The sequence below is a fragment of the Pseudoalteromonas sp. AS84 genome (assembly GCF_038900255.1).
GTDB lineage: Bacteria > Pseudomonadota > Gammaproteobacteria > Enterobacterales > Alteromonadaceae > Pseudoalteromonas.
Genome location: NZ_JBBMQY010000007.1, coordinates 1 through 57,671 on the forward strand (window position 1 = coordinate 1; position 57,671 = coordinate 57,671).

Here is a 57,671-nt window from a genome sequence, read left to right on the forward strand (position 1 = left end):
GGTGTCGCGCTCCAGTTACCATTGGTGTCGGTTTGTACATCAATGCTTTGGGTGGCATTTGCTGCATCTGTAAACGTCACTGTGATAGTGCTATTAGGTGCATCACTGGTGCCAGTAACGGTTGGCGTGCTGTCGTTGGTTAGTAACGGCGCATCCACACTCACACTTGGTGCAGTGGTATCAATGGTGCCATTGCCTGTAATATCGGTGCTGTTACCTGCCACATCGCTGATGTTGGCGGTGATCGTGTACGGCCCTTCTGCCAGTGCAATCGGTACTTCGATTGAGAAGTTGCCATCAGCATCCACAGTGGTGGTGAACGTTTGTGAGCTACCTAAATCATCCACTACGGTGAAGTTAATAACCGTGCCTTCAACGGCATCGCTTGTGCCACTGAGTGTCGGGGTGATGTCGTTACTTGAGCCTGGGCTGGTAAGTACAAGTGTCGGTGCTATGGTATCTATTTCACCAGTGCCTGTGGCTGTTGCTTCATTGCCTGCGGCATCGCTCACACTTGCGCTTACGGTGAAGTTACCTTCTGCAAGGGCTGTCGTAGCTGGGACTGACCACGCGCCACTTGCGCCAACTGTCGCGGTAATGGTTTGCTGTGCACCGGCACTGTCTGTCACAATAATAGTGACTTCACTGCCTTGTGGCGCATCGCTTATACCCGAGATAGTCGGTGTCGTGTCATTGCTAACATCATTGTCTGCAATAACAAGGCTTGGTGCGGTTAAGTCAATCTCGCCTGTTTCGGCGGCGCTGCCGATATTACCTAGGCCGTCGTCTACCTCTGCCGTCACCGTGTATTCACCTTCGGCTAAATCAGTTGGTGCATCAATGCTCCATACACCACCCGTTACCGTCGTATCAACAGTCGTAATATTCCCCAAACTGTCTTCAAACGTTAAGCTAATGATTGTGCCATCTGCCGCATCGCTTGTACCATTGATGGTTGGGGTGGTGTCGTTGGTATCAAGCAATGCATTAATACTAATGCTTGGGGCCGTGGTGTTGAGTGTTGCGGTTTCACTTAATGCAGTGGTATTACCGGCGTTATCGCTAACGCTAGCTTCAATGGTGAGCTCACCATCGCTCAGTGCATTCGGTACATCCGCTGACCAACTGCCATCAGCTTGTACTGTCGCGGTGAACGTTTCTGTTGTGGTGCCATCGCTCACGCTGATGCTAATAACCGTCCCCGCCGGCGCATTGGTACTTCCGCTGATAGTCGGGGTGCTATCGTTCGTTGCGCCCACGGTATCAAGCACAAGCGTTGGCGCGAGGCTATCAATGGTGCCCGATTGCACGGCACTATCGGTGTTACCTGCGGCATCGGTAATGCTGGCTTGCACACTGTAGCTGCCCTCTGGTAATTCAGGGCTGGTTGCTTGCCAGTTGCCGTTCGCATCGACTGTGGCTGTAATTGGTGTTTCATCGCCGTTACTGTCGGTGATAACAATATTCACAACGGTGCCTTCAGGCTCTGTTGAGGTACCACTAATCATTGGGGTGCTGTCGTTGCCTAAGCCCAATGCATCAACGGTGATAACGGGTGTAATGGTATCTACATTACCACTGCTGTTCGCGGTGGTGTCGTTGCCTGCAGCATCGGTAATACTCGCGGTTACAGTAAAGTCTCCTTGCGCAAGCGCACTTGGAATTTCAATGTCCCAGTGACCATCACTTTCAACGGTGCTGGTAATGGTTTGCACAGCCCCTTCGCTGTCGGTGATGATGAGTGTAACGGTGCCGCCAATTTCATTACTGGTGCCTTGTAATGTCGGTGTTAAGTCGTTTACATCGCCAACAGTTTGGATAGTTAATGTCGGTGCTTGCGTATCTAATGTAATTGTATCTGTAACTGTTGTCGTATTTCCTGCTTCATCAGACACACTCACTTCGATGGTGTTATCACCTTCATTTAAATCTGTTTGTGGAGTTACTTCCCAGTTACCATTTGTATCTACTGTGGTGGTAAGTATTTGTTCAACCCCGTTTTCATCGGTAATAACAACCGTGATACTGGTACCAACTTCTGCATCACTAGTACCTGAAATGGTAGGTGTTGAGTCGTTAGTTACAGTATCAAAGACAACTGTTAAGCTAGGCCCTGATGTATCTATGTTGCCTGTAGCCGTATCTGAAGCGCTATTTCCTGCAGCATCAGATACTTCAGCTTCTACAGAGTAATCGCCCGAGGCCAACTCTTGAGAAAGTTCAATACTCCAATTACCTTCTACATCTGTTGTAGTGCTAAATGTGCGAACAACCCCTTGAGAATCAGTAACCGTTAAATTTATAACTGTGCCTGCAACTACGTCTGTTGTGTTACCAGAAATAACTGGGGTTGTATCATTACTTGTTTCTAGTTCATTTACTTGTATGGTTGGAGGCGTAATATCAATTACAGCATCAAGCTCTGCACTAGCCGTTCCACCACCTATGTCTGTTACTGTTGCACTAATTAAAATGGTGCCTTCAGCTAAATCTACAGGCGGAGTAACACTCCAAAGACCGTTTTCATCAACAACTGTGGTTAAAGTAATTGTTGCACCCGCTGAGTCAGTGATCTGAACTTCAACCGAGGAGCCAACTTGTGCATTAAAAGTATCACCATTTATTTGAGGTGTTTGATCGTTAGTTTCGCCAATAATATCAATGGTGATAGTCAATGCGCTTGTATCGATTGTACCTAAAGCACTTGCTGTGCCTTCATTACCAGTGCTATCACTGATACTTGCATCTACAGAGTAGGTCCCCTCTGCTAAAGCCGCTGACACTTCTGCTGTCCAACTCCCGTCTGCAATTACTTGTGCTGTAATTGTTTGTACTGCACCATTAGCATCAGTCACAGTTAGAGTAATAGTTGAACCAGCAGTCTCCCCACTAACTGTGCCTGAAATGGTCGGTGTTGTATCACTCGTATCGCCTAGCGCATTAATAGTAACTATTGGCGCTGTGGTATCAACTTCGCCTGTTGTTGTTGCGGTTGTTTCATTGCCCGCTGTATCTGTAACCGATACCTCAACCGTAAATTCGCCTTCGCTTAATTCATTGGGTACATCCACACTAAAGGTGCCATCGGCTTGTACTTCAGTAGTAATTATTTGTGGATTACCAGCTTCATCAGTGACCGTAATAGTAACTAACGTGCCCTCAGGCTCGCCAGTAGAGGTGCCTGAAATAGTTGGGGTGGTGTCGTTAGTATCAGCCAGTGCGTCTATCGTGATCACCGGTGCTGAAGTATCAACTTCGCCCGTTGTTGTTGCGGTAGTTTCATTACCTGCAGTATCAGTAACCGATACCTCAACCGTAAATTCGCCTTCGCTTAATTCGTTCGGTACATCCGCACTAAAGGTGCCATCAGCTTGCACTTCAGTGGTAATTATTTGTGGGTTACCAGCTTCATCAGTGACCGTAATAGTAACTAATGTGCCCTCAGGCTCACCCGTTGCGGTGCCTGAAATGGTTGGGGTGGTGTCGTTAATATCACCTACGGGGTCAATAATAACTGTTGGCGCGGCAGTATCAACTTCGCCTGTTGTTGTTGCGGTAGTTTCATTGCCTGCAGTATCTGTAACCGATACCTCAACCGTAAATTCGCCTTCGCTTAATTCATTTGGTACATCCACACTAAAGGTGCCATCGGCTTGCACTTCAGTGGTGATGGTTTGCGGGTTACCAGCATCATCAGTGACTGTAATTGTAACAACAGTGCCCTCCGGCTCGCCCGTTGCTGTACCTGAAATAGTTGGGGTGGTGTCGTTGCTATTTGCCAGTGGATCAATCGTAATAGCAGGAGCTGAGGTATCAATAGTACCCGTTGTTACTTCTGTACTTACGTTACCAGCAGTATCAGTGATTGATACGTCTACGCTGTATTCGCCTTCACTTAATTCATCTGGTACATCAACAGTGTAAGTGCCGTCAGCGAGTACTTCTGTAGTGATGGTTTGTAGGTTACCAGCTTCATCAGTCACGGTAATAGTAACAACTGTGCCTTCTGGCTCGCCAGTTGCGGTGCCTGAAATAGTCGGTGTTGTATCGTTGCTATCAGCGAGTGCATCAATCGTAATAGTTGGTGCGGTATTATCGATAGTTCCTTGTGCTGAAGTTTCACTTTGGTTACCTGCTTCATCGCTAACGATGGCATTAACGCTAAAGTCACCTTCAACTAACTCATTAATAGCATCAGCTGTCCAGCTACCATCAGCTAGCGTTTGTGTTGTAATTGTTTGTGTATTACCACCAGCATCTGTCAATGTTAACGTAACCGTTGTTCCAGCGGGCACATTTTGTACAGAACCTGCAATTGTTGGAGTAGTATCGGCGCTATCTGGGATTGTATTAATTGCTATAATTGGAGCTGATAAATCAATTGTTCCGGTATCAGTATCGCTTGCTTCATTACCTGCAGCGTCTGTTACTGTTGCCGTAATTGTAAAGTCGCCTTCAGCAACAGCTTGGGTTGCCCCAACTTGCCAAGTTCCATCTTCTGACACAACCGCCGTCAATGTTTGAGACTCACCATTTGCATCAGTAACTAAAACACTAACAAAGCTACCCGGAGCTACATCACTCGTTGTTCCGCTAAATGTAGGCGTTGTATCGTTTGAATCAGCAAAGTCATTTACTGCAACTAAAGGAGGGGTGGTATCAACTGAGCCTAATTGTGAATCTTGAGCTGCGTTACCTGCATTATCAGATACATTAGCTGTTACTGTAAAATCCCCCTCACTTAAAGCAGTTGGAACCTCAATACTCCAAGTACCATCAGCACTTATAGTAGTAACTAACTGTTGCTCAGCCCCTAGACTATCGGTAACAATTAAAGTTACTTCACTCCCAGATGCTAAACCTTGGGTAGAGCCGGTAAGAATAGGTGTTGTATCGTTTGTATCTGCAATATTGTTGATAGTCACACTTGGTGCGGTTAAATCGACCGAACCTGTAACAGTTGCCGTACTGCTATTGCCTGCAGTATCGCTAACACTTGCTGTTACTGTGAAATCACCTTCACTGAGATCTGCAATAATATCCGCTGTATATGTACCATCTGTATTCGTAATTGTTGTAAGTGTTTGTTCATTGCCTTCACTGTCAGTTATTACTAATGTAACTTCGGTCCCTGCAGGTACATCAATTACATTACCGCTTACAGATGGGGTTACATCATTCGTATCCTCAATAGGATTTATCGTGATTGCCGGATCGGTTAAATCAATCTCTCCAGTTTCACTTGCAGAAGCTGTATTACCTGCAGCATCAGTTACAGTTGCAACCACACTAAACTGACCTTCAACCAATTCATTACTTGCCTCAACTGACCAACTTCCGTCAGCACCAGTAACTACTTGCACGGTTTCTGCTACGCCATCGCTTCCTGTAAATGTAACGGTTACTAACGCACCAGGTTCTACGTCTTGTGTAGAGCCGCTAATTGTAGGTGTTGTATCGTTAGTATCAATAATAAAATTAATACTTACAGTTAAATCAACATTACCTACTGCACTTGCTTGCGCTTCATTACCCGAGTCATCTATAACAGCAGCAACTACAGTAAAGTCGCCCTCCGGTAGAGGAGTTGTTACTTGTGCAGTCCACGAACCATCTTCTTGCGTCACTGCAAGTAATGTAAATGTACTCCCATCGCTTGCCGTAATAGTTAAAGTAATGGTTGTACCTGCAGGCACATTACCGGTGTTACCACTTAAAAATGGAGTGGTATCGTTAGTATTAGCAATTGCATCGATTTGAATTGAAATAGGAGCAAACGTTATTTCGCCGTTTGTTTGCGCAGTAGCCTCATTACCTGCTGCATCGGTTACTGACGCAGTTGCTGTAAACTCACCACCTGGCAAGATTTCATTAGCATCAACACTCCATGTACCATCTCCATTTAATAAAGTAGTTAAAGTTTGTACGCTACCGTTTATATCGGTTACTAATACTGTAATTACAGAGCCCGCTGGAGCGTCTTCTACCCTACCTACAAATGTTGGTGTAGTATCGTTAGTATCAGCAATTGCAGTAACGGTAATATCTGGATTTGTTAAATCAACAACACCTTGGTTATTTGCTTGGGCTTGATTACCTGCAGCATCGCTTACACTTGCATCAACCTCAAACAGCCCTTCAGCTAATGGCGTAGTTACATCAATAGACCAATCACCATCAGCGTTAGTTTGGGTTAATAATGTTTGAGCTTGACCATTAAAATCGGTAATAACCACACTAATAATAGAGCCAGCAGGTACATCTTGTGCGTTACCTGTAATCGTTGGCGTGGTGTCTTGAGTGTCGTTAATATTATTAATTTGTACCGTAGGCGCCGTTAAATCAATTACTCCTGAATCACTTGCTAATGCTGAGTTTCCTACACTGTCGCTTACTTGTGCATCAACAGTAAAATCACCTTCAGGTAAAGGAGTCCCAACTTCTACACTCCAGCTTCCATCGGCTTGAGTAACTGCTGTTAAGGTTTGTATTTGCCCTGCACTATCTGTAACAGTAATTGTTACTTGCGTGCCCTCAGGAACCCCATTTGTTGTTCCAACAAGTGGTGGTGTTACATTATTTGTTTCATCAGTTACATTTACTGTGATTACCGGAGCAGTTAAATCTATATTCGCTAAAGCTTGGTCTATAGCTTGATTTCCAGCGGCATCAATCGCCACTGCACTTACATTAAACTCTCCTTCAGATAAAGGTGAGGTAGTAGTAATAACCCAATTTCCTAGCGCATCTACTTGAGTAACAATTGTTTGTACCGTACCTGCACTATCCGTTAACGTAACTGACACATTATCACCAGTGTTCAACCCAGATACAGTCCCTGTTATTGTCACGGTTTGCGAAGCAGAATCGGCAACAGGATCAATCGCAATAAGCGGAGCTGTTGTATCAATTTCTATAGAAATAGTGTCGTTTATAGGGTTGCCAACAGGATCTGTTGCTTCAACAACAACGGTCACAGGGCCATCAGCAACTGGAGTCGGTAAGGTTATTTCAAAGGTACCATCAGGGCCAATTACAACACTAACTACTTGAGAATTTCCATCAATATCAGTTACCGTTACATTAACTGTTTCGCCAATTAAGTTTTCGCTCGTACCAGTAATTGTTGGTTGTGATGAATTGGTAACACCCAGCTCATTAAGTGAAATAGAAGCCGAAGTTGCATCAGGCACAATACCATCAGAGGTATCTCTTAAATTAAAAGCTTCAGTAGCGCTTTGATCAAAAGATGAATCAAAAGTAACACTACTAGGATCAACGCTTTCAGAAATTCGGGTTAACTGTACAAACGAACTGCCTCCATCTGCACCAGCAGCGTTGCCGCCACCAGCAGCTGTTGCCTCTAAATTATCTAAAATGTCCCCATCACCCTCCAATGCATCTAAAAAGTCTGTTACATCTGAATTAGCTGCTGTTGATGAGTCTTGTTCTGTACCTAAATCTAAGCTTGCAATTGCTTCATCTAAACTTTCATCAAAAACAGTTGTTTCGCTAGCGTCTCTAGCTTCTTTAGCTAATAGGTCTGGTGTTATTTTTACCTTTTGATTTGCGGGTATAGATAAGGTTTCACCTTGCACATCTATTTGTAACGACGACTTAATAGCAGTAACAACTAAATCACCTACAGTAATAATGTCACCCACGTTTAAGGCTCTTACCGATCCATCATCTAACACAACACCCGCCGAGCCCTGAATATCAATAACTACAAGTTGATTTGCTTCCATTTAGCTACCCTCAAACTTTTTAAAATAACAATCTAATAAGTTAAAGGTAGAACAAAAAAAGCACATAGATACTGGACTCAAGTACAGGTTTAGAAGAAAAATTCAAAAATAAAAAATCAACAAAAAAGTGGTAGTAATTTTTTTTTATGCTACCCGAAAAGATTACTTGCAAAATAAGTACACCTTTACTAAATATTTAAGAGAGTATTTTTGGTCTTAACAGGATCTAAGAGGAAGAAATGATTATAAAAAACACTTTTAAAAAGCACCAAGGGACTATGTTAATCGGATTAGCGATTACAGCCGTAACTTTATCAAACTACGTGCATGCAAACGAACAATCAGCAATGCCACTTACCTACGTTTCAAGTAAAGCGATTGAAAACAATCCTGAAGTACAAGAAGCATGGCATGCTTTTAAATCTTCTATTTATGGAGTGGATGCTGCCCGTTCAGGTTATTTACCAAGTGTTGATGTATCAGCAAGTGCAGGATATGAAAGAAGAAATTACGGTATTGAAGAAGAATATAACCGTAATACAGCCGAATTAAGCGTTACTCAAATGCTTTATGACGGTTTTAGAACATCTAATACAGTTGACCGTTTTAAACGTATTCAACTTATTAGGTACTTTGAGCTTATTTCTCAAACAGAACAAACAGCACTTGAAGCCTCGATTGCACTACTTGACGTACAAAAATTCAAAGAGTTAGTACAACTTGCAGAAGCTAATTTACAAGAGCACGAGTCTGTATACCAACAAATAGAGCAAAGCGTAGGCGCCGGTGTAGCGCGCGCAGCAGACCTAGAACAAATTAGTGGCCGTTTATCTCTAGCGCAATCTAATGTATTAACGGAGTACTCAAATTTACATGATGTAAGCGCTCGCTACCTAAGGGTTGTAGGTGAGCTGCCTATGAACGATATAAAGCAAGCTGACCTTGATGAAAACAACATACCAATTTCGGTTAACCAAGCGCTAGACGTCGCCTACAAAAACAGCCCTTCATTTTATGCCTCTTTGTATAATATTGAAGCGCAAAAAGCGAACGCCAAAGCACAAAAAGCGGCCTTTCATCCTAACGTAGATTTATCTGCCCGCTACGGTAGCCAAGATAGAGATGAGCTTGGTCAAAATGAAACCAGAACAGAAGCGCGAGTCGGCATAGATATTAGTTATAATTTGTATAACGGTGGTCTTGATAGCGCTAATTTAGAACAAGCTTATCAAGATATAAATATTGCAAAATATCAACGAGATCAAGCCTGTATTGATATTCGTCAAAGCCTGCAAATTGCCTACTACAACGTCACTATTCTAGAGCAAAAGTTACCGGCGCTTAACCAACACCGCGAATCATCAACTAAAGTTAAAATTGCATACAAAGATCAATTTGATATAGGCCAGCGAACTCTACTAGACGTACTTGATGCCGAAAACGAATCGTTCCAATCAACACGTTCATACATAGTAGCACTATACGACCGCCAATCGGCTATTTTAACTATGCTAAAAGAAATGGGGAAATTATTGCCAGCACTTGACGTAATGTCAGGTAAATACCCTACATTAAAAGAGCTAACTGACGATCCTATAGTGCATAACGCACAAAATATTTGTCCGAGTTACGATGTAGCAACCACCTTTAGCCGCAAGGCATTTCTACAAAAAAAAGCAAAGCAAGATAATGCCTACATGAGTGTAACCGCTATGCCAAGGTACTTAGATATACCGTTGGAAACCGACACTACACCAAGTAACTTTACAGATGATGATGGTGACGGCGTACCAAACGTGCAAGACACTTGCCCAAGCACACCTTTAAGTACAAATGTAGATTTATCTGGTTGTACAATTTACAGCGCATCAACCTCGAATATAGAGATTGGTATCCCTTTTTCTGCTGACTCAAGCGATGTAAGGTCTCAATATATTCAAGAAATTAGTAGGCTTGCTGACTTTTTAAAAGAAAATCCAAATAAGCGGGTTGAAATACAAGGTCATGCTTCTCTAGATGGAGATCGGAAATATAACCGTAAACTATCTGAAAAACGTGCGTTTGCCGTTGCTGAAATTCTAATTAAGCAATTCGATGTAGAACCTAAACGTGTTAAATCGTTTGGGTACGGTATTGATCAACCTCGAGTAAACGAAATATCAGTAAGAGCTAATGCTGCGAATCGACGTATCGAAGCCGTAATTACTGATAGCTAAGTCAATTAACGTTATGTAAATAACTAGGGTTTGTTGATCTTTGCGGATTAAAATTTGTTCAAACTAGGGGCTGTTTAATCGCGGCGCGAGATTTGTAACCTAGTGGGCTAAGTAAAAACCGAGCAACAAAGAGTAAATAGCCCCTAGGAAGAACCCTTTGGGCAGCGCCTGTTTGGCATTAATGCTACGTTATCGCCCATTTATGGGGAATAACCACACTGCATAGGCTCTGCCTTGCCTAAATACCAAACAGACTGCTGCAAATTTAACCTTGAAAGATCAACAGACCCTAAACTCGGCTTGAAATATTTAGGCTAAATTTATTTCTCGAGTTTAGGTTTTGTAGTAACAACCGCATGCAGTTCTACATAACATTGGATGGTTTATGGAATTAAACGATGTACTTGATCATGGTGGCATACTCGTGGACTGCCTAGCAGTTTTATGTCGTCATCATGATAAAGAGTTTTCAAGAGAAGCATTATTAAATGGACTTCCTCTAACTGATGGAAACCTCACTCCATCAGGTTTTTCGCGCGCAGCAAAGCGCATTGGCTTTAAATCAAAAGTTGTTAATAAGCCACTACAAAAAATTAATACAGCACTGCTACCTGCCATCTTAATTTTAAAAGATAACCAAGCCTGTGTTATTAACTCTATTGATTACGATAAGCAACTGGTGAGCGTAATTTACCCAGAGCTTACTGAATCAGTTGTCGAACAAAACATTGATGAGTTAGCAGGCAACAGTGCTGGTTTAGTTATTTATGCTCAACCAGAATTTGCATTTGATGAGCGAACACCTGTGCTTGAAAAACTATCAAAAGACGGATGGTTTTGGGGAGTAATTAAAGAATGCCGCTCACTTTATAAAGACGTGATCATTTCGGCTATTGCTTTGGGCTTTTTGTCGGTTGCTATGCCTTTATTTGTAATGAACGTATATGACCGCGTTGTGCCCAACCATGCAACAGAAACCTTGTGGGTACTTGCCATTGGTATTTTAATAGCACTCACTGCTGACTTTGTTTTGCGTTTAGTAAGAGGCTACTTTGTAGAGCTTGCTGCAAGTAGAATAGATGTAAAAGTATCGGCTGTAATTATGGAGCGGGTATTAGGTATGAAACTAAAAAACCGTCCATCATCAGCAGGCTCCTTTGCTAGCAATATTCAATCATTTGAAGCTGTACGTAACTTTTTTAGCTCCATAACGCTTGTCGCATTAGTCGACTTACCATTCGTAGTTTTATATTTAATTGTTATCGCCATTATTGGCGTACCTCTAAGTTTACCCATTATAGCGGGCGCACTTATATTATTAGCTTACGCTATAGCCGCACACCGCAAACTTGAAGCTCTTTCAGAGCAAACAATGAAAGCAAGCTCAATGCGAAATGCAGTATTAGTAGAAAGTTTAACCAACATTGAAGATGTAAAAAGCTTTCACTCAGAGTGTAAAACACAATCTGTATGGGAAAAGTCGACCATTTACATTGCGCAAGTAAACGCACAAAGCCGACTCGTTTCAAGCTCCATATCAAATACAGCATCGTGGATACAGCAATGTGTAGGCGTGATAATAATGATAATAGGCGTACACCTCGTTATTGAAGGTGAGCTAACTCAAGGCGGATTAATTGCAGCCTACTTATTATCATCTCGTGCTATGGGCCCTATTGGGCAGTCAGCCGCCGTATTAGCGCAGTATCATCACGCGGCAATAGCAATGCAATCACTGAACGAAATTATGGAAAAAGAGGTTGAACGCCCGCCGGGTAAGCACTGGCTAAGCCACCCTATTTTAAAAGGTGATATAGAATTTAAAGACGTCTGTTTTAAATACTCTGACGAATCTCATAATGCACTCAACGGCGTTAGTTTTAAAATTAAAGCAGGTGAAAAAGTCGCTATTTTAGGACGTAATGGCTCAGGTAAAAGTACATTAGAAAAGCTTATTTTAGGGCTATACGACCCCTGCTCAGGAGCAATTTTGATGGACAATAACGATATACATCAAATTGACCCTGCAGAGCTTCGCCATAATATTGGTTATGTACCGCAAACCGTTGCCCTGTTTTATGGGACCTTAAAAGACAACCTTACGATAAGCGCTTGGCATGCCAAAGACGAGCAAATTATTGAAGCCTGTGAGCGAAGCCAATTATTTGATTTAATTAATTCGCACCCAGACGGATTTGATCTGCAAGTAGGCGAGCAAGGCCGCCAATTATCAGGAGGGCAACGCCAAGCTGTAGGTATGGCAAGAGCCATAATTAACGATCCGCCAATACTATTACTAGATGAGCCAACCTCATCGCTAGATCACAATAGTGAAAGTAAAATTATTAACAATTTAAAAGATTATTCTAAAGATAAAACCCTAATTGTGGTGACTCACCGCTCATCATTACTCGAGCTTGTTGACCGTATTATAGTTTTAGATAACGGAAAGGTGGTTGCTGATGGACCAAAACAAAAAGTAATTGCGGCGTTAAATAATAAAACCGTGGAGCAAGCCTCATGAGTGATAACAAAAAACCACTTGAACAACGCTCTTTTGAATCTGTTAGCAAAGCAATTGAGGCAAGAAAACAAGGTAAGCCATCCGTATTTAATAAACTATTTAAAGGATGGATCTCACCGCCAAATACTCAAGACTGGGTAGTAGATGCACAGTGGGAAAAAATGCAGCAAGAGCCAGCAAGCGCTAGGTTACTGCTTTATTTAATTTGTTTAACGTTTATATGTCTTATTGTGTGGTCTGGCTTTGCTAATTTAGATGAAGTTGCTCGTGGCGAGGGTCGTGTTATTCCCTCTAATAAATTACAACTAATTCAATCTTATGACGGCGGTATGGTCGAAAAAATAAATGTCCGAGAAGGTCAAATAGTAAACGAGGGTGATGTACTTATTAAGATAGACCCTACCCGCTTTATTTCTAGCTTTAGAGAAAACCAATCCAAGGTTGAATCGTTAAGTGCAAAAGTTGCAAGGCTCAGAGCCCTCACTCAAAAAAAGGAGCTCGTATTTAGCGAAGATGTTATAAAAAATGCACCTCAGGTGGTTCAACACGAACGCTCTCTTTATTTAAGTAACAGCCAAGAGCTAGAGCAACAGGTAAGCATTCACAAACGCCAACTAGAACAGCGACACCAAGATTATATTGAAGCAAAAGCGGCACTTCAGCAGCATACCAGTGCGCTACGCTTAACAAACAGGGAGCTTAAAGTGACCCGCCCATTGTTACGCACCGGTGCCATTTCGGATATAGATATTATTCGTTTAGAGCGTCAAATAGTTGATTTAAACGGGGAGATAAACAGAACCAAAGCCGTTATAAATAGGAGTCTTTCGGCCATTAACGAAGCTAAAAATAAGGTAACCGAAGTTGAGCTCGTTATGATTAACCGCTGGAACAATGAACTCTCTGAAGCGCTACTGCGATTAGATTCAATTAAAGAAACCGAATCTGGCTTAGCCGATAAAGTAACTCAAACTGAAATACGCTCTCCTGTTAAAGGCACTGTACAACGATTATTAGTTAATACTGTTGGCGGTATTTTACAGCCCGGTAGTGATGTTATGGAAATTGTGCCGCTTGACGATCAACTTGTTGTAGAGGCAAAAATACCACCTAAAGACATTGCATTTTTACGCCCTGGGCAATCTGCAATGATAAAATTTAGTGCTTATGACTTTGCCGTATATGGTGGCCTAGAAGCCGAAGTATTACATATAAGTGCCGATACAATTACGGATGACCGCGAAAACACCTTTTATTTAGTGCAGCTAAAAACTACCAAAAATAATTTTTCGAAAGAACTAACTATTATTCCGGGGATGACCACTCAAGTGGATATTATTACCGGTAAAAAAACCGTACTTGAGTATATTTTAAAACCGGTTCTTAGAGCTACATCGCAAGCAATGACAGAGCGTTAAAACATTTTATAAATGGAGAAGTAATGCGCCAAAGTATTTTTATTACACAGCCTGAATTTGAATCGAAACACTGGCATACAGCGTTTCCTGGTTGTTTGATATGCACAAAAGAACCACACAGAGTCACGGCATCAAGTATTATTTGGGTTTTGGCCGGTACACCTAATTGGCTTGAGCTTGTTAAAAAGTATTCTCAGCAACGTTTACTGGTTATTGTTATGACCAACGAACTAGAAATAAATCAACTAAGAAGTGCGCTTGAAGCAGGAGCTAGGGGCTACGTAGAAGCGCTCGCTACTAAAGTAATTATTGAACAAGTACTTGAGACTATTTGCTCTGGCGGAATATGGTTACCGGGGCAATTGCTCTCTAACTTAGTGGGGGCTTTATCAAACACACCGTTTAAATATGCGAGCACATGCGAGCTTGAGTTACTCACAAAACGAGAACGCCAAGTAGTTGATATTGTTGTAACAGGTGCAACTAATAAGCAAGCTGCAGAATCTTTAAATATTACGGAGCGTACAATTAAAGAGCATATGAGCTCTATATTTAATAAGCTAAAAGTACGCGACCGCATTCAATTAATGTTAGTTGTAAAGGGGCATTAACCGCACGGTTAATGCCTGTTACTTACTCTTTGATAACCCCATCAAAACCTAAGTTAATAAGCGTATCTATATCATCTTGACTTGTTACACCTTGAGCCACCACTTTAATGCCAATTGAATGCGCTAACGTGCACACTCCTCGCAGGAATGTTTGGTTATCTTGGCTGTAACTAATATTGTGGCCGTAAACGCTATCAACCTTAATCATTTCAAGACCAAACTCCTGAATTTTATTAATTTTAGTAAATTCAGGGCCTACACGTTTTAATGCTACTTTAGCGCCCATGCACCGTGCCTGCTCACAAAAATCTTTGAATATCTCAATTTCGCTAACGGCAATACTTTCACGAATATCAAAACAAATTTTAGAGGCTAAATCAGGAAACGCTGACAAGTATGTAAGTATCGAAGCAAGCGCAGCATCATCAAGTAGTGTTTGTGCAGATAATTCAACCGAAATCAGTTCACTTGGTGGTTCAGCGTTGTACTGGGCAACCAATGCCTTGATTAAACCCCAATCTAAACGCGCTAATAACTTTAGTCGGTTAGCCCACTGGTAATAATAACTTGCACGATATAACTTTCCGCCTAACTCTAAGCTAAGTCCTAATTGACTTTGTATTAATTGCCCTGAAAAGCTCATAACTGGATAGGTATTTATTTCGAGTGTTTGGTTATCTAAGGCTGACTCTATTTCACTTTTCCAGCTATCAGCATCATCAAACAAATTACTTTTTTGTTTATTTTCAACTATTTTAGCTCTTACAACGCCTTGTTTTATATTTCCCGCTTTTAGTAATTCATCAACACGTTTTAGTACGTCAAATCGTGTATCGTCTTTTTGAATATAAGTACAGCTGTGAGGTATGGCTAGCTTAACGTTTTTATACTCTTCAACAAACGATTGATGCATCAATAAAATACGCTCACTGATTGCTTGAATATCATCAATATCACTAAATAAAACTGTGAAATCGCTGTGAGAAATACGTGCAATGTAATTTTCAGAAAAGTGCTCTTGATTACTCTCTAAAAAGCTAACCAACATCTGTGAAAATCGACGTAGAAAGTTAACCATTTCTACTCGTCCCACTTCCTCACTTACTCGATCGAGGTTAACAACCCTAAATAAAAACAAGGCCCCATGGGCATGATCTTTCGATTTTTGTAAGTGAGCCTCAAGCGTTGCACCAAAGTATTCTCTATTTGCTAAACCAGTTAGCTCATCGTGTTGCGATTTAAATCTAAGCTCTTCTAAACGTTTATTATCTTCTTTAATAATACGGCTAAAACGAGTAGATAACTGGTTCATTGATTGCACTAAACGGGCAAACTCAAAAGTGCGAGGAACGCTCGATTTAATAAAACGTTTTTCACCAAATGCATTAGCCTGATACACAACATCATCAAGTGGTTTTAATATCCTACTTAAAAAGTAAGCACTAACTATACAAGCAAAAAAAGCAACAATTAAAAAACTGAAAAATAGTTTAAGCGCACTTTCCCATAAGGCTTGCTCAGCATATTGACTATGGCTTTCTATAAACAAAGTACCAAACTGCTGCCAACCATCATTTACTTGCCCAACCCCTGGCTCTACATTTAATGCATAAATTGATCTAAACCACTGTGGAGCCGTCGCTTTAAGTTCATCGGTAAACGTGCGTTTAACAATCACCTCACCATTAGGGTCTTGTAGTTCTATTCGCTTATAGTGACCGGTATCAAATGTGGCCGATACTAATAATTCAAGCTCAACGGGGTCTTTGTCTAATTGGCTAATCATTAACGCAAGTGAACTGGCGTTATCTACATTTTTTAAGTACAGCTGGGTCGAAAAATAACTTTTAGCCGAATTAGTGCTAATTAAAACACTACTTATAAAGCCTACAAAAATAACAACTAAAAGAGCAATCCATAGCTCTTGCCTGAGTGTTATTTTTCGTTTTTTAAGGTACTTAGATAAGGAAAATGATGCCATTACCACATAACTCCTTCTTTGGTTGTCTGCTCCAAAATTTTACGCCAGCGTGAAAGTCTTGCTGTTGGGCTGGCTACACTTTTGGTTGAATTATTAGCCCATAAACCTTGACTGTTAAAGCTAAACACTGGGCTTAAATCTACACGTTTTGCAGCAGGTAAAACCTTTGTTATTAAACTGTCTAAAATAAGTGGCTGAGCGTTTGGTGTAGCAAAATAACCTAACACCATATGTGCTTGCGTTTTGTTAGTGCCCGCAATTTTTGCTTTTACATAGATAAGACGTAACTTGTCGTCGCTCACCCCTAACGCTCTCAAGCTTATATATTTTGCTATTGCGTAATCTTCACAATCACCTAAGCCTCTGCCTAATGTTTCTAAAGGGGTTGCCCAGTAATCGTTTTGTTTCCATAGCAAAATATCAGTTTGATAGCGTAAATTACGCGCAAAAAAATCATTAACAATAAGAATTTGTTGTTGTTCTGGTTTATTTTGAGTTTGTACCAACATACTTTGCCAGTTACGTGCAACAGCCGCTCGCGCAGGTCCATATTTTTGACCCATCAGCTCAATAAAGGTATTAAATTGAATAGTTAGTCGGCTTGCAAGCACGCCACTAGAGAGTACAAAAAACAACAATAGGTAGCGCAAATTGGCTTTGCACCATATAAATAATTTAGGATTTAAATGAGTTGGCTTAAACGCCATTTACAGAGCCACTGTTAATATAAGTGGCAATAAAATACATCTGTTGAGCACTACGCAATCTGCTTAAAAATTAATCCTAACAACAGCATAGCACTCAATATAAGAGGATGAGATATTTTGAATAACTTTTTTAGTAGTACGTTACTTTTTTAACTTCGCGTGGTTTTACTTCACCTATGTATAAATCGTGCACACGCTTCATGTTGAGCTCAAGCTCGGTTACATAGGTATCATCAACAGCATACGTTTTTATAATTTGCGCACCTTTAATGAGCCCCTGCACTTTACTTTCTAAGTAATCGTCTTGAGCAATTGAACCTTCCACCGTTGTTCCTGCGGTAATTTTTTGCCCATATACTTGTTCAGTAAGCTCGCGGTAAGCCTCAAGCTTAGAAGCTTTAATTGCCATAAGTTGCTTTTGCGACGCGTTAGCGCCTTTTTGTAAGCTAATAGGTGCATACCCTATCGCTTTTAAAACTGGGTAATTATTTGGCTCTACATATTTATATTCAACATGCTTATCAAAAACGCTGCTACAACCACCTAAGGTTAAACACCCAAGTGTAATAAGTAATGAAATCGCTCGCATAGCATCTAGCCCTTGTATAGTAATTAGCAGTACATATGCACGTTTAATGCCATTTATAGTATTACCAAATAACATTGGTACAGTCCTTGCTCTACCTAGTTAATAGCTAACGTTTAATTGGAGTAAAAGTATGAAGTCGTTTTTATCATTGGCATTTGCAGGGTTAAGTGCAACGGCATTATTAACGTTCTCCCCTTTTACTAAAGCGCAGTGGTATGAATCAACGGGCCATGCGAACGTTCAAAATGGTGATACGAGCGCTGCCAAATCTGCCGCTATAAAAGATGCGATTACACAAGCGTTAGTGTTCTCTGGCGCACGGGTTAGCTCGGTGCAAACCTTGGTAGATGGCGTGTTAATGCAAGATCAGCTAAAAATTAGCAGCCACGGCGAAATTCAAAAAATTGAACTGGTCAGCGAAAATAAATACGACAATAAATTTGCGATTACATTACGACTCGATATTTTTTCTCAAACAGAGCAATGCCCACAAAATAGTTTTAATAAGTTTGTGGCCGTTACACAAAGCCAACTTGTTCATCGTGAACACGCTAAAATGGGTCAAATATTTGACGTAAGTAAAGCGATTAGCAAAAATATTTTTACCTCACTGCAAAAATCAAAAATGAGCGCAGTGCCTATTGCATACTATAATAATGCAATAAGCGTTGATAAATACTTTTCGCAGCAGCACGACTATTCAAACGCTCAATTAGAAGAAATATCTTCGCGCAGTAACGCTCAATATGTATTGCTTAGCCAAATAACCAGCCTTTCGACTAGCGACAAACTCAATAACAATTATGCATTTTGGCAGGACGAGGCGTATGAGCGCAGTTACAACATTGAGTTTGCACTATTTGATGGCACTACCTATGAGCAGCTTTGGCAAAATAGTTACCATACTCAAGCAATTTGGCCATTTGAAAAAACAACCATAGTGGATGTTAATAGTGATAGGTTTTGGCAATCGCCTTATGGGCAAAGCATAACCGATATCAACCAATCAGTGAGTTATGATATTCAAGCAGCCATGGCATGCCTACCTACACAAGGTAAAATAATGCATATGGAAAATAGCAAAATCGTTATTAACTTGGGTAAAGCTCATGGGTTAAAAAAAGGCCAAATGCTAAGCATTGCGCACCATAACTATTTAACCGACGCGGCAGGTAATGTTATGCCGCACACCATCACCACGCTTAATAAAATTCGCGTAGAGCAGCTTTATCAGCAAACCGCAGTAGCAGTCAGTATTGACAGTAAACCACTACCTGGCGTGCAAATTAACGATGTAGTAGAAATAATCAGCCAAGATCTTTAGAGTTTTTTACTCAATTTAGCTTTTAAATTAGGGTGAGCCGATAACCACTCGCCCAATTGTTCTACACCCGATAAATGCGGATAATGCTTTCTGCATGCAAACACCACATTACGCTGCTGATTAGGGAATATAGGCAAGTAATCAATCCCTACACGGTCGGTACATGCTAACTTTGGTACAAATGTAATACCGTCATCCATAGCCACTAACGCTAATAATGTTTCTAAACTATTACCTTTATACTGGTTAGATACATCGACCCCTGCGGAAAAACAAAACTTTTGGGCTTGATCTTTAAAGCAATGACCATCACTTAACATTAATAGGCTGCATCCTTGAAGATCGCTCAGCGCTACTTTTTTATGCTTAGAAAGCGCGTTATCGTGTGATACCGCCACTAAAAAATCTTCTTTGTATAAAGCAACCGTATGGTAATTAATAAGCTCTGGCACATCAGCTAGAATAGCAAAGTCGAGTTCACCCTTGTTTAAAGCCTCTAAAATTGTTGCTGTTTGCATCTCAATAAACGAAAAGTGGCTATCAATAAATGCCGCTTTCATTGATGTTAATAACGCAGGCAACAAGTAAGGCGCAATGGTAGGGATAATGCCAATAGTTAATTTACCTTGTAGAGGCTCGTTAGAAGTAGCAGCAAGTTCTTTGAGTATTTGCGTTTGTTCTAAAATAATCTCTATTTGCGTCAACAAACGTTCACCTTTTGCTGTTAAGGTGACTTGCTTAGTTGAGCGATCAAACAAAGTAACGCCAAGCTCATTTTCGAGTTTTTTTACTTGACCACTTAATGTAGGCTGGCTAACAAAACATGCATCGGCAGCTTTGCGAAAATGCTTATATTGCGCTATTGCTTTTACATATTCAAAATCTTTTAAGTTCATATTCAGCTCTACGTGATAGTTTATAACTATCAGTTTAATACAAACAAACAATTGGAACTATATTTAATTATTCACCATAATGGCTATCAACAAATCAAGAGGAACAAAAACTATGTTAAACAATATCGAAGGTCAAACAATCCCAAGTGTTACATTTGCAACTCGCGAAAATAATGATTGGAAATCAGTAACAACAGATGACATTTTTAAAGGTAAAACTGTTGTAGTGTTTTCACTACCAGGTGCATTCACACCAACATGTTCATCAACTCACTTACCACGTTATAACGAATTAGCCGGCGTACTTAAGCAAAACGGCGTTGACGAAATTGTATGTTTATCAGTAAACGATACCTTTGTAATGAACGCATGGGCTGAGCATCAAGAAGCGCAAAACATTACTTTATTACCAGACGGCAACGGCGAATTTACTGACGGCATGGGCATGTTAGTAGACAAAAACGACCTAGGCTTTGGTAAGCGCAGCTGGAGATACTCTATGCTTGTTAAAGATGGCGTGATTGACAAAATGTTCATCGAACCAGATTTACCAGGTGACCCGTTTGAAGTATCTGACGCAGACACAATGCTTGATTACATCAACCCTAAGCAAGCTAAACCAGAACCAGTAAGCATCTTTACTAAACCTGGCTGTCCTTTCTGTAAAAAAGCGAAAGAGCTTCTAGCAGAGAAAGGTTTCGCATATGAAGAGATTGTTATGGGTGCAGGCGCTTCACTAACAAGTCTAAAAGCTGTATCTGGTCGTGAAACTGTTCCACAAATATTCATTGGTGGTAAACACATCGGTGGTTCAGACGACTTAGAAAAATACTTTGCTTAATCAATAAGTAAATTAAATGCCTAACGTAAGTAGGTAAAAAATAGGGGCTTTTATGCCCCTATTTATTAGAGGAAAAAATACTATGAAAGAATTGCAAACCGATGTTGTTGTTATAGGCGCAGGCACTGCTGGTTTAAGTGCTTACCGTAATGCTAAACAGTTCACACAAAATGTATTAATGATCGAATCAGGCCCATACGGCACCACATGTGCACGTGTTGGTTGTATGCCAAGCAAGTTATTGATTGCAGCCGCCGAAGCCGCACACGCAATCGAAATGGCACCTGCATTTGGTGTTCATAGCTCAAAGCCTGTCATTGATGGCAAAGCAGTTATGGCACGCGTTAAAAGTGAACGAGATCGTTTTGCAGGATTCGTAGTAGAAGCCGTAGATGAATTACCAGAGGGTGATAAAATTCGTGGTTACGCTAAATTTTTAGACACAAACCGCGTACAAATAGACGACCATACAATTATTACAGCAAAACGCTTTGTAATTGCAACCGGCTCACGCCCTTCATACCCTGGCGTATTTAATAACTTTGGCGACAAACTTATTATAAACGACGACGTATTTGATTGGGATGACCTACCAGAATCAGTCGCTGTATTTGGCCCTGGTGTAATAGGCCTTGAAATTGGCCAAGCACTTAGCCGACTAGGCGTAAATGTAAAACTATTTGGTGTAGGCGGCGCAATTGGCCCACTTACAGACCCTGTTGTAAAAGACTATGCGAATACTGTTTTTGCTGAAGAATTTTTTGTAGATACCGACTCAAACGTATCTGACATGATGCAAGTTGGCGATAAAGCACAGCTAACTTACACCGACAAACAAGGTGAAAAACACACCGAACAGTTTGACTACGTACTTGCAGCCACAGGCCGAGTACCAAACGTAGATAAACTAGGCCTTGAAAACACCGGCATTGAACTTGATGAGCGCGGCGTACCGCACGCAGACACACACACAATGCAGTGTGGTGAGTCAAACATATTTATAGCAGGCGATGCGAGTAACATGCTCCCATTGTTACACGAGGCATCTGACCAAGGTGCTATTGCAGGTCAAAATGCAGGGCGCTTCCCAGATGTACGTATAGGTCTACGTAGAGCAAAAATTGCAGCCGTATTTAGCGACCCACAAATAGCAATGGTCGGCGAAAGCTACAAGCAAATTACCGACCGTTTAGGCCCATGCGGTTGTTTTGAAGTAGGCGAAGTCAGCTTTGAAAATCAAGGCCGAAGCCGAGTAATGCTTAAAAACAAAGGTCATATGCGTGTATATGCGGAGCAAGGCACAGGCTTATTTTTAGGTGCTGAGTTTATTGGCCCACAAGCCGAACACATTGCTCACTTACTAGCATGGGCTGTACAAAACAAAATGACCGTACCAGAAATGCTTGATATGCCATTTTACCACCCAGTAATTGAAGAAGGGTTACGTACCGCCCTTCGCGACTTAAATGCCAAACTTAAATTTGGCCCAGACATTGTAAATTCATGTATGGAATGTGGCCCAGGCGCATAACCTATTTACAACACATACAAACTTGCTAAGCAAAAGCCAAAACTAACGTTTTGGCTTTTTTTTATAATTTTTTTAAGCTGACCTCTCAAAAAAAATTTTAGCTGTTACACTTAATTGATAATTCAATTAAAAAAGATGGAATAGCTATGCCCAATAATAAATTTAGACTAGTCACTCGCAGCGATTTTGATGGCTTAGTTTGTGCCGTATTGCTTAAAGACTTGGACCTAATTGATGATATTTTGTTTGTTCATCCAAAAGACATGCAAGATGGCAAAATAGACATTACCGAAAACGACATCACGACCAACCTCCCCTACGTTGCAGGCTGTCACATAGCATTTGATCATCATCTTAGCGAAACCGTACGTAACTCAAGCGACATAAAAAATCATATTATTGACCCAGAAGCCCCATCAGCAGCTCGCGTAGTTTATGACTATTATGGCGGCGCTGAAAAACTTCCAAATATTTCTGTTGAAATGATGGACGCGGTAGATAAAGGCGATGCTGCTCAGTTTTCAAAAGACGAAATATTAAACCCGACCGACTGGGTATTAATGAACTTTATTATGGATGCGCGAACAGGCCTTGGCCGTTTTCGCGAGTTTAAAATTTCAAATTATCAATTAATGATGAAACTCATTGATGCATGTAAAGATCAGAGCATCGAAGAAATCCTACAAATGGAAGACGTAGCCGAACGTGTTGCTTTATATAACGAGCATAACGAAAAAGCCAAAGAGCAAATTTCTCAATGCGCTACCGTCCATAAAAACTTAGTCGTCCTTGATTTAACCCAAGAAGAAACAATTTACGCCACAAACCGATTTGTTATTTATGCCATGTACCCCGACTGTAATATCTCGATTCATAAAATGTGGGGCCTTAAAAAACAAAACGTAGTGTATGCCATAGGTAAATCAATAACTAACCGCAGTTCAAACACCAATGTTGGCGAACTGTGCCTTAAATACGGCGGCGGCGGCCATTTAAATGCAGGTACTTGCCAAGTAGAAACAAGTAAAGCTGAAGCCGTGCTTAGTGAGTTAATCGATAAAATTACAAGTGATGGTTAATATTAACTTACAATAACCAGAGTTATATAATAGCTCTGGTTATTTTATTTTAGTATGGTGAGTTTTAATCACTCACTTTTCCATATAAATTTCTGTAATAATAAAAGAAATAATGAACTCATGTTAGATACTAAAAACTTCGAAAAAACACTTTATCAAGATACCAAAAAAGCATTTAAAAACATTATACAAAAATACGGTAACGATCTTTATGTAATGGGCTTTTACCACACAGGTAGCTACTCACTACTGCCAATGTTTAATACCTTATCGGATTTAAAAAAAGTATTTGAAGCAGAGTACAACAACGATTTAAGTAGCTTTTACATGGCTAAATGGAACCCTGAGGATTACCCGATGCTTGAGGATTATTCCGAATACTTTGATGAAACAACTCTAGAGTGCCAAAAACTAGAAGACAGCATTGATTTGTTTCAATCAGATATAGAAGCAATGGATAATTGGCATCAATGGCTTACGACAATGGAAAAAGTGCTCATACAATTAGATGCCGAAGGAATATTTTCAAATGGTATCGAACGCGAAAAAATCACTTTAGCAATACTCGCCTATGATGAAGAAGAAAGCATTCAATTTAAAAGAATCAAACGACTTAACCCACCAACTGTTCTAGCACAAATTCAAGCCGACTTTGAAGCCATGGTTTCAGAGCGTGAAAAATGTGAGCAAGAAGCTTTAAACGCCTTTAATTAAAAAGTGCAGCACTACTACATATACGCTATACACAAAGTATAAGGAAGGGAAGTTAAAATATAACTCATTGATTTAATTGGTAGCCCCTGCAAGAATCGAACTTGCAACTGCCCCTTAGGAGGGGGCCGTTATATCCATTTAACTAAGAGGCCACAAACAAGCTGTGTGCTTAGAGGTGTGAATTATAACGGCATCTGGTTTTTTATATCAAGCGACAACTGAACTTAATTGCTTGATAAGTATATATCTTCTTTATTTAGTACATAAATTGGGATTAGTTTTCGACTACTCGCGACGATTTTTTTTGTATGCGCGTTAATTACACGTGTATTTACAACAACAGCATCACTGCGATAAATTAATGTACCCGCTAATACATGGCTCGCCATTTGATCTTCGCTAAGCTTTTCAATATCGCGCGAAAAAGCAAAATCACCACGGCTATTTACATCTATTGTTTGAGTGGTTTTAAAATCAACCACGCCATAACCAAACTTTTGTAACTGATGAATTAACGTTTCAGAAATTTGATTACCTAATTGATTACTTTTAGTAAGCGATGAATCAAGATCGACCAAGGTAGTAACGGCAATATTAATATTGGCGTTGGTATCACTTTCAAACTCAAGCGTATCAACCAAATCAAGTGCCATTTGCTCTACATAGTTAGCAAGTGTTTTATGGTGCTGAAGTGGTGTAAATTGATTGCCGTTAGCATCATCTTGAGTTGATTTTTGCTCGGCTGTTTTAAGTATGCTTGCTAGGTCATAATTTACTTGTGTGGTTGAAGATGCATTCATTTCAGCACTTTCATTATTTTGAGTAAAGGCACAACCAGTTAAATTAGCTAAAGCAAAAAAAACGATAAAGCGGTTAAATAATTTACTATACATAATTATCTCACTTGCTTGCTTGTTTTAACATTATGCCATCAGTGCGATAGCTACTATTAAGCGCATCAACAACTGACTGTGGAATAAACCCTTGTGCAGAACCTACCACGGCCTTACTTTCTAGCCCAACAATACGTGCATTAACAAGTACACCACCTTGATGGTTTACAAGCGTACCGGCTAGTACATATTTAAAGTTTTGATCTTGATTTAGCTCTAAATAGTCGCGACTAAATACAAAGTCGCCTGTTGAGGTAACACGCATATAATCAGTTGTTTTAAAATCAATAACGGGTACACCAAAGCTGTGTAATTCATGCATGAAGCTTTCTGCAATTTGGTTCCCTAGTAAGCTACCATCGTTGTAGTCTTCATCTAAAAAAACAAAACTCGAAACAGCTAACGGTGTTTGTTCACTTACGTACTGTAAGTTTTCAACCATGTCTTGCATTATGCCGCGCACATAATGGTTAATATTTTTGCGCATTGGCGGTGTTGCTTTTGTGTAGTTATCCTGTGGAGCCATTCCTGACTGAAATAAGTTATCGTCAGAAACAGGCGCTGCAACGTCGCGTTGATTACTCACCAGTTGATTGCTTTGCTCACTTTGTGGTGTGGTGGTGTCTGTATTCATTGTGCCTAGTATTTGAGAGCAACCAAAGCCCAGTGGTAAGCATAATGTAATTAATAGGTTTTTCATTTTGTGCTCCAAATTAGTATTCGCTTCGGTATAAAAGTCCGTCACGCTGCTGAATTTTCTCATTGCCCCACATTACATTAATTGGGATCTCGGTACTTCCCGCAGAGAGCACCTGTTTATTTTCTATATTCACAAGCCGTGCATTAACTATGTATGCATGCTGCTGGCGAGTCACTGTTCCTGTGATAACTAAGTCAATATTTTGGCGATTACGTAATTTACTTAAATCGCGACTTAAAATACTGTCTGAGTTTTCTGATAAAGAGAGGTTATTCCCAAGTCTGTATTCAACGGTGTGATAACCTAGTTGAGTAAATTGTGTAAGCAGACTTTCTTGGATCTGCTGACTTAAGCCTGAGGCCTGCCCTGTCACCAATTTTGTATCTAGTGCATCTGCATAAAAGAAGCTACTAACGCCAACACGTGCATTAGCATTTAATGCTCCGTTTAGGTGGTTAAGTTGCGACGTTAAATTAACTACATAGTCATTAACCGTAAAAGGAGCCATAGCCGCTTTAGGTGCATCTGTAGGAACACTTGGTTCTGGCGGTGGCACCAAGTTACAAGCAGCTAAATTTAAAAATAATAAAGGCAGTAAAAGGCGCATAATTGCCATCCTCTTCAAAACATACTAAGGATAAAGCAATTTGTATGCCGACTTAGCTATTGTGCGGTAAAGGGTTGATCTACGTAATAACTAACTAAACAATTTATATTTTGGCTCTTTAATTTTTGACAGTCAGCCATAGCGTTTTTTTTGTCTATGTATGCGCCTAGCTTTAAACGGTTATACATAACTCCTTTTACATTTATTGTTTCAACATTCATCACAAAATTATCGCCTAGTAAGCTAGGAAGCTTTTTCTGTAGTTGCCTAAAAGCTAAAGAGAGTTGTTCTTTTTGCGTTATTGAAAGCACTTGTAAAGCAAATTTGGGATAAACTGGTTTTGTTACTTGTAAATTGGAGCGATTAATTGTGTTGGTATTAACGATTTCTGCTTTTATTACGGGTGCGTTTTTCTGCTCATTTTCTTTTGCAATTGTATTGAGTTGCGATATTAGTAAGCTTAAGTCTTCTTCAATAAGTAATAAACGTGCAAGTTCTGGCTTCATATTTTGCCACTGCTGGGAGCTCACTTTTAAAGTTTCAAGTTCCTGCTTTGTTATTTTTACGTAGCTTTTTTCGTCAGTTATGTTGGTCTGAGTAGCACTATCATCAATTGCTTTATTATTCGCACAACCATAACTTAGCAACATTGCACTGATTAAAAATATATATTGAACTCTTTTCATCCTAATTCCTTTAATGGAGTATTTTATGTGTTTCAACAACACACTTTAATCCTTGCGCTTTTACTGAGTCGCATACAGAGATAAGCTCTGGCGAACTGCTTGTTGCGTACGCTAAGGCTAAAATAAATTTATTTTTAGCTTTATCATGCATATAAAAAGCTTCTTGCTGCTCTATTCGTGGTGCTATTAAACGGTAATAAATTTTTAAGATATTTAACGAACTAAAACTTCCTGCATTGGCAATGCTTCCAGTTGTTGCACTGAGCGCCTTTAACGTTAAATCAACGCCCATTACTACATCTCCTTGAGGCGATAAATTAACTGTTATATTTTGAGTGTTTTTTAGCTGCTTGCGTTGTTTATATTCATCATCAATTACTGCTTTATACTGCCCCGGTTTAAGGTCTGTAAATAAATAATAGCCATCATATGCTGCTTGAGTTTGTGCAACTTGATCCCCTTTTTCATTCAACAGCGCTATATTTGCAAAGGGTTGGATCTGTGTTGTATCACCTTTTTGTTGATAAACAACTCCCTCCACTTCACTTGCATTATTTAATGCAAAATCCATATACTCTACAAAACCAGCCCTTGGTGTAATAGAAAAACCCTCGTTAGCTGGTATTAGAAACGGATCTTCAAAACTATTTCTATCAAGTATTATATCTGTTGTACGATTTGCTGGCATTGAAGTTAATAACGCAACGCCGTGTTCGTCTGTAATTGCTTGACGATAATTGTGAACGCCTTTTACTTTTACGCCGGCAACGCCGTGCTCATCATCATCCATAATACCGTTATTATTTTGATCTAAAAATACGCGTAACATTAAGCTACCCGTGTTAGTTAAGCTGCGCTTAGAGACAAAATATGTATTGTGTCCAACATCAAACCCTAAGCTAAAACGACTATAAATACCGAGCCGCCAATCATCGTTACTGTTGTAGTTTAAGTTACTCGTTAAACTAAACTTGTCGCTTTGCCAATTGAGCCCTAATTCGGCCGATTGAATATTATTACGAAGTGAATCAGTTAAAGTCAGTTCGGCTTGTAAATCTCGGCCCAAGTTGCGGCTAAACTCAGCCTCGTAACTAACAAGCTCACTTACTGGCGATATACTATAATCTATACCAAACCTTGTGTAGGTTCTCCCAAAGCGCTTTTGAAAACGTGTTGTTCCAAAAGTACTCTTAGAGCTATCGTCTTGTTGCCACAGCAATTGGTTACTTAGTGCAAACCCTGAGTATGAGTAGTTGAACTGGTTGCGTACTTGCTTAAAACGCCCTCTAGTATCACTCTCGTCATATAGGATGTTATTTTGATAAGAAAGGCGTCCATAGGTATTATTCATTAGCCCACCAGCTAAATTTATTTGGTAGCTATTAAAATCTTGCTGCTGTTCGTCGGTACGATTTGTAGCGCTAAAAAGTAGTGATTGTTCGGCAATTTGAGTTCGGGCTGTAAATTCAAATTTTTGTTCATTATTATTATTTTTTTCAATATTCGCATTTAATAATAATCGGTCAAATAAGCTTATGTTGGTGCCAAATGCATACTTAAGTAGATCGTCATCTGTGTTTTTTTGACCGGATGCAGCAGTGTATACAGATATATTATCTGTAAGCCCTTGCTCATATCTACCCGCAACTTGCCAACCCTGCCCCTGCGAGCTTGAAACATTGTTATTTAGTAATTGCTTGCCTTGTTCAGTAACCGACAATTCATAGTTACCCTGTCCCTGCTTAAGTTGATTTCCGTCCACAAAGTAATAATCACTTTTACGCTCAACTTGACCTTGAGGCCCATAAAAAATAAGCTCAAAATTATTAGCTCCGAATAATAGGTTTATATTATCAAAAATATAACGCCCATCTGCGAGGCTAAGCTGCTGGTCTATTAATATTTCATTACGATACAGCTCTACATCCCAACCTGGCTGTATAGCACCGCTTAAGTTAATTTGATTATTGACTATTTTTCTATTGGTTACATTATTAGAAACTTTAACACCACGGGCATACTGACTACTGTAGCTATTACCAACTTGCGTGGCGATAACATCACCAAAAGATATTTCAGTAGGCATGAAGCCGTTTTTTATTTCTTTGTCTAAGTTTTGCTTTGTAAACGTTAACCTAGAGTTGGTAAGTAAGTCAGTACTTCGTCCAGACAAAAAATACTCTGCAGATAAATACGCAAAGTCTTGAGTGCCTAAAAGTGAATAGTTCGTAGAATGTCTATCATCGCTCGCGGTAAAATTTAGTTGTAAGTCGGCAACCGGAGAAGATAGCGCTTTATATGGGCTAGCTTTCCATGGCAGCGTAGGTGGCGATCTTTTGTTAGGTGATTTAAGGTTGCGCGACTGTCTGTATCTTTGTTGTTCAACTGGTAAGGGGCTCTCTGAGCTTATAAGTAATTCTAAATCTGGGTAATCAATATTAAACTCTAGATTTAAAGCATTATGTAAACTTTGAATATCTACATAAATATCATCTTCAATGGTAATTTGATTTTTTGCTAATAAGTAGCTCTGTGTAGGACTAGTAAATACAGCGGGTGTAACCGCTGCATTTAGAGAAAGAGGCTGTTGATTTGCTCCAACACCTTGAGCAATTCGATTGCTAGCATCAACATTCATTGCAAATTGTAGAATATCAAATAAGTCGCTTAAACTAACTTGTACACTTTGCTCGCTTTTAATTGCTGCAACTTCACCTAAGTAGTATGAGTTTAAATAAAGCGAAAGTATTAATAACTCGCCTGTGGCGATACGCTGTTGCTGATTTTCTTTGTTTTTATAATCAATTACTTCAACGGGCTTAGTTAGCTTTAGTTCAATTGCGCGTAGTGTTGTTAAAGCATCCCCTACGGAAGAATTGGGATTAGCTATTACACTATTACTAAGCAAACTACTTATGCTTAGTAATAGTGCATACAATAAATTATTTCGCGTCATTCACTGTTAAAACATTAAGTAATTGTGAAGTTAAAGGCAGGGTGTATTGTGCAAATGTAAGGTCTTTATATTCTTGACTGCCTTCATATTTAAAAATAACTTTTCCTGCTTTATCTAAATTTTTGTCACTAAATAAACTAAGGGTTACAAATGCATTATCCACTTCTGGATAAATACTTAAATTACCAATTTCTGCAATTTTAACTTGATCGTTATTGCTATCAACAAAGTAAGCACTCAATTTACCGTAGCTACTAAACTTACCTTCTCGTTTTATATTCAATAAAAACTGAGGACGTTGATTGCTTTCATTTAGCACTAGCTTAGCTTGCTCTATGGCAACTTCTGGCTGTTTCATGTCTTTACGTAACAAAATAGGAATGCTGTAGCTCATAATCATATTAACTTTTATTGAGCTTGTTTTATTAGTATTTTCACTAGGCAATGCTTGAAATAGAAGATGAGAGCGGTACTCACCAGAAGCTAGGCCTTTAGGTTTACGTATTACTATTTTTACTGTTTGTTTTTCACCTGGTGCTAAACGCATTTGTTTTGGTGACAAACGTGCCATTGAACTTAAACTTTCGCTTGTAGCCTCTGCCAACTGTATGTAGCCACCGCTTGGTTGCGCTTGCTTCTCACTCCATAAAACACGATATGTTTGATATTCATCACCTGTATTAATTACAGTAACTTTAGCGGTTCGTTGACGTTCATCAAAACTAATACGGGTTGGAGAGATAAGTAAATTTGCGTATGCATTTTTTCCTAAAATACATACACTCAGTGCGAGCAGCACTACAACTTTATAAAGCATGTTTTTCCTTTAGTAATCAATCGTAATTTCTAATTGGGTGTCAGTAATAAAATGACCATCTAAGTAACTTTGGCTAGTCCCTGTCGTTATTAGACGGCCACCTACTTTGAGTAAAAGTTCTCCAAACTCATCGCTAGCTTGCGTTCTTGGTAAATCCGCTAATACTACCGAAAACTTGGCACTATTAGATCCAAGTACTTCACTTTGCAATGTAGAGTCACTCGTTTTGTTAAACGATATTTGAGTAAGGGGAGGTAAATCGGTAAATAAAAGTTCTGCGGGATTCCCCTCAGTTAATACGTAAATACTACCAAATGTGGTTATTTCACCATCGTGGTTAATCGTGATAGAGCTTAAAGTATTATTTTGAGGGATAACTAAAGTGCCAAAATTAAGCGCTTCTTGTTGTATGCTTGCGCTATAGGCTTGCTCGCTAAACATTAACAAAAGCCAAACAGAAACATACAAAAAGCGCATTGTTTGTTTAAACACTAATTAATATGACACTTCAATATTAAAGCTACCAGAATACTCACCATCAGGGTAATCCACACTTGATGCGTTTGATGAAGTAGAAAGAGTCGCGCCTATATTAAATGATACAGCGCCATCAGCACCAGCTTGTAGGTTAGGAGTACCCTGCGTATAAAGCGCTCCTGCATTTGTTCCGCTCGTTATAAAGTAAGTCCAAGCATCTACAGTAAAATCAGGTTCATTTAAGCCTTGGCCAGCTAAGGGTAGTATTAAAGTATTTACTGGGTCGCTAATGGTTAAAATAGAGTTTGGTACTACATCTGACACACTAAAAGCACCCGCTTCACCACCTTCAATTATTGAGATACTCGCAGCGTTACCAGTTGGATTATCTTGTGAAGTAACAGGGCTCGCAGCTGGATCAGGATTAACTGTCAGCGTTGCTTGTTCGGCGCCTAATGGATCTGAAATAGCACGAATAGTACCAAAATTTAAATCGTTATCTTTTGTGAGTACTACAGCATTTTGTACTGTTACTTTCGCTTCAAATGACTCTGTAGCAGCATAAGTGCTAAACGAGCTGACCACGGTGGCTACAGCTAATGCAGATAAATAAAACTTCATGCTAAATCCTTATAAGAAAATGGGCTTTATCAAATATTTGCCCAACTATAGTTAGTATCGACTATTAGTACAAATACTTTAATACTATATAAGTTTAAAAGGCCTAATTTATTAATTATATTGGTTTTCCGACAAAAGCAGCAATATTACATGCTTGATCAAGCTGATTAGCTAAATAACAAAACGCACTTACTTGAGCATCGTTTTTAAATGGACCTACACGTAATCCATACAAAGTCATATTATTATTTTCACGTTCAAACATAGTAAAATTAAATTGAGTAAATGCACTGGGGTATAATTGCTTAAGCCTTTCGACTCTTGCTTTAACAAGCTCTGGCTTTAAATACCAACCAAGCTGTGCTCCAATTTTAGTTTCATCTGTTAAGGTGAGTTCTGAATTTTGTAAGTTTGGTGTTTTTACTTCGGGAGTGTTATTTAGTGCCGTCGGTTCCAAATTCTGTGAAGGCTGATTACCATAGGTAATATCGGTTTTATTTTGCATGAGTAAAGGAGGGTTTTCAGTTAATTCACTTTGAGACGATAACGCCATAATTAATAGCTGTAAATCATCTTCCATAGCAGTTAAACGACCAATGCTTTCTTGCTGTAAGCGCCACTGCAAAACATACTCTTTTACTTGTTTATCAGTTATTAAAGAATGCTGCACGCTCTCGTTATTTACAGTTGCGCTGCTACATCCATATAAATAAAAAGATAAGAATAAAACTGATATTAAATGACAAGACTTAAAATACCGCATTGCAAAAGCACTCTACTAACCAAGATAATAAATCAAAGCAAATTTTGCGCCACTTTACACGCTTTAAGTTAAAGCTTTACAGGTTTATCTGTGTAGTTACTTACTATGCAATCGAGTTTATACAGCTTGAATACGGCACAGTCTGCTTTTGCATTTTTAAAATTTTGGTAAGAGCCAAGTTTCAGCCTGTAAAACATTTTGTCGTTTATTTTGGCGGTTTCTACGTTAGTCAATATTTTGTCTCTAAACAACGGTGCTGCTTTAGTATTTAGCTCTTGCCATGCTTTAGCCACACCTTGCTCTGAGTCAACCGAAGCGACTTGCAAAGCAAATACATGCTTAGGCTTATTTAATTTTACAGTTTGTTTTTTATTACTGTAGTTTTGTTTAACTTGTTGGCGTGACTTAACATTGCGTGTGTTTCGTGGCGAACGTACAGACTTGCTGCTATACCCTTGATTAGACTGCGCAATAGCTTTGCTGTTTATAATATCAATATGATTTACGAGGTAAGTTATTTCTTTTTCTAATCTTAAAATTCGCTCTATACCTTCACGAGCTTGTTGCCACTGCATTGCGGCATCTTTTAGCTGAGCAAGTTCAAGGGCTGTAATTGATACGTAGTCAGGCGAGTTACTTTGAGGTTGTTCATCGATAGTTTTTATTTCAGGCGTAACGCTGCATGCTGTGCCAAATAAAAGCATTAGCAAGCTGAGTAAAAACCCAATGTTATTTTTTTTATATATAAACATGTATTTGCTGTCCTGAAAGCAGTGTTCTTACACTACATTTCAGTTAAACATTCTCACAAGAAAGCGTTTAACTTTATTTAAGCTGTGAGCTATAAAACTTAGCTCTTCGCATGCATGTCAGTGTTTTGTAAAACACATCGTTGCATACTCCACCCCTTCCTTGAGAGCATTATTTAATACAAATTCAATGCCAGTTAACACAAACTTTACAACATAAATAACAATATGTCTGTAATGACTTAAAGATTTTTATTTTTAGAGAGGCTCACTTTCTAATTCTAGGGCCTGTTGACCTTTCAGGATTAAAATTTGTTCAATCTAGGGGCTATTTAATCGCGGCGCGAGGTTTGTAACCTAGTGGGCTCGATAACTGCTCCTGCGTTATTCTAATGGCTTACATCCATGTAAGAATAAGTAAAAACCGAGTAACAAAGAGTAAATTGCCCCTAGGCAGAACCATTCGGGCAGCGCATGTTTGGCATTTATTCTACGTTATCGCCTATTTATGGGGAATAACCACACTACATAGGCTCTGCCTTGCCTAAATACCAAACAGCCTGCTGCAAATTTAACCTCGAAAGATAAACAGGCCCTAATAAAACTCATAAAAAAAGGCGCCGATATAGGCGCCTTTCATGTTTTACGTTAACTATTAAATCAGTTCTTTGATAAATGATTTTAATTCATCGGCAAATTCATCGCGACGAAGTGCAAATTCAATCGTTGCTTTTAAGTAACCAATTTTACTTCCACAATCGTGGCTACGGCCTTTTATAGCGTATGCATCTACTTTTTCGTGTTCCATTAACATCGCAATTGCGTCAGTTAATTGAATTTCATTGCCTGCACCTTGCGGAGTTTTTGCAAGTAACGGCCAGATATTTTCGCTTAATACGTATCGACCCACTACAGCTAAGTTTGATGGAGCTTCATCTACTGGCGGCTTTTCTACCATATTAAGAATTGGCGAGCTTTCACCTTGCTTTAAGTCAACATCACCTAAATCAACCACACCAAACTGGTTCACTTGTGCCATTGGTACTGGTTCTACCATAATTTGGCTGTGCTTATTTTTCTCAAAGTTAGCGATCATTTCTGCTAAGTTATCTTTTTTAAGATCGCTCTCTACATCGTCGATAATTACATCTGGTAAAATAACTACAAACGGTTCGTTACCAATAATAGGCGCTGCACAACTAATAGCATGGCCTAAGCCTTTTGCTTCACCTTGGCGTACGTGAATAATGGTTACGTCTTTAGGGCAGATTGCTTGCACTTCGGCAAGTAGTTGCCGCTTAACACGCTTTTCTAAAGTAGCTTCTAGTTCAAAACTTGTATCGAAGTGATTTTCGATTGAATTTTTACTTGAGTGCGTTACTAACACTATTTCTTTAATTCCTGCAGCAACGGCTTCGTTTACTACATATTGAATTAAAGGACGGTCTACCACTGGAAGCATTTCTTTAGGAATTGCTTTAGTGGCTGGTAACATACGAGTACCAAGGCCCGCTACTGGGATCACTGCTTTCATTTTATGTTTTCCTTAATCTTTTATTATACTGAAAATGGATATTGAATCGCTTCATGGCATTGATAGCCTGTTACTTCAAAGTCGTCTCGTGTTACCCACGTTTCTATGTCTTCTAATGATTTAATTTTTGGATTAATTTTTAACTGAGGTGATTCAAATGGCTCACGCGTTAACTGCACATCTCGCATCAGTTCAAGTTGGTTTTCGTAAATATGTGCATTAGCAATTTTATGATACGCCTTACCCGCTTTGTGGCCGGTAATTTGAGCCACTAACGCAAGCAACACAAAACACTGAATTTGATTGAAATTAAGGCCGAGCGGTACATCACAGCTTCGCTGGTATGAGGTTAAATATAGCGTATCGCCAAGTAAGGAGAAAGTGTGCGTATGCATACACGGGCGCAAACAACCAAGCTCAAACTCACCTGGATTATAAAACGTGATTATTTCACCACGGTCATCAATGCCATTTTTTAAGTTATTAATAACTTTGGAAAGCTGATCAAGCGTTGAGCCATCTGGACGTTGCCAACCACGGCCTTGTACGCCATAAACACGTCCCATGTCATCCTCACCTTTACGGTGAGGATTATTAAGCCATGCATTGTTATCGTTCGCGTTGGCATCCCATGTTTTACAGCCAATTTCACGAAACTGCTCAGCGCTGTCGTACCCGCGTAAATATCCTAGTAACTCAGCAATCGCTGCTTTGTAGTAACTTTTGCGCGTAGTGATCATTGGAAACTTATTATTAGCCACATCGTATTCTAAATCGGCATTAATAACGGTTAAACAACGCGTACCTGTACGTTTGTTTTCGACCCACTGACCTTCGTCAACAATACGCTGACATAATTTTAAATATTGTTTCATGCTTTTCTTATTATGCCTTAGCTGTTTTAACGTGTTGTGGTTGCTTGTATGCCCAAATTAATAAACCTAAACCACCCACTATCATAGGAAGTGAAAGTATTTGCCCCATTGAAATAAAGTCGGCAAATAAACCGAGTTGTGCATCGGGTTGGCGGAAATATTCAATACAGAATCTAAACACGCCGTAACCTAATAAAAATACACCAGCTACGCTGCCTGCTGGACGTGGTTTTTTAATAAACCATTGCAGGATTAAAAACAGTACTAAGCCTTCAAAAAATGCTTCGTATAATTGCGATGGGTGACGCGCAAGCGGACCGCCCGTTGGAAATACCATTGCCCATGGCACGTCAGTAACTCGGCCCCATAACTCACCGTTTATAAAGTTACCAATACGCCCTGCTAAAAGCCCTACAGGAACAAGTGGTGCAACAAAGTCGCCTACTTGAAGCAGTGACTTTTTACGCGTCCACGAAAAAATTGCGACGGCGGTTATAACGCCAAGTGTTCCACCATGGAACGACATACCGCCCTGATCTATCCTAAATAAATACAGTGGGTTTTCTATAAAATAACTAAACTGGTAAAACAATACGTAGCCAATACGCCCACCTAGTATTACCCCTAACATGCCGTAAAACAGTAAATCGCTTACTTGGTCTTTAGTCCAACCCGAATTTGGCTTTGACGCTTGACGATTAGCAAACCACATCGCAAATGCAAAACCTATTAAGTACATTAAGCCATACCAACGTACGCTTAGCGGTCCAACAGAAAAAATAATTGGATCAATTTGAGGAAACTCAAGTGCCATAAAAAATAAACCTTTAGCTAAAAACCATTTTAATTGCGATAACTACAAGCAGCACCGCGAAAACTTTCTTAATTGTATTAACAGGTAAATAGTGAGTTGCTTTGGCGCCAATAGGCGCAACAAACCACGAGGTAATAACAATCCCAAATAATGCAGGTAAGTAAACAAACCCGGCAAAACCATGCTCTAAATCGGTAACATGCCAGCCTGCGCTGATGTAACCAATAGAGCCAAATAATGCAATAACAATTCCGCACGCTGCCGCACAGCCAATTGCTTTTTTTATATCAACCGAAAAATAATTAAGCATAGGTACTATTAAAGCTCCGCCGCCAATCCCTATTAAACCTGATAATCCGCCCATTATTGCAGAAACGCCCCCTAAAATAGGACCTGCCGGCAACGGTTTTTCTGACATCTGTTTATTACGCGCGGAGAGCACCATTCTGGCTGCAATAAATACAACGCTTATAGCAAACACTGTACGTAATATTTGTTCAGGGATTAAACTTGCTGCAAAGCCACTAACAAGTGCGCCTAAAGCCACACCCGACATAACCCATGGTGCAATTGCCCAAGGCACGTTATCATTTTTATGATGAGCCAGCGCTGAAGACGTTGAAGTAAATAAAATAGAAGCGAGTGAGGTTGCAATAGCAATTACTAATACATGATCAGCCGACGTTACATTAAATGAGAGTAGCAGAGTGCTTAGTACTGGAACGATAATTAAACCGCCGCCAATGCCTAGTAATCCAGCTAAAAACCCAACAATACAGCCTAGTAGTGCGCAGCTTGCGACTAACAAACCTAAGTCATACATAGTAATCTCAAATACCTTTTTAAGGTTTATATATTAAAGGATTATAAAACTAATAGCATCTGTGTATTGCAATTAATTAGGCGTACGAGCTTATTTTGGGGTGTAAAACAAATCACCTAATTTATGCTCTAGCATAAAGCTTCGCGTTAAACGTAGTACTTGTTTGGCTGTAGATTGCGCTAAACATTCACTTAATAGTTGTTCCATATCACTGACATTTAAACGCCTAAGTACCCACTTTACTTTATTAAGCGATGATAAGTTCATACTAAGGCGTCTGTAACCCATGGCAATAAGCAAAATAGCACCTTCAGGATCGCCGCCTAGTTCACCACACAAACTAAATGGCAGTTCATATTGCTCACATTCGTGCGCCACTTTATTTAGTACTCTTAGTACACCTGGGTGATAAGGATTAAAAAGTTCGGCTACACGTGCGTTAGCTCTGTCTACTGCTAATAAATACTGTGTTAAATCGTTACTGCCTACTGAGCAAAAATCGACTTTTTTTGACCACTCAGGAAGCATAAATACACTTGAAGGTACTTCCAGCATTATACCTATGTCGGGTCTTTCTATGGTTTGCTCTGGGTATTTTTCACTTAATTCAAAATAAGCCTGTTCAAATAACGCAAGTGACTCATCAACTTCTTCAGTGCCACTGATCATAGGGAGCATTATTTTTAAATTACCTAAACCAATATTTGCTTTAAGCATCGCTTTTAGTTGATCTAAAAATAACTCGGGATGATCAAGGCTAATACGAATACCACGCCAACCTAAAAATGGGTTTTCTTCGGTAATATTAAAGTAATCAAGTACCTTATCGCCCCCAATATCCAATGTACGCATAACCACAGGATTAGGATGATAGCTAGTTAGTACTTCTCGGTACCAGTTTTCTTGCTCTGATTGCGAAGGAAACTGACCCTTTTGCATAAACCACGCTTCGGTCCGATAAAGCCCCACACCGTCACAAATATGCGCGCTACTTTGCTCGGTATTAAGCTCAAGGCCTGCGTTTAATAATAAGCTAACGTGTTCACCGTCAAGCGTAATTGATTCTGAGTCTTGCTCTGCTAAAAAGCGGTTATTAAGTAGGTTATCTTGATGCTGTAACTCTGTGTATTCATCCATCAGCATTTGTGAAGGCGATATATATAAACGCCCAGCAAATGCATCTAAAATCATCGGTTTGCCATTAAACTGCAGTAGAGGTAAATCTTCTATACCCCAAATGGCAGGGATCCCCATCGCACGCGTTAATATAGAAGCATGGCTATTTGCAGAGCCATTTACGCTTACAACGCCTGTTAAGTGACCTTTTGGCACTTCAGCAAGCATGGCGGGTGTTAAGGTATTAGCAATTAAAATAGTGTTGGGCGGATAATTTTTAACAGCGTGCTCGGTATTTACAAGATGGTGTAATACGCGAAGACCAATATCTTTAACGTCAACAGCACGCTCTTTTATATAAGGGTCTTGCATGGCATTAAATTGAGATATTAAACGCTCTATTACAATTTTTAGGGCGCTTTTAGCACACCAGCCTTCTTGTAATTGCATTTCAACATTATGCCCTAAACTTTTAGCATCAAGCAGTTGTTGATACACATCAAATACCGCAAGAGCTTCATGCGGAATCGAGTCGCTTAGCGTCATCGATAGGGTATTAAATTCTTTGCGCGTTGCAGCTACAGCTTGAGTAAATAAACGGCGCTGCTCAGTGACGTCACTGTCTTTTAAAAGCTCAATAGATTTAAAATCAAGTTTTGGTAATACAACAAATGCTTGTCCTATACCTATTCCTGGAGCACTCGATACACCTTTTAAAACAGACGTTTGATGAGATGACTCATCTTGGCGTAGTATTTCTTTAATTTCAGCATGCGCTAACTGTGACGCAAGTTGAGCAGAAAGCGTTATTAAAAACGACTCTTCGTCTTGGCTAAATACACGTGCCATTTTTTGTTGGACAACAATAACGCCCAGTACTTTTTTTTGATGAACAACGGGCACTGATAAAAAAGCGTTGTAGCCTTCTTCATTTACTTCGGGGGAGAGCTTAAAACGAGGGTGCGATTTAGCAAATGCAATATTAATGGATTCTTCGCGTTGCGCTACTAGGCCAACTAAACCTTCGGTAAAACCAATTCTAAACTTACCTACCGCATCGGGGTTTAGCCCTTCGGTTGCCATAAGTACAAAATTGTCTTGGCTGTAATCTGCAAAATAAATGGAGCAGCACTGGGTTTTCATGGCATCTTTAACCATTTGCACAAAGCACACTAATGCACTGTCTAAATTCGCTTGTCGCGATACAGACTCCGCAATAGATCTCAGTGTAGCCAGCATGTCCTGCTCCTTTATTCTATAGAGAAATTACTACCTTTTACTTCGCCAATGATCTTTATGTTGTTCTCTCTTATTAAAAGGCATGGCGAAAGGAGCAAACTCTTTCATTACACGTCGATAAACATCCCGTTTAAACGATACAACCTGTCTTACAGGATACCAATAACTTACCCAGCGCCAATCATCAAATTCAGGATGATGGGTTTTAAGTAAATTTACATCTTCGTCTTTACAGCGCAATTTTAGTAAAAACCATTTTTGTTTTTGCCCAATACACACCGGACTAGAGTCTCGGCGGATTAATCGTTTGGGTAATTTATAGCGTAACCAATGTTTTGAGCTTGCGACTATTTCTACATCTTCTGGTCGCAACCCTACTTCTTCGTGTAATTCACGGTACATAGTTTGTTCTGCAGTTTCACCATCATCAACACCACCTTGGGGAAATTGCCAAGAGTGTTGACCATAACGTCTGGCCCAAAAAACCTGTCCCTGATTATTGCAAATCACAATTCCGACATTGGCACGAAAACCTTCGGCATCAATCACCTTAGTGCCTCATTTGTAAGTCGATTTTTAATGATTGTTCCACATTAGCCGCAATACGGCAAATACTATTATACCCAACCCGATTAGTAAGCTAAGTTTGAGCTTTTAGTACATTGATAAATTAATGGAGAATAGGTAAATATTTAGAAAATAACTTAACAAGGCTATTGCGGTTCTTGTATTCCTCTAGTTACTCACAGTTTGTGCATAACTTTTGTAAAACACGCTCATTTTGCAAACAAATCCACAATATTAGATCTTAAAACTTGGCTTCTCCACAGATTCTGTGGATAAACATGTTTATATAGTTGTATTTATCCTTACAACTTTTAAATGGCTTAATCAAAACTGAACGTGAAAATTTAAAAAAACCTGCAGCGTCAGTAACTTAAAGTAAAGTAGCTTAATTTCAATATGTGCAAAATTAACACAAACAGAGGGAGGATAAAAAACGTACAACCCTAAAGATATCCACGGCTTAGCCTATTTGCTATCATGGCTATGGTATTTATACAACCGAAATTAAGAATATGCGACCTACAAAACCACACTCAATAAACGATTTAATGCAACGCGTTAATAATATTGCCGGATTAACGCTAGGGCAGCTTGCTAACAAGTATAATTTTAAAACGCCAGATGATTTACTGCGCGAAAAAGGTTGGACCGGTCAGTTAATTGAATACGTACTAGGTGCTACTGCGGGCTCAAAACCACTTCCGGATTTTGAAGATTTAGGAATTGAGCTAAAAACACTGCCTATTTCCTATAAAGGTAGGCCACTGGAAACTACGTTTGTATCGGTTACACCTTTAATGAATGTTACAGGAATGACCTGGCATACCAGCTCTGTGCGTAAAAAACTAAATCATGTTTTATGGCTGCCAATTTTAAGCGAACGTGATATTGCTCCGTTTGATAGAACCATCGGCAGCGGGTTTTTGTGGCAACCCACGCCTGAACAAGACGCTATATTACAGCGCGACTGGGAAGAGCAAATGGAGCTAATTGCGCTAGGTAGAGTCGACGAAATATCAGGCCATTTAGGCGATGCGATGCAAATACGCCCTAAAGCTGCTCATAGTAAAATAGTGACTGATGCTATTGGTCCAAATGGGCAAATAATTAAAACCCTACCCCGTGGCTTTTACTTAAAAACCAGTTTTACAGGTGATATTTTAAAGCAGCAGTTTCAGCTTTGAGCTGTGCAGAAAATATTATGAGTTAAGCAAATCCTTTTTCGCACTTCGTGCGCGTCAGCGTTCTTAACGCCTACAAGGTATTTCACCTTTTTAATAAAATAGTTTGAGGTTTAAATAAAGAGTTTTCGTTTTTGTTGTTCACCCTTTTCGCACTGCGTGCGCGCGTCAGCAAGCTAAACGCCTACAATAAATTTTCATCTCTTTGAGTAGAAATATTTGGCATAAAAAATCCCCGCCTGAGCGAGGATTTTATAATTTCAAATTAAAGAGCAGTAATTACTGACCTTTAACTTCTTTAAGACCGTTGTACGGTGCTTTATCACCTAATTGCTCTTCAATACGAAGCAATTGGTTGTACTTTGCAACACGGTCAGAACGGCTCAATGAACCTGTTTTAATTTGACCTGCAGCAGTACCAACAGCTAAATCAGCAATTGTTGAATCTTCAGTTTCACCAGAGCGGTGAGAAATAACAACAGTAAAACCAGCATCTTTAGCCATTTTGATTGCAGCTAAAGTTTCAGTTAAAGAACCGATTTGGTTAAACTTAATCAAGATTGAGTTAGCAATACCGTTGTCGATACCACGCTTTAAAATCTTAGTGTTTGTTACAAATAAATCATCACCTACTAATTGGATTTTATCACCCATTAGTTTAGTTTGATGTGCAAAGCCATCCCAATCAGACTCATCAAGACCATCTTCAATAGAAACGATTGGGTACTGATTAGTAAGATCTTGTAAGAAGAAGTTAAATTCTTCAGAAGTGAACTTTTTGCCTTCACCCTTAAGGTCGTAGATGTTTGCTTCTTTGTCGTAGAACTCAGATGCAGCACAATCCATCGCTAAAGTAATATCTTTACCTAGCTCGTAACCTGCGTTTGCAACAGCTACTTTAATTGCAGCAAGAGCCGCTTCGTTAGATGCAAGGTTAGGTGCAAAACCACCTTCATCGCCAACCGCTGTTGAATGACCATCAGCTTTAAGTACTTTAGCAAGGCTATGGAATACTTCAGCGCCCATACGTAGGCCTTCGCGGAAGTTTTTAGCGCCAACAGGTTGGATCATGAATTCTTGAATATCTACAGAGTTATCTGCATGTTCACCACCATTGATGATGTTCATCATTGGAAGTGGCATAGAGTAAACACCTGGCGTGCCGTTTAAGTCAGCGATATGTTCATAAAGCTCAACTTTTTTAGACTGTGCAGCTGCTTTCGCGGTTGCTAGTGATACAGCTAAGATTGCGTTTGCACCTAATTTTTCTTTATTTTCGGTACCGTCTAAATCTAGCATCACTTTATCTACAGCGCTTTGATCTAATGCACTTTGGCCTTTTAAAGCATCAGCAATTTCGTTATTGATATAACCAACTGCTTTTAATACACCTTTACCTAAGTAACGTGATTTATCACCGTCGCGTAACTCTAATGCTTCACGAGTACCAGTAGATGCGCCTGAAGGTGCTGCTGCACGACCCCAAGAACCATCTGCTAAATGTACGTCTGCTTCAACAGTTGGGTTACCACGCGAGTCCATAATTTCGCGACCGATTACTTTTACGATTTCTGACATCTTGATTCCTCTATATTCCCAAAATGGTGAGTTCAGCTAACTTTACTACGTTTTATATAGTTTATACCAATTGCATTTAATTAGTGAGCTATTATAGCGCTAAGAAAATAGCTCAATAACAAGGCTGAAATTATGACATATAGTTGTTCTATATGAGTAATTTTTAACGCAGTGAGTGAGTTATTTAATGCGATACAATGCTCATGTTTTTAATAAAATTGGTATCAGTCAGCCCTTAAAACAAAAAAGCCGTGCAATATGCACGGCTTTTAAAATTACGAATTCGCTTTTTGGTGGATATGCGCGGCTGCTACAAACCCTTCAAACAACGGATGACCATCACGTGGAGTTGACGTGAATTCCGGGTGGAATTGCGCGGCAATAAACCATGGGTGATCTTTATTTTCGATAATTTCTACCAGTTTTTTATCTTCTGATAAACCAGTAAAGCTTAAGCCTGCTTTTTCAAGTATTTCTACAAAGTTATTATTTACTTCGTAACGATGACGATGACGTTCAACAATTTCGTCGCTGCCATATACTTCATGAACTTTAGAGCCTGGCGTTAAATGACATTTTTGTGCACCTAAACGCATGGTGCCGCCTAAATCAGATTTTTCGCTACGTGTTTCAACATTACCTTCAGCATCTAGCCATTCAGTAATTAAACCAACTACTGGCGCTTCTGATTTTGCATTAAACTCTGTAGAATTTGCATCCGTTAAACCTGCAACATTACGTGCGTATTCAATTAATGCTACTTGCATGCCTAAACAAATACCTAGGTATGGTACTTTATTTTCGCGTGCGTATTTAGCCGCTAAGATTTTACCCTCAACACCACGTCCGCCAAATCCACCAGGTACTAAAATAGCATCTAAGTGTGAAAGTAATTCAACACCTTTGCTTTCTAAGTCTTGTGAATCTACATATACAATATTAATTGTTAAACGGTTTTTAAGGCCCGCATGCTTTAATGCTTCGTTAACCGATTTGTACGCATCTGGTAATTCAATATACTTACCAACCATACCAATGGTCACTTCACCCGTTGGGTTAGACTCTTGATAAAGTACTTGTTCCCACTCAGCTAAATCAGCTTCTGGTGGATCTAAGTGAAAACGACGACATACGAAGTTATCTAATTCTTGTGTTTTTAATAACGCAGGAATTTTATAAATGCTGTCTACGTCAGGTAGTGAAATAACCGCTTTTTCTTCTACGTTTGTGAATAATGAGATTTTTGCACGCTCATTATTAGGTAGTTTACGGTCTGAACGACAAATAAGAATATCTGGTTGAATACCTACTGAGCGTAACTCTTTAACAGAGTGCTGTGTTGGTTTTGTTTTAACTTCACCGGCAGGGCCTAAAAATGGCACTAGCGTTAAGTGAATAAATAGCGCGCGTTCGCGGCCAATTTCAGTTCCCATCTGACGAATTGCTTCAATAAACGGTTGTGATTCTATATCACCTACAGTGCCGCCAATTTCTACAATAGCAATATCATAACCTTCAGCACCGTCGTATACACGTTGCTTAATATCGTTAGTGATATGTGGAATAACCTGAATAGTAGCACCTAGGTATTCACCACGGCGCTCACGACGTAATACGTCTTCATATACACGGCCTTGTGTGAAGTTATTACGACTAGTCATTTTGGTACGAATAAAACGCTCGTAGTGACCTAAATCAAGGTCAGTTTCTGCGCCGTCTTCTGTAACGTAAACTTCACCGTGTTGAATTGGGCTCATTGTGCCTGGGTCAACGTTGATGTAAGGATCCAGCTTTAAAATGGTAACATTTAAACCACGGGCTTCTAAAATAGCGGCCAGTGAAGCTGCGGCAATACCTTTACCCAACGAAGAAACAACTCCGCCAGTAACGAAGATAAATTTTGTACTCATGCGAACCCTAGAATATCAGGAATTAAAAGGAATATAACACCCAAAGAAGAGCCTAAGGGTATATCATCAAGACGGGGCGAAATTGTACCAAAACACTGCTTATCAATCCAGCTAAAATTAGCTAATACGCGCACAAAAAATGTGCACTATTTAACATTAAGTCTATTTTACTTTTTTAATCGCATCCCACGCACTATCCATCTCTTCAAAGGTGGCTGTATCTAAGCTTTTGCCTTGCGCGTGCAAATAAGCGTTTACCTTTTCAAAACGCGCTGAAAACTTATCATTAGCGCTACGAAGCAGTTGCTCAGGATCTCGTTTAACATGGCGTACAACATTAACAGTGGCAAAAAGTAAGTCGCCGAGCTCTTCCGCTGTATGATCAGATAACGGGTCTTGCTCAATCGCTTCTTTTACTTCAAGCACTTCTTCGCTCACTTTATCAAGTGCACCATGATACGTTGGCCAGTCAAAACCAAGTGCGGCAACGCGTTGTTGAATTTTTTTAGCTTTACTTAAACTTGGCATATTTGCAGGAATATCTTGCCAAAAAGAAGGTGATTCGGTTTGCGTTCTAGCACTGCGTTCTTGTGTTTTGATTGTTTGCCACTGCTGCGATAGCTGCTCGTCTGTTAGCTCTTTTTTGTCACCAAATACATGCGGGTGACGACGGGTAAGCTTATCGTTTAATTGCTCCACTAGATCATTAAAATCAAATAGATTTTGCTCTTGTGCAAGCTGCGCATAAAAAACAATTTGAAATAACAAGTCACCCAATTCGCCTTTAAGCTCACCTAAATTGCCTGACTCAATACAGTCAGCAACTTCGTACGCTTCTTCTAGTGTGTGCGGCACAATAGATTTAAAATCTTGTTTGAGATCCCACGGGCAACCGCCCTTGGGATCTCGCAGTGTTTTCATTATGCTAAGAAGCTGTGTAAGCGCTGTATTATCATTCATGATTAATGACCACGCTTGGCATCGTGTACACCTTCAATTTGGTGTAACTTAGAAAGAACACGGTTAGTACCCGATAAGTCATGTACTTCTATTTGCATCGTAAATATAGCTAACTGATTATCCTCAACCGTATTTACGTTCATGTTTAAAACATTTACTTTTTCATTAGCAAGTACTGAGCTTATGTCGCGTATTAGCCCTGAACGATCGGTGGCTTCTATTTTAATACTTAGTGCGTACGAGCCGTTGATATCATCAGACCAACTTACTGAAATAACACGTTCTGGATGCTGATTTTTTAAGTTATTAAACGAATCACAGTCTTCCTTATGAACACCTATTCCTCGACCTTGCGTTATATAACCTATTATTTCATCGCCAGGTACAGGACGACAGCATTTGGCTACATGGCTCATTAAGCTACCAACGCCATCAACCACTATGCCGTTTTTGTCACCGGTTACTTTGCTAGGTGCTTTAATACGAATAACCGGCTCATCTTCTGTCCGATCACTTACAAAGTTAAGCATTTGATTGAGGCGTACATCGCCCGCACCAATCGCAACCATTAAGTCATCAAGTTCTTTAAAGTTAAAACGCTTGATGGCAGGCTCTAAATCTTTGTATGTTAAATTAAGCTTTTGTAGTTCACTGTCGAGAATTTCTTTACCCGCACTTAAGTTTTTGTCGCGGTCGAGCTGTTTAAACCAGTGATGAATCTTGGCTCTAGCGCGCGATGACTTGATGTATCCTAATGACGGATTTAACCAATCACGACTTGGATTTGGTTGTTTTTGGGTCAGTATTTCTACCTGATCCCCAGTTGTAAGTTGATGCGTAAACGGCACTATTTTGCCGAATATTTTTGCACCAATACAGCGATGCCCTACATTTGAGTGAATGTAGTAAGCAAAATCGAGCGGTGTAGCGCCAAGTGGTAAATCGATAATATCGCCGCTTGGGGTAAATATGTATACGCGGTCTTCTACTACTTGGTTTTTAAGCTCTTCTGCTAAATCGCCACCATCAACTACTTCTTCTTGCCATTGGAGTAACTTACGCAACCAGCTGATTTTTTGCTCATAACCCGAGCCGCGCCCTGGTAATGCACCTTCTTTGTACATCCAATGTGCAGCCACACCCAACTCAGCATCTTGATGCATATCGCTAGTACGAATTTGTATTTCTACTGTTTTACCTTCAGACCCAAATACCACGGTATGAATTGACTGATAGCCGTTTTGCTTTGGAGTTGCTACATAGTCGTCAAACTCTTTATTAAGATGACGCCAATTGGTGTGCACAATACCCAGCGCTCCATAACAATCTTGCAGGCGTTCAACAACAATACGCATTGCGCGTATATCAAAAAGCTGATCAAACTCGTAGTTTTTTTGCTGCATTTTTTTATAAATGCTGTAAATGTGCTTAGGGCGACCATAAACTTGAGCTTCTATGCCCGCTTCACTTAAACGGCTTTTTACTTGCTCAACCATATCTTCCATATAGGCTTCGCGCGTAAGGCGTTTGTCGTCAAGTTGTTTGGCTATACTTTTATAGGTACCTGGGTGCAAATATCTAAACGATAAATCTTCCAGTTCCCATTTTAATTGTCCTATTCCTAATCTGTTTGCCAATGGCGCAAAAATATCAGCTGTTTCTTTAGCGGCAATGACGCGGTCTTCTTCATCCGCATTTTTTACATTACGTAAATGACATACCTGCTCGGCAAGCTTAATGACCACGGCGCGCACATCTTCAACCATGGTTAATAACATTTTTCGAATATTATCAACTTGCATAGTTCCTTTACCTTGATGAGATAAAGTACTAATAGTGGCCATTTGTGCAACCCCAGTTAACAGCATGGCTATATTACTACCAAGCTGCTCTTCTATGGTTTCAAGTGATATTAAATCGTTTAAAAAATACGGGGTTAAATACGCAGTAGCTAACGATTCGGGATCGAGATTTAGCTCAGCTAAAATTTCAACCATTTCGATTGCAGTAGTTTGCCTGCTTTCATTATCACATTTTACGCAGAGCGCTTGCGCTTTAGTAAGTAGCTCTGTTTTTTCTTCAGACAAAGCAAGAAATGAAATCCGAGTGCTAAAATCTGTTGTCTCATCTTGTTGATGTGATTGTCGTGTAGCTACCATAATGCGTTCTACCTCCGTTGAAATAACGCCATAGTTTCAATATGCCCTGTATGAGGGAACATATTCATTAGCCCAATTTTATTAAGTTCAAAGCCAGCTTGTGAAATAATTGCGCTGTCACGGGCTAAAGTAACAGGGTCACAAGAGACATATAAAATAGTTTTAAACTGCTTTAAAGATAATTGCTCTAATACAGCTATCGCACCAGTCCTAGAAGGATCGAGTACAAGCACATCTAAGTTTTTACTAAACCATGGGGCGCTCTGTATGCTTTGCGTTAAATCAAAGCAATGAAACTGCGCATTGGTAATAGAGTTAGTTTGCGCATTTTGAGCAGCCATTGCAACCGCTGAAGTCACACCTTCTACGCCAATTACAGATTTTGCTTGTTTTGCCAACACTAATGAGAAATTACCAATGCCACAAAATAAATCCAATAAATTTTCATCACCTTTTAAATCAAGCCAATTTGCGGCTTGCTTTAACATAGCTTCGTTAACTTGCGCATTTACCTGAATAAAATTACCTAAACCAAATTCAAATTTCAGATCAAATTCTTTAAGATAATAAAACGGCATGGCTAAGTGTGAATGCTCAATTACATCGCTCTCGCTTTGCCATACAACTTCAAACTGTTGGCTTTTTGTTATGTGCTCAACCAAAGCCTTTGTATCATCGTTAATTGCTTTAGTGTGACGAATAACAACAAAGTTTTTATCATCGCTTTGGCATAACTGTAAATGGCTTATACTGTGTAGCGCTTTGTGTTGATTAATTAAACCATCAAAAAGTGTAAAAACATCCGCAAATACTTCATCAAGTACTGCACATTTATTAATACTCACAATATTTTTTGAACCACTGGCTCTATAACCCACACGCATTTTTTTAGCTGCTTTATCAAACATAACGGCTATGCGGGCGCTGCGCCTGTAATGCACAGACTTACTTAATAATGGAGCTTGCCAATTTAAGCTGTTTAATTTAGCAAACTTACTAAATAACTGAGTAACTGCAGTTTGTTTTTCTACAACTTGTTGGCTTATTTCTAAATGCTGTAATTGGCAACCACCACACTGATTATAGTGCTCACAAAAAGCGTCTACTCTTGATTCACTCGCTTTAATAACTTTAATTACTTTTGCACTGCTGTATTTAGCTTTATCTTCAACGAGCGTCGCTTTAACTGTTTCATTTGGTAATGCACCGCTTACAAAACATACTTTATTATTATGCTTCGCAATACCACGCCCTTGATGATCCATTCCCGTTATATTTAATTCTAATGTTTGTTGCTTAAGCGGTTTTTTTTTCGCTTTAAAAATTTGCGCCATTAGGCATTACCTTCAGTTTATTTATGAAGCACCTATATTTAGATGCTTTAGAATGCGTGTTGAACCGTATATACTCAAATCATACTAATAACGATAAAACGCTCCCATTATGACCAAATTAGGCTTACGCGATTCTGTTTTAACACTGACCCTGATCCCAACGGTGATCATAGGATTACTACTTGGTGGCTATTTTACAATAAATCGTTACATTGAGCTTGATGAAATTTTATATCAGCAAGGTACTACTATTTCAGAGCCCCTTGCTATTGCGCTTGAGCAGCCCATGCTCGAAAAAAACAAACAGCTATTGAATCGCCTTATAAGCTACACGCATAACAAGCACTCCCCTACAATTAAGTCGATTGCTATTTTTGATAAAAATAATGCGCTATTAATGACCAGTAATTATCACCGCTCATTTGAAAAGTTAATTAATCAAAAAACGCTCATAAATTTAAAAACAACTCGTGTGCAAAAGTCAGATGAGCTTGTTACATTCTTCACACCCATTATTAACCATACAAGTCACGACTCTAAATGGGATCCATCGGCTTTTCAGTCATCTTTGGGCACCGTTATTATACAGCTAAACAAAGACCAAGCAGTTATAGGGCAGCAACGTGCTTTATTAATTAGCGGTATTGTAATTATTTTATCATTGGTATTTGCAGCAATTTTAGCTTTAAGGTTAAGCCGCATGTTTATGACGCCGCTTAATAAGTTAGTACTTGCAACCGACAAGTTAGTCGAAGGTAAAAGAAGTACTGGCCTTAACGACAACATGATAGGTGAATTTGAGCTATTACGAGAAGGCTTAAATACCATTGCACACACTATGGTGATGCAAAAAGATGAAATGCAAAAAAATATTGACCAAGCAACGAGTGACTACCGCGAAACACTAGAACAATACGAAACTTCAAATATAGAGCTCTCGTTTGCAAAAAAAGAAGCTCAAGATGCTAACCGTGTAAAATCAGACTTTTTAGCTAAAATGAGTCACGAACTCCGTACTCCGTTAAATGGTGTTATTGGATTTACACGCCAGCTTTATAAAACACCGCTGAATAAACATCAAAAAGATTATCTCGACACTATTATGTTATCAGCAAATAGTTTGATGACTATTATTAGCGATATTCTAGACTTCTCCAAACTAGAAGCAGGTGCAATGGAACTTGAGTCAATTCAATTTCAGCTTCGAGATGCAGTAAATGAAGTTATGACGCTACTTGCTCCTAGCGCACACGATAAGCAATTAGAGCTATCCATTTACATTAATCAACAAGTACCAGATGACTTAACGGGCGACCCTACTCGCTTTAAACAAGTGCTGATAAACCTATTAAGTAATGCGATTAAATTTACCGAAAAAGGCTCAATTAAGGTCGATATAAGCCATCGGTTACTCGACGACGAACGCACTTCTTTACTTGTGTCAGTAACAGATACTGGCGTGGGTATACCTATGGATAAGCAAGACTCTTTATTTACTCCATTTGGGCAAGCAGACTCAAGCATTACACGTAAGTTTGGTGGTACAGGTCTTGGTCTTATTATTACCAAACATATTGTTGAAGCGATGAGTGGCCGCATAACACTAAATTCTGCGCCAGGTAACGGTACCTGTTTTACATTTAATAGTGTGTTTAGTTTGCCAAATCATGTATTTACTAACGACTTACCGACTAAATCGCTCATTGGTAAACGTATTTTGTATTTAGAGCCACACGAGCATACACATCACGCTGTACTTTCGTTATTAACTCAGTGGGAATCAAGCGTGACGGCATGTTTTAACGAGACTAGCTTTTTAGACGCTATAAAAAATACTGAACATAAATATGATGTTTGCTTAATTGGCCACATGGCATCAGTTGATGATATGCAGCAACTAAAAAGCTATGTAAAAGCCGTGCGTGAATCTACTGATTACTTATATTTAATGCTTAATACTGTATCGCACAATATGCGAGAAGCCTTTATAGGTAGCGGTGCTGATGCGTGTTTAAGTAAACCACTGAATCACCGTAAGTTATGTGAAGTACTTGCCGCACCTTACAGGCTTGACCACCCTACTCATAATATTGAACAAAACGATCAAGCTTTGCTGCCGTTAAAGGTATTGGTTGTTGATGATAACGATGCCAACTTAAAACTTCTCCATACTTTATTAAGTGAACAAATTGAAGTAATAGAAACGGCTCATAATGGTTCACAAGCATACAGCTTAAGTAAAAGTCATAAATACGACATAATTTTTATGGATATACAAATGCCAATTATGGACGGTATAACCGCATGCAAGCTTATTCGCGAATCATCACTTAATGAAGATACACCAATTATAGCTGTAACGGCACATGCCCTTCAAAGCGAAAAAGAGCAACTACTAAAAGATGGCTTTAAAGGCTATTTAACTAAGCCTATTGATGAAGATATGCTTAAACAAATTATTAGCGACCATAGTCCACAGACCCCGGTTAATCGTGATAAAGCTAAAACAGATACACCGCAAAGCCCTGCACCATTTCAAAGTAGTCGGATTGATTGGGCACAAGCCCTGCAGCGTGCTGGCGGAAAGAGCGAGTTAGCACTAGAGATGCTTAATATGCTACTTCTAAGCGTCCCTGAAACCCTTACATTGCTTGCAAAAGCGATAGAGAATAATGATTGTCAGCAAATCTTAAGTATTGTCCATAAGTTTCATGGTGCATGTTGCTACACTGGTGTCCCAAAACTTAAATCACTCGCAGAAACAATTGAAACATCACTTAAAAATAAATGCTTGCTGGAGAATATTGAACCTGAATTATTTGAGTTACAAGACGAGCTTGAAAACCTACTTGCAGATGCAAGTGTGACGGAACTACAAAGGTAAGGTTTTATTTTAGATACAAATAAACGCGGTATTTACCGCGTTTTTTATTAAGCTTTTTTAAATACTTATGTTTGCTTATCTTACATTCTTGCTTCAATCATTAATCGTTTCATGTCGCGTACGGCTTTATCGAGTCCATCTATCGCTGCACGAGCAATGATAGCGTGGCCAATATTTAGCTCGTAAATCTCAGGCATCGCGGCAATGGGTTTAACGTTATGATAATGAAGACCATGGCCAGCATTAACAATCAAACCTAAGCTTGCTGCGTATTTAACACCTTCACGGATATGCTCTAACTCTTTGTGTAAATCAGTGTCATTTGTTGCATCAGCATACGCACCGGTATGTATTTCTACATAAGGGGCACCACACTCTTTGGCTGCGTCTAATTGTGCTTTATCTGCATCAATAAATAACGATACTTTTATGCCCGCGTCGGTAAGCGTTTTTGTTGCGGCTTTAATTTTATCTGTATTACCCGCTACGTCTAAGCCGCCTTCGGTGGTTAGTTCTTCACGTTTTTCAGGCACTAGGCATACATACTCAGGTTTTACTTCAAGCGCTATTTTTATCATTTCGTCGGTAACAGCTGTTTCAAGATTCATACGCGTTTGGATGGTTTTAGCCATCACATAAACGTCGCGATCTTGAATATGGCGTCTGTCTTCACGTAAGTGAATCGTAATACCGTCTGCCCCTGCATGCTCTGCTACACTGGCTGCATGAGCAGGATCTGGGTAACTTGTTCCACGCGCTTGGCGAAGTGTTGCAATATGATCTACGTTTACACCCAAAAGAATATCTTTCATTTTCTTACCTGTAAAATTACGTTTATTGAGAGGCCATAAATAGCTCACGGCTTTTTAATGGTTTACTACCTAATAAGGGTTTTAATAAATAGCGGCTTAATTGCTTTGCGATATATAGCACATCGCTTTGGCTAAAGTCATGATTAGCTATGGCGTTTAGTTGTTTGCCACTAAATCCAGAACGCGTATCTTCTTGTACTAAAAAACCAAGTTCGGGGAAATAACTATACGTTTGCTTCTCATCTATCGGCTCACCGCTGGCGTCAAAACTAAAATCCACGCCATAACCGAGTAATTCCAATAATTGAAACTCGTATGAGCGAAGTACTTCTTGTAAATTAGCCCCGCTGTTTAGGTTTCCTAAATGAGATTTATATAGCTCAAATACTTGTTCAATGGGCTCGTTAACAGGCACTATGCGATTGGTAAGCTCATTTAAATAAAAACCACAATAAAGCTCATCGCCTTTTAAAAAGTGCGAGTTACCATGCAGTTCAAACTTATTGATATATTTTAGATCGTACTTGCCACTGTAATTAACAAGGAGTGCCTGAAACGGCTGAAGTTGTGCTTTATGTTTAGTGGCCTGGCGACCACTAATTCGGGCCAGCATTCTTAACTGACCAACGCCTTCTACAAGCATATCTAACATTACTTGGGAGTCACTATAAGGACGCCGATGTAATAAATACGCGGTGTAGAAGTCGCTATCCATTCACTAAGCTACTGCTTGGTTTAGTCTTCACTGTAACCTAAGCTTCTTAGTGCACGCTCATCATCAGCCCAACCCGACTTAACTTTAACCCAAAGTTCTAAAAACACTTTGTTATCAAGCATTTCTTCTATATCTTTACGGGCTTCACGGCCAATGGTTTTTAGCTTTTCGCCTTTATTACCAATAACCATGCGTTTTTGTGTTTCGCGCTCAACAAGAATTAACCCATTTATGTGCCAAATACCGTTGTCTTGCCATTTAAACTGCTCAATTTCAACAGTCACAGAATACGGTAGCTCTTCACCCATAAAACGCATTAGCTTTTCACGGATAACTTCAGCTGCCATAAAGCGCATCGAACGGTCAGTTACGTAATCTTCAGGAAAGTAAAATTCGCAAGGAGGTAAGCGCTTAGTTACTTCTTCTTTGATTAAATCAACGTTTTTACCTTGCGTTGCCGATACTGGCATAATTCCAACAAAATCAAACTTGTCACTTAACCACTTCATATGAGGCAATACAAGATCACGGTCTTTAACTTGGTCAATTTTATTAATTACTAATAATACAGGCTTACCACTTTGTGATACTTTATTAAGTACCATATCGTCATCAGCATTCCAATGAGTGCCTTCAACAACAAAAATAATAAGTTCCACATCGCCAATAGAACTAGACGCTGCTCGGTTCATTAGACGGTTAATAGCACGCTTTTCTTCAACGTGTAGACCCGGTGTATCTATGTATACCGCTTGGTGTTTATCTACAGTATGAATACCCATAATACGGTGACGTGTAGTTTGTGGTTTACGTGAGGTAATACTCACTTTTTGCTCAATGATTTCATTAAGCAAAGTCGATTTACCTACGTTTGGTCGACCGACAATCGCCACCATTCCACAAAATGTATCTACATCACGTTCATGAGGTTGTATTAAGGTATCAAGGTTCATTTTTAAGTATCTTCAATGCTTTTTCGGCAGCTTTTTGTTCGGCCTTACGGCGCGAGCTACCAACAGAAATTATGCTATCCATTCCATCAACAATACATTCGACCGTGAATGTTTGATTGTGTGCTTGGCCTTTAGTATCAACAACCGTGTAGCCCGGTAACGATAATTTACGAGCTTGCAAATACTCTTGCAGCAGGGTTTTAGGATCTTTCTGGTTAAGCCCTGGTGAAATAGCATCCAAACGTGATTGGTACCACGCCAATATAAGGTCGCCACAACTGTCGATACCTGAATCTAAAAATGCAGCGCCTATAATAGCTTCTACTGCATCAGCAAGCGTTGACTCGCGACGGAATCCGCCACTTTTAAGCTCACCCGGCCCTAGGCGTAAATAATCGCCTAGACCAAATTCAAGACCAAACTCGGCAAGTGTTTGACCACGCACAAGTGTTGAACGCATGCGGCTTAAATCGCCTTCACGCGCTTTAGGAAATTTGGCATAAAGTGCATTGGCAATCACAAAGCTTAAAATTGAGTCGCCTAAAAATTCTAGTCGCTCATTATGTTGGCCTTTGTGGCTGCGGTGCGTCATTGCTTGCTCAAGTAAACCTTGATCAGCGAATTCATAGCCAATTTTTTTATATAATTCTGTTACATTTTTTTTCATCGTTACTGAATATTACCTAGGCGTTCAAAGCGAACACCAGTTGGAACCCATCCTGGTAAAATATCATCAGGGCCATTCTCAAATTCAAAACTCATCCATATAAAGACAGCTTTACCCACCAAGTTTTCTTTTGGTACAAAGCCCCAAAAGCGACCATCTTGGCTGTTGTCGCGGTTATCACCCATCATAAAATAATGATCAGCAGGAACAGTCCATTCATCAGAAGGTGTGCCCGGTTGCTGATAGTAACGCCCTTTTCTCTCAGGCGCTTGTGGGTTGATTAATATATCATGCGTAACTGTTGTTAAATTTTCATTCACACGAGCTAGAGGCATTGGGCCTTGTTTAAATTCGTTATCATTAATTAGTTTAAAATCAATTTTATTGAATTCATTACATAAAAGCTCACCCTGTTGGGTTTCGCCTTCTTTACAGTTTGGTTGAATATATAAACGTTTATCACGATAAACAATTTTATCGCCAGGTAAACCAATCGTACGTTTAATATAGTCAACACTTTCATCTAAAGGGTATTTAAAAACAACAATATCACCACGTTCAGGATCACCAATATCAACTAATTGAGTACGCCAAACTGGGTCTTTTATTCCATATGAATACTTTTGTACTAAAATAAAGTCACCTACTAACAGTGTAGGCATCATTGAACCAGATGGAATTTGAAACGGTTCAAAAATAAATGATCTAAAAATAGTAATTGCTGCAATCATCGGAAAAATCGACTTTGCTGTTTCTGTTAGTACTGGTTCTGGTGCAATTAATGCCGCAGTTTCTTCATCTAACGGAGCTCCAGCAGACGTTTGCGCTATCGCTAAACGCTCCTGTCTTTTAGGTGCATACATTAAGTGATCTATTAACCATATTAAGCCTGAGCCTAAGGTTAATAGCACCAATAAAACTGAAAAATAACCAGCCATTTATAATCCTTTGTTTTTATTTACCAACTTTTAAAATAGCTAAAAACGCTTCTTGAGGCACTTCAACATTACCTACTTGCTTCATACGTTTTTTACCATCTTTTTGCTTTTTAAGTAGCTTTTTCTTACGACTCACATCGCCACCGTAACACTTAGCAATTACGTTTTTACGTAACTGTTTAACCGTAGTACGTGCAATAACATGTTGTCCAATCGCTGCTTGAATCGCAATATCAAACATTTGACGTGGAATAAGCTCTTTTAATGCATCAGCTAACTGGCGACCACGAGACTGCGCACCATCTCTATGAACAATAATCGCAAGTGCATCAACACGCTCACTATTGATTAAAATATCAACACGCACCATATCTGATGTTTGAAAGTGTTTAAAGTTATAATCAAGCGATGCAAAACCACGGCTTGTTGATTTTAATTTATCAAAAAAGTCCATTACCACTTCAGCCATAGGTAGCTCGTACGTAACAGCTACTTGCTTTCCGTGATAGGTCATTTTTGTTTGGCTACCGCGTTTTTCAATACACAAAGTAATAACATTACCTAAGTATTCTTGTGGTACCAAAATATTAGCTTCAACAATCGGCTCACGAATTTCTACAATATCGTTTACTGCAGGTAAATCAGACGGGTTATCAATCTGGAATGTACCTTCTTTAGTAACTATCTCATAGATTACCGTAGGTGCCGTTGTAATTAAATCAATATCGTATTCACGCTCTAAACGCTCTTGGATGATTTCCATGTGTAGCATACCTAAAAAGCCACAGCGGAAACCAAAACCTAGTGCAGTTGAATTCTCTGGTTCAAAGAATAACGACGCATCGTTTAAGCTTAATTTATTAAGTGCATCACGGAACGATTCATACTCATCTGATGCAATTGGAAACATACCGGCATAAACCTGTGGCTTAATTTTTTGAAAACCAGGTAAACGAAGTGGAGCAGCATTTTTTTGATGAGTAATAGTATCGCCAACTGGCGCACCATGTATCTCTTTAATGCCAGCAATAACAAACCCTACTTCACCTGTTCTTAAAATACCGGTGTTGGTTTGTTTAGGCGTAAATACACCTACTTGGTCAGCAGTATGTATATGCTCGTTCGACATTATTTTTATTTTGTCGCCTGTGCGTAATTCACCGT

The 57,671-nt window shown here is 39.5% G+C and carries 43 protein-coding genes and 1 tRNA gene (1 of these 44 running past the window's edge); 11 read left to right on the forward strand and 33 right to left on the reverse strand.

Annotated elements, in window-relative coordinates; all coding sequences use genetic code 11:
• Nucleotides 1-7,748: Ig-like domain-containing protein (locus WNY79_RS09040; protein ID WP_342875691.1), on the reverse strand; the 7,748-nt coding region annotated here is incomplete at its 3' end.
• A 239-nt stretch (nt 7,749-7,987) separates the two neighbouring features.
• Between WNY79_RS09040 and WNY79_RS09045 the strand changes: the two genes are divergently transcribed.
• The 4 genes from WNY79_RS09045 to WNY79_RS09060 all read left to right on the forward strand — a co-directional run bounded on the left by WNY79_RS09045 (nt 7,988) and on the right by WNY79_RS09060 (nt 14,517).
• A complete protein-coding gene (locus tag WNY79_RS09045; protein WP_342875692.1) occupies nt 7,988-9,964 on the forward strand; it encodes a TolC family outer membrane protein in 1,977 nt (658 codons plus the stop codon).
• Between the two features lie 385 nt (nt 9,965-10,349).
• Entirely contained in the window at nt 10,350-12,488 is a 2,139-nt protein-coding gene (locus WNY79_RS09050) for a type I secretion system permease/ATPase (protein ID WP_342875693.1), read from the forward strand.
• On the forward strand, nt 12,485-13,906 hold the full coding sequence (locus tag WNY79_RS09055) for an HlyD family type I secretion periplasmic adaptor subunit (RefSeq protein ID WP_076923546.1): 1,422 nt from the start codon (nt 12,485-12,487) through the stop codon (nt 13,904-13,906). The genes WNY79_RS09050 and WNY79_RS09055 overlap by 4 nt, the downstream gene beginning before the upstream one ends.
• 23 nt (nt 13,907-13,929) lie before the next feature.
• A complete protein-coding gene (locus WNY79_RS09060; RefSeq protein WP_342875694.1) occupies nt 13,930-14,517 on the forward strand; it encodes a response regulator transcription factor in 588 nt (195 codons plus the stop codon).
• Between the two features lie 22 nt (nt 14,518-14,539).
• Here the strand turns inward: WNY79_RS09060 and WNY79_RS09065 are convergent, their stop codons facing one another.
• The 3 genes from WNY79_RS09065 to WNY79_RS09075 all read right to left on the reverse strand — a co-directional run bounded on the left by WNY79_RS09065 (nt 14,540) and on the right by WNY79_RS09075 (nt 17,794).
• Complete coding sequence (locus WNY79_RS09065) at nt 14,540-16,498, reverse strand: LapD/MoxY N-terminal periplasmic domain-containing protein (protein ID WP_342875695.1); 1,959 nt, start codon at nt 16,496-16,498, stop codon at nt 14,540-14,542.
• Nucleotides 16,498-17,205 (reverse strand): transglutaminase-like cysteine peptidase, encoded by a 708-nt coding sequence (locus tag WNY79_RS09070; RefSeq protein ID WP_024589974.1) that lies wholly within the window; start codon nt 17,203-17,205, stop codon nt 16,498-16,500. Before WNY79_RS09070 ends, WNY79_RS09065 begins: the two co-directional genes overlap by 1 nt.
• Before the next feature lie 130 nt (nt 17,206-17,335).
• Nucleotides 17,336-17,794, reverse strand: coding sequence for an LPP20 family lipoprotein (locus WNY79_RS09075; RefSeq protein ID WP_008168853.1), 459 nt, complete (start codon nt 17,792-17,794; stop codon nt 17,336-17,338).
• A gap of 130 nt (nt 17,795-17,924) precedes the next feature.
• Here WNY79_RS09075 and WNY79_RS09080 point away from each other — a divergent pair, with 130 nt between their 5' ends.
• Nucleotides 17,925-19,118 carry a flagellar assembly protein FlgT gene (locus WNY79_RS09080; protein WP_342875696.1) on the forward strand — a complete coding sequence of 398 codons (1,194 nt, stop codon included), beginning with the start codon at nt 17,925-17,927 and terminating at the stop codon, nt 19,116-19,118.
• On the opposite strand, the gene WNY79_RS09085 is transcribed toward WNY79_RS09080, so the two are convergent.
• Complete coding sequence (locus WNY79_RS09085; RefSeq protein WP_342875697.1) at nt 19,115-20,014, reverse strand: LysR substrate-binding domain-containing protein; 900 nt, start codon at nt 20,012-20,014, stop codon at nt 19,115-19,117. The two genes, WNY79_RS09080 and WNY79_RS09085, sit on opposite strands and share 4 nt — an antisense overlap.
• A 112-nt stretch (nt 20,015-20,126) precedes the next feature.
• Between WNY79_RS09085 and WNY79_RS09090 the strand changes: the two genes are divergently transcribed.
• The 4 genes from WNY79_RS09090 (at nt 20,127) to WNY79_RS09105 (ending at nt 24,179) form a co-directional block, all read left to right on the forward strand.
• Nucleotides 20,127-20,855 carry a glutathione peroxidase gene (locus WNY79_RS09090; protein WP_024598728.1) on the forward strand — a complete coding sequence of 243 codons (729 nt, stop codon included), beginning with the start codon at nt 20,127-20,129 and terminating at the stop codon, nt 20,853-20,855.
• An 82-nt stretch (nt 20,856-20,937) separates the two neighbouring features.
• Nucleotides 20,938-22,386, forward strand: coding sequence for a dihydrolipoyl dehydrogenase (locus tag WNY79_RS09095; protein WP_024598729.1), 1,449 nt, complete (start codon nt 20,938-20,940; stop codon nt 22,384-22,386).
• 146 nt (nt 22,387-22,532) lie between these two features.
• Nucleotides 22,533-23,465, forward strand: coding sequence for an exopolyphosphatase (locus tag WNY79_RS09100; protein ID WP_342875698.1), 933 nt, complete (start codon nt 22,533-22,535; stop codon nt 23,463-23,465).
• A 120-nt stretch (nt 23,466-23,585) separates the two neighbouring features.
• Entirely contained in the window at nt 23,586-24,179 is a 594-nt protein-coding gene (locus tag WNY79_RS09105) for a DUF4303 domain-containing protein (protein ID WP_342875699.1), read from the forward strand.
• Between the two features lie 77 nt (nt 24,180-24,256).
• Here the strand turns inward: WNY79_RS09105 and WNY79_RS09110 are convergent.
• The 17 genes from WNY79_RS09110 to rppH form a co-directional block, all read right to left on the reverse strand.
• Nucleotides 24,257-24,331: transfer RNA gene (locus tag WNY79_RS09110), tRNA-Arg, on the reverse strand.
• 72 nt (nt 24,332-24,403) lie between these two features.
• Complete coding sequence (locus tag WNY79_RS09115; protein ID WP_342875700.1) at nt 24,404-25,072, reverse strand: FlgO family outer membrane protein; 669 nt, start codon at nt 25,070-25,072, stop codon at nt 24,404-24,406.
• 7 nt (nt 25,073-25,079) lie between these two features.
• Nucleotides 25,080-25,772 (reverse strand): FlgO family outer membrane protein, encoded by a 693-nt coding sequence (locus tag WNY79_RS09120; RefSeq protein ID WP_024598733.1) that lies wholly within the window; start codon nt 25,770-25,772, stop codon nt 25,080-25,082.
• Nucleotides 25,773-25,785: 13 nt separating this feature from the next.
• Nucleotides 25,786-26,379 carry a FlgO family outer membrane protein gene (locus WNY79_RS09125; RefSeq protein WP_007583140.1) on the reverse strand — a complete coding sequence of 198 codons (594 nt, stop codon included), beginning with the start codon at nt 26,377-26,379 and terminating at the stop codon, nt 25,786-25,788.
• Nucleotides 26,380-26,435: 56 nt separating this feature from the next.
• Nucleotides 26,436-27,101 carry an SPOR domain-containing protein gene (locus WNY79_RS09130; RefSeq protein WP_342875701.1) on the reverse strand — a complete coding sequence of 222 codons (666 nt, stop codon included), beginning with the start codon at nt 27,099-27,101 and terminating at the stop codon, nt 26,436-26,438.
• On the reverse strand, nt 27,076-30,021 hold the full coding sequence (locus WNY79_RS09135; RefSeq protein ID WP_342875702.1) for a hypothetical protein: 2,946 nt from the start codon (nt 30,019-30,021) through the stop codon (nt 27,076-27,078). The genes WNY79_RS09130 and WNY79_RS09135 overlap by 26 nt, the downstream gene beginning before the upstream one ends.
• A complete protein-coding gene (locus WNY79_RS09140; RefSeq protein WP_342875703.1) occupies nt 30,008-30,838 on the reverse strand; it encodes a fimbria/pilus periplasmic chaperone in 831 nt (276 codons plus the stop codon). The genes WNY79_RS09135 and WNY79_RS09140 overlap by 14 nt, the downstream gene beginning before the upstream one ends.
• Before the next feature lie 9 nt (nt 30,839-30,847).
• Nucleotides 30,848-31,279: a DUF4402 domain-containing protein gene (locus WNY79_RS09145; RefSeq protein WP_248280141.1), complete on the reverse strand. Its 432-nt coding sequence runs from the start codon at nt 31,277-31,279 to the stop codon at nt 30,848-30,850.
• Nucleotides 31,280-31,333: 54 nt separating this feature from the next.
• Nucleotides 31,334-31,936: a DUF4402 domain-containing protein gene (locus tag WNY79_RS09150; protein ID WP_170071817.1), complete on the reverse strand. Its 603-nt coding sequence runs from the start codon at nt 31,934-31,936 to the stop codon at nt 31,334-31,336.
• Between the two features lie 115 nt (nt 31,937-32,051).
• Complete coding sequence (locus tag WNY79_RS09155; protein WP_342875704.1) at nt 32,052-32,606, reverse strand: SPOR domain-containing protein; 555 nt, start codon at nt 32,604-32,606, stop codon at nt 32,052-32,054.
• Between the two features lie 161 nt (nt 32,607-32,767).
• A complete protein-coding gene (locus tag WNY79_RS09160) occupies nt 32,768-33,451 on the reverse strand; it encodes an SPOR domain-containing protein (protein ID WP_342875705.1) in 684 nt (227 codons plus the stop codon).
• 652 nt (nt 33,452-34,103) lie between these two features.
• Nucleotides 34,104-34,982 (reverse strand): UTP--glucose-1-phosphate uridylyltransferase GalU, encoded by an 879-nt coding sequence (gene galU, locus WNY79_RS09165; protein ID WP_342875706.1) that lies wholly within the window; start codon nt 34,980-34,982, stop codon nt 34,104-34,106.
• Between the two features lie 23 nt (nt 34,983-35,005).
• Complete coding sequence (locus WNY79_RS09170) at nt 35,006-35,857, reverse strand: thymidylate synthase (RefSeq protein WP_165721034.1); 852 nt, start codon at nt 35,855-35,857, stop codon at nt 35,006-35,008.
• 10 nt (nt 35,858-35,867) lie between these two features.
• The gene (gene lgt, locus WNY79_RS09175) at nt 35,868-36,671 is read right to left on the reverse strand and encodes a prolipoprotein diacylglyceryl transferase (protein ID WP_007583122.1); all 804 of its coding nucleotides are present in this window, start codon (nt 36,669-36,671) and stop codon (nt 35,868-35,870) included.
• Nucleotides 36,672-36,684: 13 nt separating this feature from the next.
• The gene (locus WNY79_RS09180) at nt 36,685-37,494 is read right to left on the reverse strand and encodes a sulfite exporter TauE/SafE family protein (RefSeq protein ID WP_024598744.1); all 810 of its coding nucleotides are present in this window, start codon (nt 37,492-37,494) and stop codon (nt 36,685-36,687) included.
• Nucleotides 37,495-37,584: 90 nt separating this feature from the next.
• Nucleotides 37,585-39,849 (reverse strand): phosphoenolpyruvate--protein phosphotransferase, encoded by a 2,265-nt coding sequence (ptsP, locus tag WNY79_RS09185; RefSeq protein ID WP_342875707.1) that lies wholly within the window; start codon nt 39,847-39,849, stop codon nt 37,585-37,587.
• A 30-nt stretch (nt 39,850-39,879) separates the two neighbouring features.
• Nucleotides 39,880-40,398 (reverse strand): RNA pyrophosphohydrolase, encoded by a 519-nt coding sequence (gene rppH, locus WNY79_RS09190; protein WP_002958704.1) that lies wholly within the window; start codon nt 40,396-40,398, stop codon nt 39,880-39,882.
• A 530-nt stretch (nt 40,399-40,928) separates the two neighbouring features.
• Between rppH and mutH the strand changes: the two genes are divergently transcribed.
• Nucleotides 40,929-41,600 carry a DNA mismatch repair endonuclease MutH gene (gene mutH / locus WNY79_RS09195; RefSeq protein WP_342875708.1) on the forward strand — a complete coding sequence of 224 codons (672 nt, stop codon included), beginning with the start codon at nt 40,929-40,931 and terminating at the stop codon, nt 41,598-41,600.
• Nucleotides 41,601-41,876: 276 nt separating this feature from the next.
• Here the strand turns inward: mutH and eno are convergent, their stop codons facing one another.
• The 5 genes from eno to rlmD all read right to left on the reverse strand — a co-directional run bounded on the left by eno (nt 41,877) and on the right by rlmD (nt 49,538).
• A complete protein-coding gene (gene eno / locus WNY79_RS09200; RefSeq protein ID WP_024589994.1) occupies nt 41,877-43,175 on the reverse strand; it encodes a phosphopyruvate hydratase in 1,299 nt (432 codons plus the stop codon).
• A gap of 275 nt (nt 43,176-43,450) precedes the next feature.
• Nucleotides 43,451-45,085 carry a CTP synthase gene (locus WNY79_RS09205; RefSeq protein WP_342875709.1) on the reverse strand — a complete coding sequence of 545 codons (1,635 nt, stop codon included), beginning with the start codon at nt 45,083-45,085 and terminating at the stop codon, nt 43,451-43,453.
• Between the two features lie 162 nt (nt 45,086-45,247).
• Entirely contained in the window at nt 45,248-46,045 is a 798-nt protein-coding gene (gene mazG, locus WNY79_RS09210) for a nucleoside triphosphate pyrophosphohydrolase (protein ID WP_342875710.1), read from the reverse strand.
• Between the two features lie 2 nt (nt 46,046-46,047).
• Nucleotides 46,048-48,204 (reverse strand): GTP diphosphokinase, encoded by a 2,157-nt coding sequence (gene relA, locus WNY79_RS09215; RefSeq protein ID WP_342875711.1) that lies wholly within the window; start codon nt 48,202-48,204, stop codon nt 46,048-46,050.
• An 8-nt stretch (nt 48,205-48,212) separates the two neighbouring features.
• A complete protein-coding gene (gene rlmD, locus WNY79_RS09220) occupies nt 48,213-49,538 on the reverse strand; it encodes a 23S rRNA (uracil(1939)-C(5))-methyltransferase RlmD (protein ID WP_076923562.1) in 1,326 nt (441 codons plus the stop codon).
• 109 nt (nt 49,539-49,647) lie between these two features.
• On the opposite strand from rlmD, the gene barA reads away from it, so the two are divergent.
• On the forward strand, nt 49,648-52,422 hold the full coding sequence (barA, locus tag WNY79_RS09225) for a two-component sensor histidine kinase BarA (RefSeq protein ID WP_342875712.1): 2,775 nt from the start codon (nt 49,648-49,650) through the stop codon (nt 52,420-52,422).
• Between the two features lie 80 nt (nt 52,423-52,502).
• Here the strand turns inward: barA and pdxJ are convergent, their stop codons facing one another.
• The 6 genes in view from pdxJ to lepA are tightly spaced (at most 22 nt apart) and all read right to left on the reverse strand, a layout consistent with a single transcriptional unit that may run on beyond the window.
• Nucleotides 52,503-53,234, reverse strand: a complete 732-nt coding sequence (gene pdxJ / locus WNY79_RS09230) for a pyridoxine 5'-phosphate synthase (protein WP_342875713.1) — start codon at nt 53,232-53,234, stop codon at nt 52,503-52,505.
• A gap of 22 nt (nt 53,235-53,256) precedes the next feature.
• On the reverse strand, nt 53,257-53,949 hold the full coding sequence (gene recO / locus WNY79_RS09235; protein ID WP_342875714.1) for a DNA repair protein RecO: 693 nt from the start codon (nt 53,947-53,949) through the stop codon (nt 53,257-53,259).
• 20 nt (nt 53,950-53,969) lie between these two features.
• A complete protein-coding gene (era, locus tag WNY79_RS09240; protein ID WP_024598751.1) occupies nt 53,970-54,902 on the reverse strand; it encodes a GTPase Era in 933 nt (310 codons plus the stop codon).
• Nucleotides 54,892-55,569, reverse strand: a complete 678-nt coding sequence (rnc, locus tag WNY79_RS09245) for a ribonuclease III (RefSeq protein ID WP_024598752.1) — start codon at nt 55,567-55,569, stop codon at nt 54,892-54,894. Before rnc ends, era begins: the two co-directional genes overlap by 11 nt.
• A 2-nt stretch (nt 55,570-55,571) precedes the next feature.
• A complete protein-coding gene (lepB, locus tag WNY79_RS09250) occupies nt 55,572-56,507 on the reverse strand; it encodes a signal peptidase I (protein ID WP_342875715.1) in 936 nt (311 codons plus the stop codon).
• A 16-nt stretch (nt 56,508-56,523) separates the two neighbouring features.
• Nucleotides 56,524-57,671 carry the 3' portion of a translation elongation factor 4 gene (gene lepA / locus WNY79_RS09255; RefSeq protein WP_008134818.1) on the reverse strand. Its footprint extends 640 nt past the window's final position, so the window shows 1,148 of its 1,788 coding nt (coding positions 641-1,788); its start codon lies beyond the right edge, outside the window — the gene reads right to left on this strand; its stop codon occupies nt 56,524-56,526.

What these genes read in the sequence shown, in the direction of transcription:
- mazG (WP_342875710.1), bottom strand. Translation starts at nt 46,045, where the DNA reads ATGAATGATAATACAGCGCTTACACAGCTTCTTAGCATAATGAAAACA.
- lgt (WP_007583122.1), bottom strand. Translation starts at nt 36,671, where the DNA reads ATGGCACTTGAGTTTCCTCAAATTGATCCAATTATTTTTTCTGTTGGA.
- WNY79_RS09145 (WP_248280141.1), bottom strand. Translation starts at nt 31,279, where the DNA reads ATGTTTAGCGAGCAAGCCTATAGCGCAAGCATACAACAAGAAGCGCTT.
- WNY79_RS09095 (WP_024598729.1), top strand. Translation starts at nt 20,938, where the DNA reads ATGAAAGAATTGCAAACCGATGTTGTTGTTATAGGCGCAGGCACTGCT.
- WNY79_RS09105 (WP_342875699.1), top strand. Translation starts at nt 23,586, where the DNA reads ATGTTAGATACTAAAAACTTCGAAAAAACACTTTATCAAGATACCAAA.
- WNY79_RS09205 (WP_342875709.1), bottom strand. Translation starts at nt 45,085, where the DNA reads ATGAGTACAAAATTTATCTTCGTTACTGGCGGAGTTGTTTCTTCGTTG.
- eno (WP_024589994.1), bottom strand. Translation starts at nt 43,175, where the DNA reads ATGTCAGAAATCGTAAAAGTAATCGGTCGCGAAATTATGGACTCGCGT.
- WNY79_RS09065 (WP_342875695.1), bottom strand. Translation starts at nt 16,498, where the DNA reads ATGGCATCATTTTCCTTATCTAAGTACCTTAAAAAACGAAAAATAACA.
- WNY79_RS09115 (WP_342875700.1), bottom strand. Translation starts at nt 25,072, where the DNA reads ATGTATAGTAAATTATTTAACCGCTTTATCGTTTTTTTTGCTTTAGCT.
- mutH (WP_342875708.1), top strand. Translation starts at nt 40,929, where the DNA reads ATGCGACCTACAAAACCACACTCAATAAACGATTTAATGCAACGCGTT.
- WNY79_RS09055 (WP_076923546.1), top strand. Translation starts at nt 12,485, where the DNA reads ATGAGTGATAACAAAAAACCACTTGAACAACGCTCTTTTGAATCTGTT.
- WNY79_RS09080 (WP_342875696.1), top strand. Translation starts at nt 17,925, where the DNA reads ATGAAGTCGTTTTTATCATTGGCATTTGCAGGGTTAAGTGCAACGGCA.
- WNY79_RS09150 (WP_170071817.1), bottom strand. Translation starts at nt 31,936, where the DNA reads ATGAAGTTTTATTTATCTGCATTAGCTGTAGCCACCGTGGTCAGCTCG.
- rlmD (WP_076923562.1), bottom strand. Translation starts at nt 49,538, where the DNA reads ATGGCGCAAATTTTTAAAGCGAAAAAAAAACCGCTTAAGCAACAAACA.
- recO (WP_342875714.1), bottom strand. Translation starts at nt 53,949, where the DNA reads ATGGATAGCGACTTCTACACCGCGTATTTATTACATCGGCGTCCTTAT.
- WNY79_RS09135 (WP_342875702.1), bottom strand. Translation starts at nt 30,021, where the DNA reads ATGACGCGAAATAATTTATTGTATGCACTATTACTAAGCATAAGTAGT.
- WNY79_RS09120 (WP_024598733.1), bottom strand. Translation starts at nt 25,772, where the DNA reads ATGAAAAACCTATTAATTACATTATGCTTACCACTGGGCTTTGGTTGC.
- ptsP (WP_342875707.1), bottom strand. Translation starts at nt 39,849, where the DNA reads ATGCTGGCTACACTGAGATCTATTGCGGAGTCTGTATCGCGACAAGCG.
- WNY79_RS09070 (WP_024589974.1), bottom strand. Translation starts at nt 17,205, where the DNA reads ATGGCGTTTAAGCCAACTCATTTAAATCCTAAATTATTTATATGGTGC.
- galU (WP_342875706.1), bottom strand. Translation starts at nt 34,982, where the DNA reads ATGAAAGCAGTGATCCCAGTAGCGGGCCTTGGTACTCGTATGTTACCA.
- rnc (WP_024598752.1), bottom strand. Translation starts at nt 55,569, where the DNA reads ATGAAAAAAAATGTAACAGAATTATATAAAAAAATTGGCTATGAATTC.
- era (WP_024598751.1), bottom strand. Translation starts at nt 54,902, where the DNA reads ATGAACCTTGATACCTTAATACAACCTCATGAACGTGATGTAGATACA.
- WNY79_RS09050 (WP_342875693.1), top strand. Translation starts at nt 10,350, where the DNA reads ATGGAATTAAACGATGTACTTGATCATGGTGGCATACTCGTGGACTGC.
- WNY79_RS09140 (WP_342875703.1), bottom strand. Translation starts at nt 30,838, where the DNA reads ATGCTTTATAAAGTTGTAGTGCTGCTCGCACTGAGTGTATGTATTTTA.
- WNY79_RS09160 (WP_342875705.1), bottom strand. Translation starts at nt 33,451, where the DNA reads ATGTTTATATATAAAAAAAATAACATTGGGTTTTTACTCAGCTTGCTA.
- WNY79_RS09170 (WP_165721034.1), bottom strand. Translation starts at nt 35,857, where the DNA reads ATGAAACAATATTTAAAATTATGTCAGCGTATTGTTGACGAAGGTCAG.
- pdxJ (WP_342875713.1), bottom strand. Translation starts at nt 53,234, where the DNA reads ATGAAAGATATTCTTTTGGGTGTAAACGTAGATCATATTGCAACACTT.
- WNY79_RS09060 (WP_342875694.1), top strand. Translation starts at nt 13,930, where the DNA reads ATGCGCCAAAGTATTTTTATTACACAGCCTGAATTTGAATCGAAACAC.
- relA (WP_342875711.1), bottom strand. Translation starts at nt 48,204, where the DNA reads ATGGTAGCTACACGACAATCACATCAACAAGATGAGACAACAGATTTT.
- WNY79_RS09100 (WP_342875698.1), top strand. Translation starts at nt 22,533, where the DNA reads ATGCCCAATAATAAATTTAGACTAGTCACTCGCAGCGATTTTGATGGC.
- barA (WP_342875712.1), top strand. Translation starts at nt 49,648, where the DNA reads ATGACCAAATTAGGCTTACGCGATTCTGTTTTAACACTGACCCTGATC.
- WNY79_RS09045 (WP_342875692.1), top strand. Translation starts at nt 7,988, where the DNA reads ATGATTATAAAAAACACTTTTAAAAAGCACCAAGGGACTATGTTAATC.
- WNY79_RS09085 (WP_342875697.1), bottom strand. Translation starts at nt 20,014, where the DNA reads ATGAACTTAAAAGATTTTGAATATGTAAAAGCAATAGCGCAATATAAG.
- WNY79_RS09075 (WP_008168853.1), bottom strand. Translation starts at nt 17,794, where the DNA reads ATGCGAGCGATTTCATTACTTATTACACTTGGGTGTTTAACCTTAGGT.
- WNY79_RS09180 (WP_024598744.1), bottom strand. Translation starts at nt 37,494, where the DNA reads ATGTATGACTTAGGTTTGTTAGTCGCAAGCTGCGCACTACTAGGCTGT.
- WNY79_RS09090 (WP_024598728.1), top strand. Translation starts at nt 20,127, where the DNA reads ATGTTAAACAATATCGAAGGTCAAACAATCCCAAGTGTTACATTTGCA.
- lepB (WP_342875715.1), bottom strand. Translation starts at nt 56,507, where the DNA reads ATGGCTGGTTATTTTTCAGTTTTATTGGTGCTATTAACCTTAGGCTCA.
- WNY79_RS09125 (WP_007583140.1), bottom strand. Translation starts at nt 26,379, where the DNA reads ATGCGCCTTTTACTGCCTTTATTATTTTTAAATTTAGCTGCTTGTAAC.